The 57,671-nt window shown below is 40.7% G+C and carries 47 protein-coding genes (1 of these 47 running past the window's edge); 27 read left to right on the plus strand and 20 right to left on the minus strand.

The features are described 5' to 3' along the window. Positions 1-233: 233 nt before the first annotated feature. The 13 genes from H5164_RS13415 (at position 234) to H5164_RS13475 (ending at position 12,398) form a co-directional block, all read left to right on the plus strand. Positions 234-1,850, plus strand: a complete 1,617-nt coding sequence (locus tag H5164_RS13415; protein ID WP_182756638.1) for a methyl-accepting chemotaxis protein — start codon at positions 234-236, stop codon at positions 1,848-1,850. A 277-nt stretch (positions 1,851-2,127) separates the two neighbouring features. Further along, positions 2,128-2,385, plus strand: coding sequence for an HPr family phosphocarrier protein (locus tag H5164_RS13420; protein WP_124015930.1), 258 nt, complete (start codon positions 2,128-2,130; stop codon positions 2,383-2,385). A gap of 13 nt (positions 2,386-2,398) precedes the next feature. After that, positions 2,399-4,120 carry a phosphoenolpyruvate--protein phosphotransferase gene (gene ptsP, locus H5164_RS13425; protein ID WP_182756648.1) on the plus strand — a complete coding sequence of 574 codons (1,722 nt, stop codon included), beginning with the start codon at positions 2,399-2,401 and terminating at the stop codon, positions 4,118-4,120. Positions 4,121-4,201: 81 nt separating this feature from the next. After that, positions 4,202-4,711 carry a PTS glucose transporter subunit IIA gene (gene crr / locus H5164_RS13430; RefSeq protein WP_182756650.1) on the plus strand — a complete coding sequence of 170 codons (510 nt, stop codon included), beginning with the start codon at positions 4,202-4,204 and terminating at the stop codon, positions 4,709-4,711. 263 nt (positions 4,712-4,974) lie between these two features. Beyond that, complete coding sequence (locus H5164_RS13435) at positions 4,975-5,316, plus strand: ArsC family reductase (protein ID WP_182756653.1); 342 nt, start codon at positions 4,975-4,977, stop codon at positions 5,314-5,316. Continuing rightward, positions 5,316-6,449 (plus strand): succinyl-diaminopimelate desuccinylase, encoded by a 1,134-nt coding sequence (gene dapE, locus H5164_RS13440; protein ID WP_124015926.1) that lies wholly within the window; start codon positions 5,316-5,318, stop codon positions 6,447-6,449. Before H5164_RS13435 ends, dapE begins: the two co-directional genes overlap by 1 nt. Then, on the plus strand, positions 6,440-7,150 hold the full coding sequence (locus H5164_RS13445) for a M15 family metallopeptidase (protein ID WP_310736188.1): 711 nt from the start codon (positions 6,440-6,442) through the stop codon (positions 7,148-7,150). Before dapE ends, H5164_RS13445 begins: the two co-directional genes overlap by 10 nt. Positions 7,151-7,184: 34 nt before the next feature. Continuing rightward, positions 7,185-8,033, plus strand: a complete 849-nt coding sequence (locus H5164_RS13450; protein ID WP_182756655.1) for an alpha/beta fold hydrolase — start codon at positions 7,185-7,187, stop codon at positions 8,031-8,033. A gap of 110 nt (positions 8,034-8,143) precedes the next feature. After that, positions 8,144-8,770 (plus strand): carbonate dehydratase, encoded by a 627-nt coding sequence (can, locus tag H5164_RS13455; RefSeq protein WP_124015924.1) that lies wholly within the window; start codon positions 8,144-8,146, stop codon positions 8,768-8,770. Between the two features lie 169 nt (positions 8,771-8,939). Beyond that, positions 8,940-10,124 (plus strand): 8-amino-3,8-dideoxy-alpha-D-manno-octulosonate transaminase KdnA, encoded by a 1,185-nt coding sequence (gene kdnA, locus H5164_RS13460; RefSeq protein ID WP_124015923.1) that lies wholly within the window; start codon positions 8,940-8,942, stop codon positions 10,122-10,124. Between the two features lie 71 nt (positions 10,125-10,195). After that, on the plus strand, positions 10,196-11,266 hold the full coding sequence (gene kdnB / locus H5164_RS13465) for a 3-deoxy-alpha-D-manno-octulosonate 8-oxidase KdnB (protein WP_182722789.1): 1,071 nt from the start codon (positions 10,196-10,198) through the stop codon (positions 11,264-11,266). A gap of 87 nt (positions 11,267-11,353) precedes the next feature. Further along, on the plus strand, positions 11,354-12,091 hold the full coding sequence (kdsB, locus tag H5164_RS13470) for an 8-amino-3,8-dideoxy-manno-octulosonate cytidylyltransferase KdsB (protein WP_124015921.1): 738 nt from the start codon (positions 11,354-11,356) through the stop codon (positions 12,089-12,091). Positions 12,092-12,164: 73 nt separating this feature from the next. Beyond that, the gene (locus H5164_RS13475) at positions 12,165-12,398 is read left to right on the plus strand and encodes a DUF2897 family protein (RefSeq protein ID WP_182722788.1); all 234 of its coding nucleotides are present in this window, start codon (positions 12,165-12,167) and stop codon (positions 12,396-12,398) included. 152 nt (positions 12,399-12,550) lie between these two features. Here H5164_RS13475 and H5164_RS13480 read toward each other — a convergent pair whose 3' ends face one another. Next, the gene (locus H5164_RS13480) at positions 12,551-13,633 is read right to left on the minus strand and encodes an AI-2E family transporter (protein WP_124015919.1); all 1,083 of its coding nucleotides are present in this window, start codon (positions 13,631-13,633) and stop codon (positions 12,551-12,553) included. A gap of 25 nt (positions 13,634-13,658) precedes the next feature. Then, positions 13,659-13,880, minus strand: coding sequence for a sulfurtransferase TusA family protein (locus H5164_RS13485; protein ID WP_124015918.1), 222 nt, complete (start codon positions 13,878-13,880; stop codon positions 13,659-13,661). A 163-nt stretch (positions 13,881-14,043) separates the two neighbouring features. On the opposite strand from H5164_RS13485, the gene H5164_RS13490 reads away from it, so the two are divergent. The 4 genes from H5164_RS13490 to H5164_RS13505 all read left to right on the plus strand — a co-directional run bounded on the left by H5164_RS13490 (position 14,044) and on the right by H5164_RS13505 (position 18,419). Beyond that, positions 14,044-15,477 carry a M48 family metalloprotease gene (locus H5164_RS13490; RefSeq protein WP_259396813.1) on the plus strand — a complete coding sequence of 478 codons (1,434 nt, stop codon included), beginning with the start codon at positions 14,044-14,046 and terminating at the stop codon, positions 15,475-15,477. Positions 15,478-15,574: 97 nt separating this feature from the next. Then, positions 15,575-15,931, plus strand: coding sequence for an arsenate reductase (glutaredoxin) (gene arsC, locus H5164_RS13495; RefSeq protein ID WP_182742647.1), 357 nt, complete (start codon positions 15,575-15,577; stop codon positions 15,929-15,931). A gap of 11 nt (positions 15,932-15,942) precedes the next feature. Continuing rightward, complete coding sequence (locus H5164_RS13500) at positions 15,943-16,320, plus strand: DUF2069 domain-containing protein (protein ID WP_124015915.1); 378 nt, start codon at positions 15,943-15,945, stop codon at positions 16,318-16,320. Positions 16,321-16,469: 149 nt separating this feature from the next. Further along, positions 16,470-18,419 (plus strand): hypothetical protein, encoded by a 1,950-nt coding sequence (locus H5164_RS13505; RefSeq protein ID WP_182756658.1) that lies wholly within the window; start codon positions 16,470-16,472, stop codon positions 18,417-18,419. Positions 18,420-18,514: 95 nt separating this feature from the next. Here H5164_RS13505 and hda read toward each other — a convergent pair whose 3' ends face one another. After that, complete coding sequence (gene hda / locus H5164_RS13510) at positions 18,515-19,225, minus strand: DnaA inactivator Hda (protein WP_124015913.1); 711 nt, start codon at positions 19,223-19,225, stop codon at positions 18,515-18,517. A 154-nt stretch (positions 19,226-19,379) separates the two neighbouring features. After that, positions 19,380-20,477, minus strand: a complete 1,098-nt coding sequence (locus H5164_RS13515; RefSeq protein ID WP_182756659.1) for a DUF2066 domain-containing protein — start codon at positions 20,475-20,477, stop codon at positions 19,380-19,382. 238 nt (positions 20,478-20,715) lie between these two features. On the opposite strand from H5164_RS13515, the gene H5164_RS13520 reads away from it, so the two are divergent. Then, entirely contained in the window at positions 20,716-21,945 is a 1,230-nt protein-coding gene (locus H5164_RS13520) for a uracil-xanthine permease family protein (RefSeq protein ID WP_124015911.1), read from the plus strand. A gap of 110 nt (positions 21,946-22,055) precedes the next feature. Here H5164_RS13520 and grxD read toward each other — a convergent pair whose 3' ends face one another. Further along, positions 22,056-22,397, minus strand: coding sequence for a Grx4 family monothiol glutaredoxin (grxD, locus tag H5164_RS13525; RefSeq protein ID WP_011637214.1), 342 nt, complete (start codon positions 22,395-22,397; stop codon positions 22,056-22,058). Positions 22,398-22,629: 232 nt separating this feature from the next. Here grxD and sodB point away from each other — a divergent pair, with 232 nt between their 5' ends. From sodB to H5164_RS13545, 4 genes are all read left to right on the plus strand, one after another. Further along, on the plus strand, positions 22,630-23,214 hold the full coding sequence (gene sodB / locus H5164_RS13530; protein ID WP_124015910.1) for a superoxide dismutase [Fe]: 585 nt from the start codon (positions 22,630-22,632) through the stop codon (positions 23,212-23,214). A gap of 299 nt (positions 23,215-23,513) precedes the next feature. After that, the gene (locus H5164_RS13535) at positions 23,514-25,448 is read left to right on the plus strand and encodes a PrkA family serine protein kinase (protein ID WP_124015909.1); all 1,935 of its coding nucleotides are present in this window, start codon (positions 23,514-23,516) and stop codon (positions 25,446-25,448) included. A gap of 63 nt (positions 25,449-25,511) precedes the next feature. Continuing rightward, complete coding sequence (locus H5164_RS13540; protein ID WP_182697164.1) at positions 25,512-26,777, plus strand: YeaH/YhbH family protein; 1,266 nt, start codon at positions 25,512-25,514, stop codon at positions 26,775-26,777. A 9-nt stretch (positions 26,778-26,786) separates the two neighbouring features. Beyond that, positions 26,787-28,298 (plus strand): SpoVR family protein, encoded by a 1,512-nt coding sequence (locus tag H5164_RS13545; RefSeq protein ID WP_182722783.1) that lies wholly within the window; start codon positions 26,787-26,789, stop codon positions 28,296-28,298. A gap of 105 nt (positions 28,299-28,403) precedes the next feature. Here H5164_RS13545 and fadR read toward each other — a convergent pair whose 3' ends face one another. After that, positions 28,404-29,123 (minus strand): fatty acid metabolism transcriptional regulator FadR, encoded by a 720-nt coding sequence (gene fadR / locus H5164_RS13550; protein ID WP_124015906.1) that lies wholly within the window; start codon positions 29,121-29,123, stop codon positions 28,404-28,406. Between the two features lie 590 nt (positions 29,124-29,713). Here fadR and nhaB point away from each other — a divergent pair. Together nhaB and dsbB are read left to right on the plus strand one after the other, a co-directional pair. Further along, a complete protein-coding gene (gene nhaB / locus H5164_RS13555) occupies positions 29,714-31,306 on the plus strand; it encodes a sodium/proton antiporter NhaB (protein ID WP_182756660.1) in 1,593 nt (530 codons plus the stop codon). Between the two features lie 114 nt (positions 31,307-31,420). Then, complete coding sequence (gene dsbB, locus H5164_RS13560; RefSeq protein WP_182697161.1) at positions 31,421-31,939, plus strand: disulfide bond formation protein DsbB; 519 nt, start codon at positions 31,421-31,423, stop codon at positions 31,937-31,939. A 268-nt stretch (positions 31,940-32,207) separates the two neighbouring features. Here the strand turns inward: dsbB and H5164_RS13565 are convergent, their stop codons facing one another. The 13 genes from H5164_RS13565 to H5164_RS13625 all read right to left on the minus strand — a co-directional run bounded on the left by H5164_RS13565 (position 32,208) and on the right by H5164_RS13625 (position 53,272). Then, positions 32,208-32,741, minus strand: coding sequence for a cell division protein ZapC (locus H5164_RS13565; protein WP_124015903.1), 534 nt, complete (start codon positions 32,739-32,741; stop codon positions 32,208-32,210). 168 nt (positions 32,742-32,909) lie between these two features. Then, the gene (gene pyrD, locus H5164_RS13570) at positions 32,910-33,929 is read right to left on the minus strand and encodes a quinone-dependent dihydroorotate dehydrogenase (RefSeq protein ID WP_124015902.1); all 1,020 of its coding nucleotides are present in this window, start codon (positions 33,927-33,929) and stop codon (positions 32,910-32,912) included. A 61-nt stretch (positions 33,930-33,990) separates the two neighbouring features. Then, positions 33,991-38,838 carry an NAD-glutamate dehydrogenase gene (locus tag H5164_RS13575; RefSeq protein ID WP_124015901.1) on the minus strand — a complete coding sequence of 1,616 codons (4,848 nt, stop codon included), beginning with the start codon at positions 38,836-38,838 and terminating at the stop codon, positions 33,991-33,993. Between the two features lie 328 nt (positions 38,839-39,166). Then, positions 39,167-41,473 (minus strand): RND family transporter, encoded by a 2,307-nt coding sequence (locus tag H5164_RS13580; RefSeq protein WP_182742480.1) that lies wholly within the window; start codon positions 41,471-41,473, stop codon positions 39,167-39,169. A gap of 49 nt (positions 41,474-41,522) precedes the next feature. Further along, positions 41,523-42,533 carry a YCF48-related protein gene (locus H5164_RS13585; protein ID WP_182697158.1) on the minus strand — a complete coding sequence of 337 codons (1,011 nt, stop codon included), beginning with the start codon at positions 42,531-42,533 and terminating at the stop codon, positions 41,523-41,525. A gap of 55 nt (positions 42,534-42,588) precedes the next feature. Further along, positions 42,589-43,953, minus strand: a complete 1,365-nt coding sequence (locus tag H5164_RS13590) for a DUF1329 domain-containing protein (protein WP_124015898.1) — start codon at positions 43,951-43,953, stop codon at positions 42,589-42,591. A gap of 13 nt (positions 43,954-43,966) precedes the next feature. After that, entirely contained in the window at positions 43,967-46,015 is a 2,049-nt protein-coding gene (locus H5164_RS13595; protein ID WP_124015897.1) for a DUF1302 domain-containing protein, read from the minus strand. A gap of 315 nt (positions 46,016-46,330) precedes the next feature. Further along, the gene (locus H5164_RS13600; RefSeq protein ID WP_124015896.1) at positions 46,331-46,546 is read right to left on the minus strand and encodes a DUF2835 domain-containing protein; all 216 of its coding nucleotides are present in this window, start codon (positions 46,544-46,546) and stop codon (positions 46,331-46,333) included. Positions 46,547-46,636: 90 nt separating this feature from the next. After that, positions 46,637-49,198: an aminopeptidase N gene (gene pepN / locus H5164_RS13605; RefSeq protein WP_182756661.1), complete on the minus strand. Its 2,562-nt coding sequence runs from the start codon at positions 49,196-49,198 to the stop codon at positions 46,637-46,639. Positions 49,199-49,513: 315 nt separating this feature from the next. Then, positions 49,514-51,565 carry a carboxy terminal-processing peptidase gene (gene prc / locus H5164_RS13610; RefSeq protein ID WP_182756662.1) on the minus strand — a complete coding sequence of 684 codons (2,052 nt, stop codon included), beginning with the start codon at positions 51,563-51,565 and terminating at the stop codon, positions 49,514-49,516. A 21-nt stretch (positions 51,566-51,586) separates the two neighbouring features. Further along, positions 51,587-52,198 carry an RNA chaperone ProQ gene (proQ, locus tag H5164_RS13615; RefSeq protein ID WP_124015893.1) on the minus strand — a complete coding sequence of 204 codons (612 nt, stop codon included), beginning with the start codon at positions 52,196-52,198 and terminating at the stop codon, positions 51,587-51,589. Positions 52,199-52,474: 276 nt separating this feature from the next. After that, positions 52,475-52,933, minus strand: coding sequence for a GAF domain-containing protein (locus H5164_RS13620; RefSeq protein WP_124015892.1), 459 nt, complete (start codon positions 52,931-52,933; stop codon positions 52,475-52,477). Between the two features lie 45 nt (positions 52,934-52,978). Then, entirely contained in the window at positions 52,979-53,272 is a 294-nt protein-coding gene (locus tag H5164_RS13625; RefSeq protein ID WP_124015891.1) for a YebG family protein, read from the minus strand. 213 nt (positions 53,273-53,485) lie between these two features. Here H5164_RS13625 and H5164_RS13630 point away from each other — a divergent pair, with 213 nt between their 5' ends. From H5164_RS13630 to H5164_RS13640, 3 genes are read left to right on the plus strand one after another with little or no spacing between them, the layout of a single operon-like run. Further along, positions 53,486-54,112, plus strand: coding sequence for a paraquat-inducible protein A (locus tag H5164_RS13630; protein WP_124015890.1), 627 nt, complete (start codon positions 53,486-53,488; stop codon positions 54,110-54,112). Next, entirely contained in the window at positions 54,105-54,818 is a 714-nt protein-coding gene (locus H5164_RS13635; protein ID WP_259396149.1) for a paraquat-inducible protein A, read from the plus strand. Before H5164_RS13630 ends, H5164_RS13635 begins: the two co-directional genes overlap by 8 nt. Next, positions 54,805-57,450: a PqiB family protein gene (locus H5164_RS13640; protein ID WP_182756663.1), complete on the plus strand. Its 2,646-nt coding sequence runs from the start codon at positions 54,805-54,807 to the stop codon at positions 57,448-57,450. The genes H5164_RS13635 and H5164_RS13640 overlap by 14 nt, the downstream gene beginning before the upstream one ends. 104 nt (positions 57,451-57,554) lie before the next feature. On the opposite strand, the gene H5164_RS13645 is transcribed toward H5164_RS13640, so the two are convergent. Beyond that, positions 57,555-57,671: the 3' portion of a nucleoside recognition domain-containing protein gene (locus H5164_RS13645; protein ID WP_182697155.1), read on the minus strand. It continues 1,110 nt past the right edge of the window; the window shows 117 of its 1,227 coding nt (coding positions 1,111-1,227); its start codon lies beyond the right edge, outside the window; it ends in the stop codon at positions 57,555-57,557.

Below are 57,671 nucleotides of genomic sequence, written 5' to 3' on the forward strand. Positions count from 1 at the left end.
AATAGAAAAAAAATCAAAATTAAAACAATCAATTAGCATGTTAATTAATCGATCAAACTTATAAACCAACTAATCAATTGATAATCAATACATTTTTATAAAAACAAACATTATTTTTATCAATAACTAAATTCCACTGTTTGCTCACAAAAATAATAATTTAGGCTTAAGTTTTTTGATAAAATCACTATAATTTCGCCACATTAAATGGATATATGATACTAGGATAGACAATGATTGGATTATTGCGACGCTTAACCATTTTAAAGCGCTTATTTATAATGCTAGCTTTGGCCGCTGTCGGCACAGTCGTTTTTGGCTCTTTTTCAATAAAGGAACAATACAATCATTTAATCGAGGAGCAATTCAAGCAGGTTACTGGACAAGTGACCTTGTTAAATAGCACACTTGATGCATTCAAGCTCGCAGATCCTAATACCAGTGTCCAAGCAATCACTCAGTTTGCCAGCGACATTAAGGTATCTGAAGATCAAGCTTTTATCATTATTGATAATCAAAATAATATTATTGTTAATCCACTAAATCCTGACTCAATCAATAAGCCAATCAGTAACTTAGGGGCCGTTGATGGAGCAAGATCTTACCAACAGCTTATTAGCACAGCTAAACAACAGCAAACTGCTCAGGCACAATTTGAGATAATTAATCAACAAAATCAATCTCAAACCGTATTAGCCGCAGCAAAGTATTATCCGGCAATGAATTGGATCATTATCACTCAAGTTAACGTCAACAGTGTTAATAACAGCATGACGGGAATTATCATTGATTATTTCATTATTATGATGATTATTTCGGTGCCTATTTTTGGGTTCTTTTTATTACTTAACCACTCAATTACCCAGCCACTGAACGTGACAATTGATGCCATGGAGCAAATTGCTAAAGGTGAAGGTGACTTGACCCAGCGCTTGTCAACTGAAGGTAATGATGAAGTGGCCAAATTAGCACATGGGTTTAATCAATTTGTGATTAAAATTGCCAATATGGTTGCAACGCTACAACCGCTTGGGAATACCTTGAATAATGAAGCGGTGCATTTGTTAGGCACGGTTAACATGTCCAATCAAAGTGCTAACCAAGTGCACAGTGAAACCCAAAGTGTTGCTGCGGCAATTAATCAGATGTTATCCACTAGCCAAGAAATGGCTCGTAACACTCAGGATGCGGCTGACGGTGCAACAAATGTGAAGCATCAAGCCAAACAAAACCAACAATTAATGCAGCAAACCGTTGCACAAACAGAAAGTTTGGTTAATGAATTACATCAAGCAGAAACGGTATCGTTAACCTTGAGCCAATCATCTGCTGAAATTGGCAGTATTCTTGATGTGATTGGCAGTATTGCCGATCAAACTAATCTGCTGGCACTCAATGCTGCCATTGAAGCGGCACGAGCAGGTGAACATGGTCGAGGTTTTGCTGTAGTAGCAGACGAAGTGCGAGCGCTCGCAAATAGAACGCAATCATCAACAAATGAAATTAATCACATTATTAGTGAAATTCAGACTGGTATTCAATCGGTTATTCAGAGTATTACCAGCACACAACAGCAGTCTGCCCAGTTACAATCAAAAGCGATGCAGTCTAGTGATGCCATTAGCGAAATTTTAGCGTTAATTGATAATATCAGCAGCATGACAGCACAACTAGCCAGTGCTACAGAAGAGCAAGCATTAGTCACCGAAGACATTAATGTCAACGTCAGTACTATCTCAGAACTCACCGAACAGTCATTAATGGCAAATGAAACCCACAGCCAGGCAGCGCAATCATTACAGACTATTAGTGTCGACATGAGCCAAACCTTAGGTCAGTTCAAAATCTAGTCCCTTTCACTCTTGCTGCCAGTCGAGTAAATCACTGGCAGCCTCAGAGCACATCTAATTGTCCAACTTAATGGTGTAATATCGAAACAGCTAAAGACTTTGCGCCGAGCATCACTTTTAGCGCTGATCACTTTAGGGTATATTATGGCCATCAGATTAAATGCCTAAACACTTCAACTCAAATATGGCCTAAGCTAAATCGTATTTTTAGTCAGTCTATTTGAATGGTTTAGTTAAATGAGTATTTAGTTGTCATTCGTTACTGAGTATTTTATTTATGTATCAAAAAACGGTCACCATTGTTGCTCCTCATGGTATTCATACACGTCCTGCGGCTTTGTTAGTCAAAGAAGCTAAAGCATTTGCTTGTGACGTTATGGTAGAGTGCAATGGCAAACAAGCCAGTGCCAAAAGTTTGTTTAAGTTACAAACATTAGGCCTATACCAAGGTGTGTCTGTCACGGTATTTGCTTCTGGTGAGCATGAGCAAGCGGCGGTTGATAAAATTGCCTCACTGCTCGTTACGCTTAGCTAATTAGGACAACTTAATGTCAATCAATGGAATCGTTGTTTCTGCTGGTATCGCTTTTGGTAAAGCACTGACTATCACCAATCAACTGCCGCCACTTGATTTTAAACTGCTTTCTATTGAACAAATTGACGATCAGCAGCAAAAATTAACGCAAGCTATTCATCAGCTTATTGCTCATTTACAACACTGCCAACATCATCTGTGTCCTGAGTGTGATCATTTTCAACTGATTGATAGTGATATTATCCTGCTTGAAGACGAGGAGCTGCAGCAACAACTGCATCAACATATTCACCAATTTAGAGTATGTGCTGCGGTGGCGGTTGATCGTATATTTAATCAACATGCTGTAGAAATGTCAGCATTAGACGACCCATATTTAGCAAATCGTAGCATTGATATTATTTGTTTAGCCAAGCGCCTCACCAGTGCGTTACATGGACATTTACAGTGGGACTTATCCGCTCTTACCGAAGACACCATATTACTGGCTGATGATTTAACCCCTGCTGAATTTGCGATATTACCATTAACCCACATTACCGGACTGATCCTCGAATCAGGCGGGCTAACCAGCCATACCGCAATTTTGGCGCGTGCAGCAGGTATTCCTGCATTGCTTAATTACCAATTTTCGCAAACCAATGATGTTATTGAAGATGGAGCACAACTGGTTTTAGATGGCATGTCAGGCGAGTTACATGTTGCACCTTCAACGGAAGTTTTTGAGCAATTAAAACAAAAACAACAACAAGAAGTAGTCCGTCGCCAAGCCTTGATGATTTACAAAGATAGACCCAGTCAAACTCGTGATGGCCATCAAATCACTTTACTCGCAAATGTGGGTAACTTAAGCGAAATATCTCACATCACCGATGTAGGGGCTCAAGGCATTGGTTTGTTTCGCACCGAATTTTTATTAATGAATGCCAAAGCACTGCCAGATGAGCAACAACAATATAAACTCTATAGTGATGCCCTTCACAGCTTACAAGGTGAAGTACTGACCATTCGAACCTTTGATATTGGCGCCGATAAAGAAATTCCTTGCTTGCCGCAAACCAATGAAGATAACCCTGCCCTTGGCATTCGGGGTATTCGCTATAGTTTGGCGCACCCAGCAACCTTCATCACTCAAATAAAAGCGATACTGAGGGCTGCAAATCATGGCCAAGTTCGATTAATGTTCCCCATGGTCAGTCAAGTCGAAGAACTTGACGCCGCGTTCTTATTAATTGAACGTGCTAAACAAGAATTAAATCAGCAAGAAAAAGGCTTCGGAACACTGAGCTATGGTATTGTGGTTGAAACCCCTGCTGCTGTATTTAATTTACCCAGCATGTTGCCAATGCTTGATTTTGTCAGTATTGGTACAAATGATTTAACTCAATATACCTTAGCGGCCGATCGCACCAATCCGAATTTAGCCAAACAATACCCTCCATTATCGCCTGCTGTGATCCAGCTGATTTCTATGACAGTAAGTCACTGTAAACAGGCTCAGGTTAAGGTATCTTTATGTGGTGAACTTGGCAGCGACCCACAAGTCTTACCTTTATTAGTCGGACTCGGTCTTGATGAATTGAGTATCAATCCGGCCAATTTATTAGACGTGAAAGTGGCATTAATCGAGGGTAATTACAGTCATTTTGTTCACCATGCACAACACATCACACAGTTAACTCGCATTACGGATATTCGTAAAGCCATTAACGCTTTTGCACAAGATTGCGTTTAATCACACAAATAATGTTGGTAAAGTGAGTATAGCCGTTTACAATTAACCGCATAAAAATATTAATAAAAGGGGCTAGTTCTTATGGGATTTTTAAGCCGCATTCGACGACTGATTTCAGGCCAACCACCGCTAACCGGTGGTATTGCCATTTATGCACCTGTATCGGGTGATATTGTCGCAATCGAAAAAGTACCTGACGTGGTATTTGCTGAAAAAATTGTCGGCGATGGTATTGCTATCGATCCTAAGGGCGAATTTATTGTTGCCCCAATTGATGGCACTATTGGGAAAATTTTTGAGACTAATCATGCGTTTAGTATTGAATCACCACAAGGGCTTGAATTGTTTGTCCATTTTGGTGTTGGCACCGTTGAGCTTAGGGGCAATGGTTTTAAACGTTTGGCCGAAGAAGGCCAACAAGTTAAAGCCGGTGAAGCAATCTTATCTTTTGATTTAGCCTATTTACGTGGCAAGGTCGACAGCCTATTGACCCCAGTGGTACTGGCTAATATGGAAGATGTTAAACAACTCGATAAAGCCCAAGGTAGTGTAGTTGCTGGTAAAGATGTTATTTTTACCGTACAAATGTAACATCAAATTGGCTAGTTCTATTTAACAACCCTGTTCAATAGTTGTCGTAAACATTCGCTTCACAATAATATGCAACCTTCACCTTAAGCGATCGTAGGTTGCATATTATGAAATCTTTTCAAAACAGCTTCTTCGGCTTGTTCAAGCCGCCCCACAATGCCACAATGTTGCTAATATCCAGTTTGCACTAGGCTGTCTTCAAAGCTCATTTTGAGAGCTAAAGCTTAACGTCACAACCCAATAGACATTAATGGAGTATTCTTTTGACTTTATATGGCATAAAAAATTGCGATACAGTTCGTAAGGCGCGCAAATGGCTTGAAGCCGAAAAGATTGATTACACGTTTCACGATTTTCGTGAAGATTGCTTGAGTGAAACAACCGTTGCACAGTGGGCTAATATTGCGGGTTGGGAAAAGCTATTTAATAAGCGCAGCACCAGTTTTCGTGGGTTAACTGACGCTGAAAAAACGGATATTTGCCAAGACAAAGCCATCGCCTTAATGGTGCAATATCCAACGTTGGTAAAGCGCCCTGTGTTAGTTAATGATGATAAAATACTGATTGGCTTTAACGTCGCAGAATACCAAGCGTGGTTTGCATAATGAATAACGATGTAGTTGAATTAGCAAAAGATCTGATTTCACGTCCCTCGGTAACACCACTGGATGAAGGTTGCCAAACCCTGATGGCCAAGCGTCTTGCTGCCATTGGTTTTAATATTGAACCTATGGTCTTTGAAGACACCACTAACATGTGGGCAAGACGAGGAAACAGCGATCCTGTATTTTGCTTTGCCGGCCATACCGATGTCGTCCCCACTGGCGACCTGAACCGCTGGCATACACCGCCATTTGAGCCGACCATCATAGATAACTATTTACATGGCCGCGGCGCGGCAGACATGAAAGGCTCGTTAGCTGCAATGATTGTCGCAACTGAACGCTTTATTGCTAAGCATCCCGACCATCATGGTTCTATCGCGTATTTAATTACCAGTGACGAAGAAGGTCCGTTTATCAATGGTACCACCCGCGTGATTGATACCCTTGAAGCTCGTAATGAAAAAATGACTTGGGCGTTAGTTGGCGAACCCTCTTCTACCCATAAGTTAGGTGATGTGGTTAAAAATGGCCGCCGTGGAAGCTTAACCGGTAATTTGACCGTTAATGGTATTCAAGGTCATGTCGCTTACCCTCACCTTGCTGACAACCCGATTCATAAGGCGGTTCCTGCACTAACAGAACTGGCGCAAATGCATTGGGACAGTGGTAATGAATTTTTCCCCCCAACCAGTTTCCAAATTGCTAATATTAATGGGGGTACGGGTGCGTCAAATGTGATCCCAGGCGATTTACAAGTCATGTTTAACTTCCGTTACTCCACAGAAGTCACAGCAGAAGAGCTGATCCAACGAGTGGTGAGTATTCTTGATGCCCATGGCTTAGATTATGATATCAATTGGATTTTTAATGGCCTACCGTTTCTAACCGGAGATGGCCCACTGCTTGACGCCACACGCGAAGCCATTCGAGAAGTGACTGGCTATGAAACCGATCCACAAACCTCTGGTGGCACTTCAGATGGACGCTTTATTGCACCAACTGGCGCCCAAGTGCTGGAGCTAGGCCCAGTAAATGCCACTATTCATAAAGTAAACGAGTGTGTCAACGTGGCTGACTTAGAAATATTGGCCAATTGCTATGAGCGTATTTTGGAAAAACTCTTGTGCAAATAAAGCCCCAATCGCCTTTAATCGATATCCCTAGCGAACACGCTAAGCTATACGGTTTAGGCGATCATCATTTGGTCTCTATTGGGCAGTATTTACTGGAGCAGCGAACTGCAACTGCATTTAAACAGCTGCAGGTCGCGGCATCAATGGCTGGATTTGATGTCCAGATATGCTCGGCATATCGGCCGTTTGATCGTCAATTGAACATTTGGAATTCCAAAGCCAATGGTCAACGGCCGTTGCTAGATAACACCTCAACCCCTGTGGTATTCAATAGTCTTTCACCACAACAACTGATTGATACTATTTTGATATGGTCTGCGTTACCTGGGGCGTCAAGACACCACTGGGGCACAGACCTCGATGTATATGATGCCAATGGTATTAGCCAACAATCATTGCAATTAGTCACCGCAGAATACACAAACGACGGCCCTTGCGCCCCGCTAGATCGCTGGCTCAAGTTACACGCAGGCGAATTTGGATTTTACTTTCCATATCAAGCCAATTTAAGCGGTGTCAGTCCTGAACCTTGGCACATGAGTTATTATCCTGTGGCAAATGAATTATTAGTTGAATTTAGCGCGCTGGAATTAGCAAAAGTATTGTCTGCTGCAGAAATATCATTAAAATTACCGCTACTTGAACGACTAACTGAGTTAGTTGATCATTATGTTTTCTTTGTTGCGCCTTCTCCGACGTAATGTCTGCGCGCACAGCCCTTTATATGAGTCTGTTATGTCCACTTTAATGCCCCATAAAATGATTGATAATCAACCTCTGTATTACGTGGATCAAGGCCATGGGCCTGTGGTTATTTTTTGCCATGGTTTACTCGCCTCCAGTGCCATGTGGCAAGGACAAATTGATAAATTATCGTCACAATATCGTTGTATCGCCATCGACTTTTGGGGCCATGGTCAAACAACCACAGTCCCTGACAATACCCAAAACCTACAAGATGTGGCCCAGCAGGTATTAACATTAATGGATATGCTTGATATTGGATCGGCAGCCATCATAGGTCATGGTAGTGGCGGCGCGATTGCTGCAGAAGTTATTTTACAAGCACCTGCACGTATCAATGGGTTAGTGATGTTGAACAGTTTTGTCGGATTCGAGCCACAAGTTAACTGCATCAAATACCAAGGACTCATGGCAAAAATTGCCAATGAACAAACTATCTCAGCTGAACTTGCACAAACTATTAGCGGGTTATTTTTCAGTAAAGAGATCCAGCAATTGAGTCAACAAGATGCTAACCTTAGTACTGTAGTGGCGCAATTCAATACACAACTAACCACTTATTCAAGCGCACAACTTGCGGTATTACTTAACATGGCCAACATGGCTATCTTTAAACGCGATACCTTAGAATATGTTGAGTTACTGACTTTACCCACATTAATCGCAGTTGGCTTAAGTGGCTATTTGCGTACCGCATTGGAAAGTTATTTAATGCATGATTCTATCGATGGCAGTCAATTATTGCACATTGAACAAGCGGGTCATTTTGCTAACATCGAAAAGCCAGCCATTTTCAATCAGCATCTTATTGATTTTTTGAGTAAAGTTAATTTTAATTAATCACATCAATGGATAGACCAGATCGATAGGCATTGCTGATATACTCGTAACAAAATGACATATAGCCTGTAATGACTTACAGGTTTAAAAACGACCTAATTCGAGCATCAATGAAACTTCTTAAACCATTATTTGATAATAATCGCCGTTGGGCAGAACGGATCAGTAGAGAAGATCCTACCTTTTTTGCTCAACTGGCAAAGCAACAAAACCCAGAGTACTTGTGGATTGGATGCTCAGATAGCCGTGTGCCATCAAACCAAATTATCGACCTCCTGCCCGGTGAAGTATTTGTTCACCGTAACATTGCTAACATGGTTATTCACACTGATTTAAATTGCTTATCTGTATTGCAATATGCTGTTGATGTGCTGAAAGTAAAGCACATAATGGTTGTTGGTCATTACGGCTGCGGTGGTGTTAGGGCTGCAATGAATAAAGAACGATTAGGTTTAATTGACAATTGGCTTGGTCATTTACGCGACATATACCGTATTCATCAAGACGACCTTGAATCAATGACTGAGCAACAACGTTTTGATCGTCTGTGTGAGCTTAATGTCATCGAACAAGTGTCAAATGTGGTATCGACTAATATCGTTCAAGAAGCCTGGGATCGTGGTCAAGAAGTCGCAATACACGGTTGGATTTATGGGATTGATAACGGATTGCTTACTGATTTAGACGTGACCATTGACCGTACAAATGGCCGTGTTAATGGGCAAAATCTAGCATAACTGTTTAATCTATCTTCATCTGCTGTTTTAATTGGCCTGTTATTTAGCAGGCCTTTGTTTATTGTTATTAAAAATATGCAATAAAAGTCGCGAACCACTACTGAAGAACGTTATAATCAAGCCGTTTATTTAGCGCTACTATGCGCAGAATTTTTAGGAGATGATTTCCATGCCTGGTTTTGAATTATTTGGTCCTGAGGAAAAGCAGGAAGTTGCTGATGTAATGGAGAACGGTTTTACCTTCCGTTATAACTTCGACCATATGCGCAATGATCGCTGGAAAACCCGCGACATGGAGCAACTACTTTGCGAAAAGATGAACGTAAAACACGCTCATTTAGTATCAAGTGGTACTGCTGCATTACAAACTGCAATGGCAGCAGCAGGCGTTGGTGCTGGTGATGAAGTTATTGTGCCTCCATTTACCTTTGTAGCCTCTGTTGAAGCCGTGTTTATGGCCGGTGCTGTGCCTATTTTTGCTGAAATTGACGAAACATTATGTTTATCTCCAGAGGGCATTGAAGCTGTTATCACACCACGAACCAAGGCAATAAACCTTGTTCATATGTGCGGCTCTATGGCGAAAATGGACGAAATCAAAGCCGTGTGTAAGAAGCACAACTTAGTGATTTTAGAAGACGCATGTCAAGCTATCGGCGGCAGTTATAAAGGTCAAGCATTAGGTACAATTGGTGATGTGGGTTGTTACTCTTTTGACTCAGTCAAAACCATCACCTGTGGTGAAGGTGGCGCAATTGTCACTAACAACAGCGATATTTATAACCATTCACACATGTTTTCTGACCATGGTCATGACCACGTCGGCAGTGATCGTGGTGCAGAATCACATCCTATTATGGGGTTGAATTTCCGTATTTCTGAAATGAATGCAGCCATGGGTTTAGCGCAATTACGTAAGCTTGATAAAATCATTGCCATTCAGCGTAAAAACAAAAAAACCATCAAAGATGCTATGGCTTCTATTGCCGAAATCACTTTCCGTGAAATTCCTGATCCTGAAGGCGATTCAGCTGGCTTCTTAACATTTATGATGCCAACAGAAGCGCGTACCCAAGAAATTAACCAAAAGCTGGCTGCCAACAAAGTTGATGGCTGTTTTTACTGGTATGTTAACAACTGGCATTACCTTAAAAACTGGAAGCACATCCAAGAACTCAAAGCACCGGCGGCGTTACCGATCATGCTAATTGCTGATCGCCCAGATTATACTAAGGTGCTGACACCTAAGTCTGACGCTATCATGAGCCGCACAATTTCTATGCTGATCAAGTTATCTTGGACAGATGAGCAAATTGCTGAGCGTATTGAAAACATCAAACGTGCTTTTGCCTAGTCTAAACACCTCTGAGCCTGTAAGGGCTCAGAGCACTTTTTACAGTACTTATCTCAATGGAGACTGTTGTAATGAGTTTTAAAAATTTTAAATGCGTACCAAAAATGATTTTCGGCCGTGGCTCATTCGTGCAACTTGATGTTGTACTAGGTCAAGAACGCAAAGAAGCTAACGATTTTGTGGTCTTTTTAGTTGATGATGTTCACCAAGGTAAGCCACTGGCTGACCGCGTACCAACTAAAGCACACGACTTACTGATTTATGTAAACGTTGATGAAGAGCCCACCACTGAACAAGTTGATGGATTAACGGCTCAAGTTAAAGCCTTTAACACGACATTGCCTGTAAGCGTAGTCGGTTTAGGTGGCGGTTCAACCATGGATTTAGCTAAAGCGGTATCGTTAATGCTAACAAACCCTGGCAGTTCTTCAGAATATCAAGGTTGGGATTTAATTAAAAATCCTGCTGTACACCACATTGGTATTCCAACAGTCTCTGGTACGGGTGCTGAAGCATCTCGTACAGCAGTATTGTGCGGCCCGGTGCGTAAACTCGGACTAAACTCGGACTACACTGTATTTGATCAAATCATTATGGACTCTGAACTTATTGCCGGAGTGCCTACTGATCAATGGTTCTATACTGGTATGGATTGCTTTATCCATTGTGTTGAATCATTACAGGGGACTTATTTAAATGAGTTCGCTAAAGCATTCGCTGAAAAATCGATGGATTTATGCCGTCAGGTGTTCTTAGACGACCACGCAGAAAAAGATGACAAGCTAATGATGGCATCTTATATGGGCGGTATGAGCATTGCTTATAGTCAAGTCGGGGCATGTCATGCAGTGTCTTACGGCTTAGGTTATGTGCTGGGCTATCATCACGGCATTGGTAACTGTTTAGCTTTTAATGTGTTAGAGGAATTCTACCCAGAAGGCGTAACTGAATTCCGTAAAATGATGAAAATTCATAACATCACTTTACCTAAAAACATCTGTAAAGACTTACCGGATGAGACTATCGCTAAGATGGTTGCTGTGACCAAGAGCATGGGCCCACTTTGGGACAACGTGTATGGTAAAGGCTGGGAAGAAAAAGTTACCGACGAAATGCTGACTAAGTTGTTCCGTCGTATATAATACACGATAGATTCAATCATAAAGGGCTCTTATGAGCCCTTTTATTTATTGTCTACACCATAATCACTACACAAATAGGTCATATTAATGAACGTTACTCTATTAATCCCGGCACGTTATGGTTCAAGCCGTTTCCCGGGCAAGCCGCTGGCCCCGATTAATGGTAAACCCATGATCCAACATGTTTACGAACGTGCTTCTTTAGCCAAAGGTGTCGATAATATTTATGTTGCCACTGATGATGACCGCATTAAACACGCGGTAGAATCTTTTGGCGGTAAAGTTGTTATGACTAGCCCTGAAGCTGCTTCTGGGACCGATCGTATTAATGATGCTATTGAGCAACTGGGTCTTAGCGATGACGATTTAGTAATTAATTTACAAGGTGATCAGCCACTGATTGATCCTATCTCAATTGAGCAAATCATTAGCCTATTTGAACGTCATCCTGGTGAGTTTGAAATGGCGACGTTAGGATTTGAAATTGTCGATAAAAGAGAACTAGATGACCCAATGCACGTTAAAATGGTCTTTGACAATGACTATAATGCATTGTATTTCTCACGGGCTCGGATTCCTTTTGGCCGTGATACCAACGACTACCCTGTCTATAAACACTTAGGTGTTTATGCTTACACAAAACGTTTTGTGAATGCCTTTGCTAAGTTACCTTTAGGTAGACTTGAAGATCTGGAAAAATTAGAGCAGCTTCGCGCTCTTGAATACGGCCATAAAATTAAAATTGCTATCAGCGCATTTGACTCACCAGAAGTTGATACCCCTGAAGATATTCGCAAATGCGAATTGCGCTTAGCTGTCGACTAACTAACATGTGTTAATCTAGTCTGAGTACTAAAGCAATAAGGCGATAAATACTAAGGTTAAACAGGAGTTTTCCATGAGTTTAGAAGGTTATGAAGTATGGCTAATTATTATTTTAGTCATCGGGATTATCGCGAGTAATATTGCAGTATTAAAATATTCAGCCAAATTTAAGATGCCTCAGTTTGGAGCACAAAAAGACAGCACCGATAAAACCGCACCTAAAGACAGCTCACAACAAGCAACTGATAAACTTAATCAACAACCTTCTAGCGAAGACGATAAAGACAGTAAAGATAAGCCCCTATAGTGCGAATACAATAACGTCATCTAAGCGCGGTTTTCCTGCAACACATACTGCTATTTTCATCGTTCATCAGCACAGCGTATTTAGTCCATAAAAAAAGCTAACACCATAACGGGTTAGCTTTTTTTTATCACTCAATTGAGGATCTTCAGGGATTATTCACTGTCGAACGAGACTCGTTGTTGCTGTTGGTTATTGGGCCAAGCATTGATGACCGCTTTAACTAATGATGCCAGCGGTATTGCAAAGAACACGCCCCATACCCCCCATAAGCCACCGAAGACTAACACAGCTGCAATGATCATTACCGGATGTAAATCAACGGCATCAGAGAACAATAACGGTACCAAAACATTACCATCCAACGCCTGAATAATGCCATAACCTAACATTAAATAACCAAATTCAGCACTAAAGCCCCATTGAAAAAATGCCACTAACGCAATCGGTAAGGTCACTAATGTTGCCCCGACATAAGGGATCAACACAGATAATCCGGTCAACACGCCAAGTAACGCAGAATAACTTAGCCCCATAATCGCAAAGAAAATATAACTGGCTACGCCAACAATAACAATTTCAATTACTTTGCCGCGAATATAGTTAAAAATTTGCTGATCCATTTCAAACCACACTTTTCGCGCTAAACCGCGGTTAGTGGGGAAAAATCGTTTACTACCATTTATCAAATAATCTTTATCTTTCAAAAAGAAAAATACCAACAATGGTACTAAAATGGCGTACACCATTAACACCAGTAATGACGCTGAATAACCAAGAATTTGTTTACCTAAATCAATAATATGCTGCGTATCGAGCATCTTTTTGATTTCTTCCATCATTGAATCAAGCTGCGGAGCACTGATAAATTGAGGGTAATCGGCACTAAATTCTCTAACCAGTAACATACCCTTATCGATCATAGAAGGTAAATCAGTTACCAATGACACCCCTTGGCGCCATATACTGGGCACTAAACCAAACATCAAAATAATCATTAAGCCTAAAAACACCACCAAGACGATTGACGCCGCCATCGTTCTGCTTATACCCAATCGCGACATTTGTGCTACTGGCCATTCAAGTAAAAAGGCTAGTACCAAAGCAACGAGCAATGGCGCAAGCAGACCAGAACCAAAGTATAATGCCAAACCAATTCCCACAATGATAAACACTAAGGTGATGGCTTGCGGGTCACTAAAACGGGTTTTGCACCAATCAGTTAAAAATTCCAGCATTGAAGAACCTTATATATATACAATTTCAATTTGTTTTGGTGATGATAAATGATAAACAGTGCGGTTGATCAGCAATGATTTCAATATCAAAACCCATTTTTTTTATCAACAAGGGAACATCTCGGCGTGAACCGGGGTCTGATAACAGTACATGTAATTTTTCATCTACATCCATGTGCCTCAGTAAAAGTTTTACTTTTACCAAAGGATAGGGACAAACATAAGGTGTTAAATCAATTAAAATCATTATCAACTTGCTTTAAACAATCTAGGGCTATTATCCTAGCTTGAACAATAAACCACAAGCAATGTAACTTAAGCAAACTTGTTGGTTAAGCTTAAATTTTCAATTCAATCATCATTAAAGGTTTCGCTTGAGCAAATTATCATTATCGACCTTTTCAAAAACACTGGCCGCGAGCGCAATTAGCGTACTATTTGCCGCCAGTATTGGCCACAGTTTTGCCAATAATGATCTTCCAGATCTGGGTACGGCTGCAGTTAATACCTTTAGTTTAGAAAAAGAAACCGTTTACGGTGACGCATACATGCGGGTTATTCGTTCTTCTGCCCCCGTATTAAGTGATCCGGTGCTAAGTCAGTATTTATCAGAACTGGGCAATAAGCTGGTTGCTAATGCTACAGGAGTCAAAACACCGTTTTATTTCTTTTTACTACGCAATGATGAAATTAACGCATTTGCATTTTTCGGTGGTCATGTTGGCGTTCATACTGGCTTATTTTTAAATGCTGACAACGAAAGTGAATTGGCATCAGTACTTGCACACGAAATTACTCACGTAACTCAACGTCATCTTGCGCGCTCACTTGAAGCACAAGAGAAAAGTTCTACGGCTACGATTGTGGGTATGTTAGGAGCTATTTTATTAACCATAGCAGCCCCTCAAGCAGGTATGGCTGCACTAGCGACAACCCAAGCACTATCAACACAAGCAAAAATTAACTATACCCGCTCAAATGAGCAAGAGGCCGACCGTATTGGCATGCAAACTCTTGTTGATGCAGGGTTCGATCCCAATGCTGCCGCCACATTTTTCGGTCAGCTGGCTATTCGTTATCGTTTTACCACCACCCCACCACAAATGTTACTGACGCATCCATTACCAGAGTCTCGAATTACAGAAGCCCGTAACCGTGCGGCTCAATACGCTAAACGATATGTACCTAACAGCCTTAACTTTCAATTAGCCAAAGCGCGTATCCAAGTGCGTTTTTCAAGTTTAAGTGACGATGCGGCATTATCTTTATTTGAACAACAACTCAAAAAGAATGAATATACTTTTAAAGAGGCTGCTCTCTACGGCAAAGCGCTGGCACTTTTCCGTTTACAGAAATTTGATCAAGCTGAGGTCATCATTGATGACTTGCTTAAACAAGATGACAATAATTTGTTTTATATCGATACCAAAACAGATTTATTAGATCAGAAAAAAGACTATACAAATGCCATCGCATTATTAGAAGCGCAACGGAAAATAAAACCAACTTCACAGGTGATCAATACTAACTTAGCCAATATTTATGTGCAGGCTGATCAGCCCCAAAAAGCCATTCCGCTTTTAGAGGAACTGATATTTTTCGATAAGCAGAATATGCTGCCTTATCAAATTATGGCTGATGCGTACCGCAAGTTAGATAACAAAGCCCTCGAGTATTACAGTAATGCTGAATTTATGGCCTTATCAGCTAACTACAAGGGAGCGATTGACCAACTCAACTATGCTTATCGCTATTCAGATGGTAAAACCTTACAACTGGCAAGAATTGAAGCAAGAATAAGACAATTTAGACAATCTGATAGGGAAATGGAGGCGTTAAAGTAGCCGCAATAATTTAACCTTACAAGCCATTCTTTGATAGAATGATGGCAAACAATAAATGAATTTATTGTTTGCCATTTTTTAATGACGGACTCTAAACATGACAACTGCAAAAACAATTATTTACCATAACCCGCGCTGCTCAAAAAGCCGTGAAACCTTAGCATTACTGCAGGCTAATAACGCCGATATCACAGTCGTTGAATATTTAAAGACGCCGCCATCCGCCACGGAAATACAGACCATATTACAGCTTCTGGGTTTAACGGCGCGCCAGCTAATGCGAACCAAAGAAGATGAATATAAAAGCCAATACTTAGCAGATGCATCCTTATCAGAAGCGCACCTTATTGCTGCTATGGTAGCAACACCTAAGTTAATTGAACGCCCAATTGTGCTAGCCAACAATAAAGCTGCTATTGGCCGTCCTCCTGAAAATGTTTTGTCTATTCTGTAACGAGTACCATAATGACTTCCCAAACCTTGTTTCAACTAAGCCGAATCGGTTACCTTGCGTTACTCCTACTGCTTAGCGGTTGGTTTATTCAACAAGGCATCAATGGCACCTATTCGCTAGGGTTCAGCTTAATATGGATTGTACCTTTATTATTTCCGCTAAAAGGTATTTTAACTGGTAATCCTTATACTTATGCATGGGCCAGCTTTATTCTGTGTGTGTATTTATTGCATGGCTTAACCCTGGCTTACATCACTACCGATGCGTTTGTGTTTGCGGTGATTGAATCAGTACTAATTGGCATTCTATTAATCACTTTTCCATTTTATGCCCGCAAGCGAGGTAGAGAGCTAGGATTAGGGCTAAAGAAAAAGTCTGAGCAACAATAAACCACCTTCATTTTTGTTGTTTATCTAAGCGCTTTCGGGCGCTTTTTTGTTGATTGCATTTAAACAAGACAGCATGCTACATTTATCCGTTAACAAGATGTTGCATAGTATGTTTTTTAATAACAACAAAATAATCATGGAGTGGTTTAATGCCGTTATCGCAAAAATTAGGGCCCTACAGCCTTTTAGCCTGTGCCATGTTAGTTAGCGCATGCGGAGGAGATTCAAACAATAACGATCAAGGTACGCCAACCTCATCCGCTTTCGAAATTTGCAGTGAAAATATCACTTACTCTATTGCCGACACAAACTCTCAACTGACTTTTATTGTTGAACACCGTTATGCCAAAGACAAACCCGGTAGCATTATTGCCAATCTCAATCAACAAGACAGTATTGGTAAAACATTTTTTTGGCAGCAGATTTCAGGACCAAGCCTTGAACTAACAGCAGTCAATAGCCAAGTTTTAGCATTCACACCGACAAGTAACCAAGATTACGCTTTTAAGGTGACTGTCTCTGGCGATAACATCAGTATAGAAGAAACGGTATCCATTACTGCCGATTCAGCTGACAATATTTTACGTATTAACAGCGATCATCAAATGGTCAATAGAACTGATGCGAGTTTACGTATACAGAATATTAACGGCCAAGTACCTGAAAATATTAGCTGGTGCATGTATCCTAGTGATAATAATAAAGCCTTTACTAACGTGGATTTAAGTGACATTACTAGGCCACTGTTTGTTGCTCCAAACGTCGATACCGATCAACTCTTCAGTCTTAAAGCCACGGCCTCATTTGATGGCCAAACGATAAGTGATGACGTCAATTTACTCGTAACCAAAGAAAAAGCGGCCCCAGCGGACGCCTACTTCAGTTACCCCGTTGCACGAACGCACGCTTACAAGCATGACTCACCTTATGCTAACCAACTGGCCTCTTGTGTTTACTCGAATCAATTCGTTGAGCCATGCAATATTGTTAATGTGCTGCCCTTCATTAGCCAAGATACTAATCCAGACCCGATTGATACTATTATGGACAGAGTCCTCGTTTCACACGACTGGATGGCAGCAAACTTTGAAGCCTATTTACGTGCACAAACTCACAATGATTTTGTAGAATTGCTGCAATCAGTGACTGCTATCGTCATCAGTTACGATATTAGACCGGCCTTTTATGCTGGTTATATAGGAGCAATATATTTAGACCCTGAATACCTGTGGCTAACTTCAGCACAGCGAGATACGATTAATGAAACGCCTGATTATCGTAGCAACTTTGGTGAAGAGCTTAATTATCTCTCGCCATATCGTTATGTCAAAAACAACGATTATGCTGGTCAATATATAGAAATAGGCAATCGTACTAACCGTACCATGGAGAATATGTCTTCTAATCTAGCCAGGCTCTTATATCACGAACTTGCTCATGCAAATGATTATTACCCACAAAGCATACATGCCAATATTCAAGGTCCAACCTTAAAAGAAGAATATCAACGTCGTTATGAGGCTAATGCGATGACCTCTGATCAACTCAACATCCGCTACCCATTAACCAGTACTGAGATGTATGGTCTTGCAAACGTTAATTACTCTGGCGAGTCAGCAAATAATACCCAAAAAGCTTATACACCAAGTGACGTCGCACAATTTTTTGCCAACGATCTTGCCAACGATGACTATGCTTATTCATCAACACGAGAAGATGCAGCGATGCTATTTGAAGAAGTGATGATGAGCCATCGATATGGTATTTTGCGTGATATCGCGATTACTGACAAACCAGAAGTTGCCACAAGTTCAACCATTGTGGTTGAATGGGGTCAGCGCGGCCGTATCGGCCAACCTGAGTTATATGATCGTGCCAGCTATGTTGTGAGCCAAATGTTACCTGCAATAGGGGTAACACAAGTGATGGATGGTTTGCCTGCACCTGTGGCGTTAGTTAACGGTCTGAGTTGGGCACAAAATTTAGTGCTAACAACTGATCCATCAAAATCATCACAGAAAGTCTCATCTCAAGCTGAACAAAATGCTGTTGACTCTAGACCATTACAATTTAGTGGCAATGATCATCTGCAGCAATAAGTCATTAACTCACTAAACAAAAACGCCAAATGAATTCATTTGGCGTTTTTATTATCTAATAGGATAGACTGACAACGATAATTTTTTATAAGGAATTATAGTCTAAGCATCTCTTTTATAAATGGAATAGTCAGTTTTCGCTGATGTACCATAGAGGCTTTATCGAGTTTATCGAGCACATCAAACAAGGTGCGTAAATCACGAGCCATACGAGTGAGTAAAAAACGCCCTACTTCATCAGATAACTGCAAGCCACGCATTGCCGCACGGCGTTGTAATGCAAGCAGTTTTTCATCATCAGCCATAGGTTGCAGTTGATATATGAGTCCCCACTGCATTCGAGAAACCAAATCGGGCAGTAAAAAACCCGTTTCTGAAGGTGAAGCTTTACCGCTCACAATCAAACGACAATCTTGTTGCTCTGCAATACGATTATACAAATGAAAAATGGCTTCTTCCCATACAGGGTGGCCCGCTATCGCTTCAACATCGTCAATACAAATCAAGTCAAGCGATTCTAGGCCCTCAAACAAGGCCGGAGAAATACTTGCGTGAATGCCAAGTGGGATATACAAAGTACGGCGGTCTAAGTCGTTAGCATGAGCGCAAGCAGCATGCATTAAATGTGTTCGGCCTGACTTTTCGGGACCATAAAGATATAAAGAAGAAGCCAAGGATCCCTCAGCACTGGCTTGAAGTTTTTGGATCAACTCGTCATTACCCGAAGCGGGGTAATAACTCTGAAAAGTTTCATCGTCAGGTAAATAAACGGGTAAAGATAATTGTCTTGGTGAGTTTTGTGTCACTCAGATAGGTCTCAAAATCATAAACGAACTAACATCATTATACCTAAGTGAGTCCATTATGCGAATATAGGCAATAAGCCTCAACATAAAGATGCCTCAGATACAGCATTTCACGCTATACGATAAAACAGTATAGCGCACCGATTGATCATACTTATTGACCCAACCATTGATAAATCAACTTAGGTTTAGTTTTGTCAGTAGTTGACTCATAAAATGAATCGACACTGCCCACAGTATCTAATTGTGATAAGCGGCTATCAATATTAAGCAACCGCTGCAAATCATCTAAATTACTAAACAAGTCAATAGTATAAGTGGCAGAATCGCCCTTAAACTGGCTTAATGTTATCGACTTAACGGCACTAAGCTGACGAAGGTAACGTTCAACATTCACCACTTGAGTCATATTATTTAATCCGGTAAATCTGACTTGTGTTGTAAGGTCACCGCCTGTAGAAGCAATAGCATATTGACTAATATAATAATCCGCCAGAATACTCATCATACTTTTGGTAGCTTGTTGATAATCGGTGGCATCACCTTGTTGAGAAATTAAAGCCACCAACACACCATTAGTTCTGTTTTTATCGAATAACTTAATGCTGTAATGTAGGTTGCTGCCTTGGGTATCAATATTGGCAACAGCAAAGTAATCAGCTTGGTAACGGGTTGATGCTTTGGCTAATACATCGGTAAACATACCACGCACATCAGTAATGCTCACTTGCATAACATCATCTAAATCCATAATAGGCAACAATAATGGAATGCCTTTATTATTAGACTCTTGGGCTAAATCAGTACGTATATCTGTGGCCGAATCATCAGCTAAAATAGTTTGCTGATTATTTTCATCAACGGATATCCACAACAAGGTTAATGGCCGCTGGCTCCCCCAAACAGGTAAACCGGCTTCGCGTAATGTTGAAATCACCCGCTGATGGTCAAAACTGGCTTTGAGCATCAACTCACCATTTGACTCATAATAACCATATTGAGTCAAAATGACCTCAGGGGCATTAATTTGAGCTTTAACTAGGGGGTGAAGCACCACACTAGGTAAACCAGAATTTTTCAAGAAAACAGCAGCTAATGCCTCTTTTAGCGCATTATCTTTTACATCATTTGCACGTGAACTCACCGCAATATCGGCTTCATCTAACTTGCCGACTTCAGCAGCATACACAGTCGCAATAGAGGTTAATGCAATTATCGGTAACACAATGAGATTAATTAGTTTTTTCAGCATCAGATAACATAAACGCAGCAAATATAAGTGAACAAATTATATCATAATAAAATTCTATCGAGTAATGGATAACGAAAACTCTTTTTTACTACTGCCAAATTGACCCTATATTGTAGCCATATCAAATAACATTAATCGCTACAGCGTCCTCAAAGTTGTTATGCATATGATAGCTTTTATGTGACAATTCGCGCCGTTTGAGCACACGCTAACTTTCTAAATACTGATGGAGAACAATATGAAACGCGTGTTAATTCCGCTACAGGGCGCACAAATGTTATTTGTCGCTTTTGGTGCGCTTGTACTAATGCCGTTATTGACGGGTTTAGATACCAGTGTCGCCTTATTTACAGCCGGTTTCGGTACCCTTCTGTTTCAATTAGTCACTAAACGCCAAGTTCCTGTATTTCTCGCTTCTTCCTTTGCCTTTATCGCCCCCATTTTATATGGCGTACAAACATGGGGTATTCCAGCCACCATGGGTGGTTTAATGGCAGCTGGCGCAGTTTACATGCTACTTGGGCTAACGGTAAAACTGCGCGGCACAGGATTTATTCATACCCTGTTACCCCCTGTGGTTGTCGGCCCAGTAATTATGATCATCGGTTTAGGCTTAGCGCCAGTCGCTGTCAATATGGCATTAGGTAAAAGTGGTGATGGTAGCTTAGTCATCGTTGAGCCCAATATTGCCCTAATAATTTCTCTTTCAGCCTTAACGACTACAATAATCGTGGCGATTTTTGCTAAAGGATTAGTTCGTTTAATGCCTATTCTGGCCGGTATTTTAGTCGGCTATGGCACTAGCTTAGCCTTTGGTGTTGTTGATTTTACGCCCGTAAGTGAAGCCGCTTGGTTAGCTATGCCAAACTTTGTTGCCCCAGAGTTTAACTGGCAAGCTATTTTATTTATGATCCCAGTGGCCATTGCGCCTGCCGTTGAACACATTGGTGATATTTTGGCTATTTCAAATGTGACAGGTAAAGATTATTTTAAAAAGCCTGGCTTACATCGCACCCTGACTGGTGACGGTATTGCCACGATTGCTGCAGCAGCATTGGGTGGTCCACCTAACACCACATACAGTGAGGTAACTGGCGCGGTGACACTCACTAAAAGTTTTGACCCTCGCATTATGACGTGGACAGCGATTACCGCAATTACCTTAGCTTTTGTTGGCAAACTGGGCGCCATGATGCAAACAATTCCCGTTCCCGTCATGGGTGGCATAATGTGCCTACTCTTTGGCTCAATTGCCGCAGTGGGATTAAACACCCTAATTCGTCATCAAGTCGATTTGTCTGAACCCCGTAATCTCAGTATTGTTGGGGTAACGTTAGTGTTCGGTATTGGTGGCATGGCATTTGGCATTGGCTCATTTAGTTTAACCGGTATCAGCTTATGCGGGATTGTGGCTATTTTGATGAACTTGATTTTACCAGCGATAAAAAAGCCACCAACTGAGGCATAACCTCTTTAACATAGAACCTGCTTAATCAGTAAGGCGCTATAAAAAAGCCCCAATCGCAAATTGCGATTGGGGCTTTTTAATCAGTGCATTAAACACTCAATCAATACTCATTACTCTGCAGCGTCTTCGGTGCGGAATTTATCAGCAGTCGCTTTAATGATTGGCTGAAGTTCACCTTTTTGGAACATTTCAGTGATGATGTCACAACCACCAATCAACTCGCCTTCAACCCATAGCTGTGGGAATGTTGGCCAGTTAGCAAATTTTGGTAGTTCAGCACGAATATCTGGGTGCTGTAAAATATCTACGAAGGCAAATTGTTCACCACAATTGATCATCACTTGAGCAACTTGAGATGAAAATCCACAGCTTGGTAGCTTAGGTGAACCTTTCATGTACACAATAATTGGGTTTTCGCTAATTTGCTGTTTAATCTTTTCTACAGTTTCCATTGGATTTCCTAAGTACGACGAATGAACACATAACGACTATTGTACGACACCTAGACAAAGAACAAAATGCCACAGTTTGTAGGGTTTATCTAAAATCCATTAAATAGCTACAGCAATCCAGATAATTCCCAAACAATGATTCACATCACAAAAATAATCAGTACAATAGAAGTAGAGCAATGTTACCTGATTGGTAAACAAAACGATAACCTGAATCCATGGAGAGATACTAATGGCTTTCGAACTACCAGCTTTACCTTATGCAAAGAACGCACTTGAACCACACATTTCTCAAGAAACCATTGAGTTCCATTATGGTAAGCATCACAACACTTACGTGGTAAAACTAAACGGTTTAGTTGAAGGAACTGAATTTGCTAACAAAACGCTAGAAGAAGTTGTTAAAACTTCAACTGGTGGTATGTTCAACAACGCCGCTCAAGTTTGGAACCACACTTTTTACTGGAACTGTTTAGCGCCTAACGCTGGCGGCGAAGCAACTGGCGATATCGCTGCTGCTATCAATGCATCTTTTGGTTCTTTTGAAGAATTCAAAGCTAAATTTACCGATTCTGCAGTCAACAACTTCGGTAGTGCTTGGACTTGGTTAGTTAAAAAAGCTGACGGTTCATTAGCCATTGTTAACACCAGTAATGCTGCTACACCGTTAACAGATGAATCAGTGACTATTTTATTAACTGTAGACGTATGGGAACATGCTTACTACGTTGATTACCGTAACGCACGTCCAGAGTATTTAGCGCACTTCTGGCAACTTGTTAACTGGGAATTTGTTAACAAGAACTTTGCTGCTTAATCTTCATTAGCTGCAAAAAACTAAAGGAGCCTTTTGGCTCCTTTTTTTAAATCTTTTCTTGCCACAAAGCATGACCCACATCACACTTCTATTTTTGCAACTATTGCAAATGCTACTGTTTGTCTTTGTTTTTATTTAATTTATTTTCCATTAAAACTTCGCCAAGTCATTTACCCTGTCCTACACTTTACTCGTAAAGCCTAATATTGCGCTAATTGGTCCAGTAATATAGTTAAACCATTGGCGTTAGCCACAGAGGCGTTTTACGTAATACTACTGCATGTTTTGAGGGGGTTATTATGGGTATTTTTGAGCATTATCAACAACGATATCAACAAAAACGCGACGAAGAATATACCTTGGAGCAATTTCTTGATATTTGTAAACAAGACAAAAGTGCCTATGTATCTGCTGCCGAACGCTTATTAATGGCCATTGGTGAACCGCAGATTATCGACACAGCAAAAAATCCTGTCTTAAGCCGTATTTTTTCTAATCGTGTTATTGCAAGCTATCCAGCATTCAAAGACTTTTATGGTATGGAAGACGCGATTGAACAGATTGTGGCTTATTTAAAGCATTCTGCTCAAGGCTTAGAAGAATCAAAACAAATTTTGTATCTTCTCGGTCCTGTTGGTGGCGGTAAATCGTCCATTGCCGAAAAACTCAAGGTACTTATGCAGCATGTGCCTATTTACATACTAAGTGCTGATGGGGTTCGTAGTCCGGTTAACGACCATCCTTTTTGCTTGTTTGATCCCGAAGAAGACAGTCAGTTACTGAACAATGAATACCAGATCCCCAGTCGTTATATCAAAACAATCATGTCTCCATGGGCAGTAAAACGTTTACACCAATACGGTGGCGATATTTCAAAGTTCAAAGTAGTAAAAGTGTATCCATCGGTGCTAGACCAAATCGGCATTGCTAAAACAGAACCCGGTGATGAAAACAACCAAGATATTTCAGCTTTAGTCGGTAAAGTCGATATTCGTCAATTAGAGCATTTCTCACAAGATGATGCTGATGCCTATGCCTACTCAGGTGCATTATGCAGAGCAAACCAAGGCTTAATGGAATTTGTCGAAATGTTTAAGGCACCGATTAAGGTATTACATCCATTATTGACTGCAACCCAGGAAGGTAATTACAACAGTACCGAGGGCTTATCAGCATTACCTTACAACGGCATTATTTTAGCCCATTCGAATGAATCAGAATGGTCAACGTTTAGAAATAATAAAAACAATGAAGCATTTTTAGATCGCGTCTATATCGTCAAAGTGCCCTACTGCTTGAGGGTTTCTGAAGAAATGGCGATCTACCAAAAACTATTAGCCAATTCAGAATTATCAAACGCATCTTGTGCCCCAGGCACCTTAGAAACCTTGGCACAATTTAGTGTGCTCTCTCGCTTAAAAGCACCGGATAACTCATCTATTTATTCCAAGATGCGTGTATACAACGGTGAAAGCTTAAAAGATACCGACCCAAAAGCAAAGTCCTACCAAGAATACCGTGACTACGCTGGGGTAGATGAAGGAATGCAAGGACTATCCACCCGCTTTGCCTTTAAAATTCTATCCAGAGTGTTTAACTTTGACAGTGCAGAAATAGCCGCAAATCCAGTGCACTTATTTTATGTACTCGAAAAACAAATTGAGCAAGAACAATTTCCGAATGAAGTAAGTGAAAAATATTTAGAGTTCCTTAAAGGTTATTTAATCCCTAAGTATGTTGAATTTATTGGTAAAGAAATACAAACCGCTTACCTTGAGTCCTATTCAGAATACGGCCAAAATATTTTTGACCGCTATGTTACTTATGCCGATTTTTGGATTCAAGATCAAGAATATCGAGATCCCGAAACCGGACAGCTGTTCGATCGTGGGGCACTCAATGCAGAACTGGAAAAAATAGAAAAACCTGCTGGAATTAGTAATCCAAAAGACTTCCGTAATGAGATTGTTAACTTTGTTCTGCGAGCTCGCGCCAACAATGAAGGCAATAATCCGTTGTGGACCAGTTATGAAAAATTACGCGTTGTGATAGAGAAAAAAATGTTTTCTAACACTGAGGACTTACTGCCAGTGATTTCATTTAACGGCAAAACATCCAATGACGATCAGCGTAAGCATGACGATTTTGTTAATCGTATGATGGAAAAAGGCTACACCAAAAAACAAGTCAGATTATTGTCAGAATGGTATTTACGAGTGCGCAAATCATCGTAAAACGCCAGGTTGGCAGAGTCAGCCCTTGCTGACTTTGCCATGAATTAGACTTGGGAGAGGCGTATGGCAAATTTTATTGATAGACGACTCAATGCAAAAGGAAAAAGCACCGTCAATCGGCAGCGTTTTATTGAGCGCTATAAAAAACAAATCAAAAAAGCTGTCGGAGAAGCAGTCACTCGTCGCAGTGTTACTGATATTGATAAAGGTGAACAGATTAGCATTCCGACTCGAGACCTTAGTGAACCGGTTTTCAGACAAGGGCAAGGTGGCAGAAGGGACAGAGTACACCCTGGGAATGATCAATTTAATCGCGGTGACCAAGTTCAACGACCTAAATCTGGCCAAGGCGGTTCTGGGCAAGGTGATGCATCAAATAGCGGTGACGGTGATGATGATTTTGTATTTACTATCTCAAAAGACGAATATCTAGAGTTACTGTTCGACGATCTCGAACTGCCTAATTTACAAAAAAATCAGCTAAATAAATTAGTTGAATATCAAACCTATCGTGCGGGATTTACCAATGATGGCGTGCCCGCTAACATTAATATTGTCAGATCGTTGCGTTCATCTTTGGCGAGACGAATTGCCATGAGCGGTGGCAAAAAGAAAGCGCTACAGGCATTGGAAGCCGAACTTGTCATGCTGGAGGACACGCCAGGTGCTCAAGCAGAAAGAATTTTAGCCATAAAGGAACAGATATTATTACTCAAGCAGCAAATCGCAAAAGTACCTTTTATCGATACTTTTGATTTGCGCTTTAACAACTATGCCAAACGTGAAATCCCTTCTAGCCAAGCGGTAATGTTTTGTCTGATGGATGTATCTGGATCAATGGATCAAGAAACCAAAGATATGGCTAAGCGTTTCTATATATTACTTTACCTCTTCCTGACGCGCAGTTATCAAAATCTTGAGGTGGTGTATATTCGCCATCATACACAGGCTAAAGAAGTCGACGAACATGAGTTTTTTTACTCACAAGAAACTGGCGGGACTATCGTATCAAGTGCATTAAAGCTAATGCATGAAATACAGCAAGCACGCTACCCAGAAAATGAATGGAATATTTATGCCGCTCAAGCCTCTGACGGTGATAATTGGGCCGATGACTCGCCTGCCTGCTATGACATTTTAGCAAAACATATTTTGCCAAAGGTTCGCTATTTTAGTTACATAGAAATAACCCATCGCGCTCATCAGACGTTATGGCACCAATATGAGAAACTGCAACAGCAATTTGACAACATTGCAGTACAGAATATTACCCACGTAGAAGACATATACCCAGTATTTCGTGAACTCTTTAAAAAACAAGCTATGTAGGGGGTGATCATGGTGAATATAAAACGTAGCCCATTAGATGATGGACCCGAGTGGACATTTGACTTACTGCAACAATATCAACATGAAATTGAAAATGCAGCGACATTTTTTAAACTTGAAACTTACCCAAATCAAATTGAAATTATTACTGCTGAACAAATGATGGATGCCTATGCTGGCATTGGTATGCCCATTGGTTATACCCACTGGTCATTTGGCAAGCGGTTTATCCAAACAGAGCAAGGCTATAAGCGTGGCCAGATGGGCTTGGCATACGAAATTGTGATTAATTCAAACCCATGTATTGCCTATTTAATGGAAGAAAATACCATTACCATGCAAGCATTAGTCATGGCGCACGCTTGTTATGGTCATAATAGTTTTTTTAAAAATAACTATTTATTCGATACTTGGACCGATGCCAGCTCGATTATCGATTATTTAGTCTTTGCTAAAAATTATATCCGCGAATGTGAGTTACGTTATGGGGTTGAACAAGTTGAGTTAATTCTCGACTCTTGTCATGCATTGATGAATTACGGAGTTGACCGCTATAAACGCCCAGCAGAAGTGTCACTGAAGCAAGAGCAAGAAAAACAGCAGCAACGTGAAGATTATTTACAGAGCCAAGTCAATGACTTGTGGCGAACTCTGCCAACATCACCACAAAAAGAAACGCCAGAAACAAGTACTATTTTCCCAAGTGAGCCCCAAGAAAACATTTTATATTTTATTGAAAAAAATGCCCCATTACTGGCTTCATGGCAACGTGAATTAGTCCGAATTGTTCGTAAAATGGCGCAATATTTTTATCCACAAAAACAAACTCAAGTGATGAATGAAGGTTGGGCGACATTTTGGCATTACACCATACTCAATCATTTATACGATAATGGTAAAGTCACTGACCGTTTTATGATGGAGTTTTTGCAAAATCATACTGCTGTGGTTGCGCAACCTGCCTACAATAGCCCTTACTATAATGGCATAAACCCTTATGCCTTAGGTTTTGCAATGTTTGTCGATATAAAACGAATTTGCCAAACACCAACCGATGAAGATAAAAAGTGGTTTCCCGACATTGCCGGCAGCGATTGGCTTGAAACGGTTCACTTTGCGATGAAGCACTTTAAAGATGAGAGTTTTATTAGCCAATATTTATCACCAAAAGTGATTCGTGATTTTAAATTATTTGCTATTTTAGACGATGAAAAACGCAGCCAACTTTCCATTTCAGCCATTCATGATGAACAAGGTTATCAAGATATCCGCAACACTCTGTCACAACAATATAATTTATCCAATATAGAACCCAATATTCAGGTGCAACAAGTGCAAGTGAATGGCGATCGTTCTATTACCTTACGCTACATCCCCTATGACAGCATCCCACTTGCAGATAACCATCAAGAGATGTTGAAGCATCTACATCGGCTATGGGGTTTCAATGTCAGCTTAGAGCAAGTAGACGATGTAGGTATTGTGAGGGTATTATCAAGCTGTCCTGAAGCGACAGCATAAAAAAAGCCAATCGACTTGATTGGCTTTTCAAATTGAAATTCAATATCCGAGGTAAATAAATCGGTATTCTCATTTAACGATAAATGCTCAACTCATCACTGTAAATTAAGTATTATCATGGCCCATTTCAGCAGGCAGGTCATCACGCAGCTTTTGCCACATTTTGCCACTTTCAATACCATTGGCTCGCATCAATGCTGGTACATCAATATAATTTTTAGCTTGGGCGAGTTTTTCCAGCTTAAGATAAAAGCTTAGGGTTAATTCACGGGCTTCTTGGCTGGAAAAATAATAACGACCCACACGATTATAAAGGCCTTTAAAGCCATTTAAAATCAATACATATAATGGGTTACCCGATGCAAATGCTAATGTGTGATGCAACTTATAATCAAATGCAGCATAGGCTTCAGCGTTATTTTCTAAACTGTGAATGTCGGCCAAGACTTCAACCACTTTTTCAGGATTGTGGCGAATGGATGCACGAAAATAAATGTTGCTTACGTTACCACGAGCAGCCATGAGTTGATCGACGAGTAAAGGAAAACCATCAGGGTTCAAATCAGCAATGGTTTCTAAAATATTTAAACTAGAGGTTTCCCAAAAGTTGTTCACTTGGGTAGGTTTACCATGCTGAATTTTCAACCAACCATCTCGTGCAAGACGCTGCAGAACTTCTCTTAACGTCGTACGAGTGACACCGATAAGTTCTGAGAGCTCACGTTCCGCAGGTAAAATTGATCCGGGTGGAAATTTATTTTCCCAAATGGAACGAACAATATATTTCTCGGCAAAACTCGCTGGCCCTTTGGCATTGATGATCATCAGCCTTCATATCCTATTGCTAAACAATGGCGAAACTATTGCACTGATCATACCAGAGCGGTGGAAAATAAAAACCATTGTTTATTCAGGACGCTCATTACGACTATTTTTTAACCTACTATGAGCCATTACAACTTCAATAATCAGATACTATTCACATTAAATTACTAAAATCATAAACCTATAGCAATTTTATCGATAAAATAACACAAGTTTAGTATATACTCATGTAGCTAGCTTGTTGATGTAATGTAGTATTTTTGGGAGCAAATAACGACATTACAATTCAATTTTGTTTGAGCTACACTAGCAGCGAAAATACAAGAGCCATATCGAGTTTGCCGCATAATTATGTAGGCTAACACATTGTTTGCTATATCAAGACACTATAATTTCACAACAATAAATAGACGGTAATGTTCAATTTGCCTCGATAGGTTATTTGGCGCAAATTAATGAAAAGTTGATATCCATCAAGTTTTTAATATGAAGTTGCTTCTATTCTCCCAGTTCTGTTGAAAATAATAATGTGTTGCTAGCATCAAAAATGGTACCAATACTGTAACAATCACAATATCGGAGAGGCTGCTATGCAGGCAACCAAAAGTCAGGCGCTGTTTGTTAACTTTTTAGGTAATTCACCTAAATGGTACAAATACGCAATTTTGGCATTTTTAGTCATCAACCCCCTGCTCTTTTTCTATGTAAATCCTTTTGTCGCTGGATGGGTGCTAGTGGTGGAATTTATTTTCACTTTAGCTATGGCATTAAAATGTTATCCACTGCAACCGGGTGGTCTTTTAGCCATTCAAGCCGTCATCATAGGAATGACTTCGCCCTCACAAGTGCTACATGAAATAGAAGCTAATTTAGAAGTATTGCTCTTGTTGGTATTTATGGTCGCAGGTATTTACTTTATGAAACAGCTATTGCTGTTTGTATTTACCAAAATGATCACTAAAGTACGCTCAAAAATTATCGTGTCTTTGATGTTTTGTACTGCATCAGCTTTTTTATCAGCCTTCTTAGATGCCTTAACCGTGATTGCGGTAATCATTGCTGTTGCCGTCGGTTTTTACTCTATCTACCACAAAGTCGCATCGGGTAAGAGTTTTAGTGATAGTAACGGTCACGATCATACGTCTGAGTCTAGCGGACAATTAAATGATGAAGAATTAGAATCGTTTCGGGCATTTTTACGTAATTTATTAATGCACTCTGGTATCGGTACTGCACTGGGTGGCGTATGTACTATGGTGGGTGAACCACAAAACTTAATCATTGCGGCGCAGGCCCATTGGCAATTTGGTGAGTTTTTCTTACGTATGGCACCTGTGACTATGCCGGTATTGATTGCCGGTATATTAACGTGTTTTCTTGTCGAGAAATTCAAAGTATTTGGTTATGGAGCCCAATTACCTGATGCGGTACATAGGATCTTATCTGATTACGCTGCTCATGAAGACTCACACAGAACCAACCAAGATAAAATGAAACTCGTCGTTCAGGCTCTTATTGGTGTGTGGTTAATTGCTGGTTTAGCACTTCATTTAGCTTCTGTTGGCTTGATTGGGTTATCTGTCATCATCTTAGCTACAGCATTTAATGGCATTACAGACGAACATTCATTAGGTAAAGCATTCGAAGAAGCTTTGCCTTTCACTGCGTTACTTGCTGTATTTTTTGCCATCGTAGGTGTCATCATTGATCAAGATTTATTCGCTCCAGTGATCCAATGGGCATTGAGTTATGAAGGCAATATGCAGCTAGTTATTTTCTACATTGCTAACGGCTTACTGTCTATGGTGAGTGATAACGTGTTTGTGGGTACAGTCTACATTAATGAAGTAAAATCTGCGTTAATGAGTGGCCAAATTACTCGAGACCAATTTGACTTACTAGCTGTAGCAATTAATACCGGTACTAACCTACCTTCGGTTGCGACACCAAACGGTCAAGCGGCATTCTTATTCTTGTTAACATCTGCTATTGCGCCACTTATTCGCTTGTCTTATGGCCGCATGGTGTGGATGGCACTACCCTATACTATCGTGCTATCGATTGTGGGGGTAATGGCGATTGAGACAGGTTTCTTAACCGACATGACTAACACATTATATGAGAGCCAATTAATTATTCACCACTCAGCTAAAGACTTAAGTGGCGCGGCAATGGGACATTAATTACATCAGCTTAATGGACTTAGCTGATAAATTATTTTAAAGTCACTATAGTTTGTTTAAACACCCTCATTTGAGGGTGTTTTTTTATCTATTCACACACTTAGGAATCCGACATTGTCACCATTACAGCAGTTTAGTCATAGCCGTCTTTCTTGGGGTTTATTGTTATTCTCCGCCATAGGACTAGAGTTGGCGGCACTCTTTTTTCAATATGGAATGGATCTCGCTCCGTGTGTGATGTGTATTTACATTCGTGTAGCGGTATTGGGTCTTATATTGACTGGGCTTGTGGGTATACTACAACCCAAAGTGTGGTTTTTACGCTTGGTCGGAATCGTTAGCTGGGGAGTATCAGCTATTTGGGGATTTAAATTAGCCTATGAGCTAAACCAGATGCAAGTTAATCCATCACCATTTGAAACGTGTTCCTTTTATCCTGAGTTCCCAAGCTTTATGCCGTTAGACACTTGGTTACCTTCCGTCTTTTCACCGACAGGCATGTGTAGCGACTCACCTTGGTCATGGTTGTCTGTCAGTATGGCGCAGTGGATGATGGTTGGATTTGCTGTTTACGGTTTGATTTGGTTAATCGTCTTGTTACCGGCACTTAAACCGACTAATAAGAGTCAGTAATTTATGCCTTAGAGTCATTCCATTGCACTAGATTAAGTATTGTTGATTAAAAATCGGCTCGAATAACAGGCCAAATAAAGGGCTAAATAAGCGATGAATGCTTAATATTGAGGCGGACGCGCCTGATAAAATAGCGATTTGAATAATACATGCGGATTAAACTTTAGCAAGTTTATCAATAGAAGTAGACTCGCACTATTTTTATACGCTAACCGCACATGCTAGCTAGTGAACAAATTGAGTCGAGTGTCTTATCTATTCAACTCTTTTATGCCGCGACAACTTGCTTAGCTTTACGCAGTGGATGTAAACGATTATGCATCACTTTTATGATATCAAATTGTGCTAATGATTTATTTTCAGATAGCTGACAGTATTGTGACAAAATCATCACAGTTGCTGCTTGTAAGCCATTTGCAATAACTAACGCCAATACTTTAGAGTAGCCGCAGTTGAGCTGAAACAACTTACCCACATCACAATAAACACACTCATCACTGACGTCAAAAAACCAAGATTTAGGCATTTGTGATTGTAATAAAAAATGCGCGGCAGTTGCGTTCAGTGCAGTTTGTACAATACCTGCATCAGAGATATGCAACACTTTAGGAAGGGTTTCGAGCATTTTAATGTAAAATTTGGCGTGTTCAAGGTTAAATTCAGCTGCCTTAAGAGCATCTGGAATTAACAATTTTGTCTTATATGGCGTTAAGAACTCCATCTCAGAACCCAACGAAATACTTAATTGCTTCAAGCTTTCATTGTATTCCCAATGCCAGTCCTTATTTGGCATTAATAACATGACTATTTACACCTAAATATTGAACACGCTTATATATTAGATGATTTTTCACTCAATATCAAAATTTAATTATAAATTATAACATAAATTTCAGAGTGTTAGCGCGATCGAACGATCAAAATTTCGATCGCGGCATGATTTTTGATCAATGCAAAGCTGTTTTAGGCGCTATTTTGAACAATATGCCTTTGCGATCTGATCAACTAATTTAGGTCCTTGATAAATAAAACCTGAGTATATCTGCACCATAGTTGAGCCTGCATCAAACTTAGCTATCGCATCTGCGGCACTATTGATCCCACCAACACCAATGATCGGGATCTTACCTTGCAAACAGATCGCTAATTGTTTGATCACTTGAGTCGATAAATCAGTCAAAGGCTTACCGCTCAAACCGCCCATTTCTTCGGCATGTTTTAAACCAGTTACAGTATCTCGGCTTAATGTTGTATTAGTCGCAATCACACCATCAAACTGATTACTCAGTAACGAATCCGCAATCGCTTTAATCTCGTCTGAGCTTAAATCAGGCGCAATCTTGAGCGCAACCGGGACATATTTGCCATGTTTAGCGGTTAATTCTGTTTGTTTAGCTTTAATTGAACTGAGTAAGTCGTCAAGTAACTCACCGTATTGCATTGAACGTAAACCTGGGGTGTTTGGTGAAGAGATATTCACCGCAATATAACTGGCGTATGGGTACACTTTATCCATGCAGATCAAGTAGTCATCCTTACCCTGCTCTACTGGAGTATCTTTGTTTTTACCTATATTCACACCAACCATAATGTCAGACTTTTTGGCCATTAAATTACGAACCAGATTATCCACACCTTTATTGTTAAAACCCATCCGATTAATAATCCCTTTAGCAGGTTTTAATCGAAACAATCTTGGTTGATCGTTACCCGGTTGCGGACGTGGTGTTACGGTTCCGACTTCAACATGGCCAAACCCCATCGCATGAAAAGCATCAATTGACTCGCCGTCTTTATCTAATCCCGCAGCTAAGCCAACAGGATTAGGAAACGTCAGGCCCATACAGGTTACAGGAGCGGATTTAACCTGTTGACGATAGAAACAGTTTAATGGGTTATTTCCGGTAATTTTCAAGCTACCAATCGCTAGATTATGAGCTAACTCAGGGTCCATCTGAAACATTACTTTCTGTGCAAGTTTGTAAAACATGTTTTCTCCTAGACCTAAAAAAAGCCCCGGCAATCGCCAGGGCTTATTCACATTATAAAAACTACTTCTGACCTACGCAATGTAAAATCAGTAAGTTCAGTTCCCGTAAGGCGACTGAGAACTTCGCAAATTCATGGGTTTGAGAAACCTTGAAATCCGCTAGCATGTGATACCATCTTTCGAGTAAAGGCTTATTTTGTTCAATCCACTGATTAATCACACTATCTGCATCACAAGTCTCGGTACAAGTACGTAATACAGCAGAACTTAATGCACGTTGCTGCCAATCAAGTTCTTCTCTGAATGCTGCACGGGCAAGTGCTTGCCAATGGTTAGCAACAGGTTGAGCACTGATTTGTTCTAAGAACCAATGTAACTCAACTTTTGCACCGAGTTTAAAGTAAGTTTCAGATACCAGTTCAACTGACTTGTTCTCGATTTGAGCAATTTGTGCAATGTCTAACGCTGAGAATAATGTACTCATTTTAGCCACAACTTGTGCAACAGCTTGAGGAACATTTTCGGTGGTTAGCGCAGCAATCTCAGCAGAAATTACTTTCACTTCAGCATCTATCATATATTGGTCAACATTGGCTTTAAGCTGTTCAAATACTGGCTTAAAGAACGCAATAGTTTGGTCAATATCATGAGCACGATTACGATGGCGGATAAACCAACGACACGCGCGACGCATACTGCGACGTAATTGATGCAACATTTCACCCTGCACCACTGCAGGGATGACGCCACTTAAATCAGTAATTGAAGTGGTTAAGTCATCAAGGCCAAAGATTTCTCGGGCCATAGTGTAACAAATGGCGGCTTCAGCAACTGTTGCACCGGTCTCATCTTGCATACGTTGTACAAAATTAAAGCCCATATCATTAACTAATTCATTGGCCAATGATGTAGCAATAATTTCACCGCGAAGAGGATGAGCGGTCATTTTATTAGCATATTTTGCTTGAAGCTTTTTAGGGAAATAAGCCACTAGCAATTTACTTAAAAATGCATCTTCAGTGATTTCAGGGGTCACTAATTGCTCTTTCAATACCATTTTAGCGTACGCAACTAATACCGATATTTCAGGGCGAGTTAACGCGCGTCCATTGGCTAAACGTTCAGCTAAATCGTCATCAGTAGGTAAAAACTCAAGCGCGCGATCAAGCTTGCCGTCTTTTTCAAGATATTGAATAAAACGAATTTGCTCTTTCAACTGCGACACGCCATCGACTTGAGTCACAGAGATAGTACGAGTCTGATCTTTACAGTCTTGAATGACAATCTCGCTAACTTGATCTGTCATGTCTTCAAGTAGACGATTACGTTGTTTAACCGTTAACTCGCCTTCTGCTACCAAGGTATTCAAGAAAATTTTGATGTTAACTTCGTTGTCTGAGCAATCAACACCACCAACGTTATCAACAAAGTCGGTGTTCATACGGCCACCATTAGCGCAGTATTCAATACGGCCTAATTGGGTACAACCTAAGTTACCACCTTCACCAATAATTTTGGCGCGAATTTCTTTACCGTTAACGCGTAAAGTGTCATTAGCACGATCGCCAACTTCAGCATGAGATTCTTTGCTCGACTTAACATAAGTCCCGATACCACCATTCCAAATCAAGTCTACTGGCATTTTCAGTAGTTCTTTCATCAGTTCGGTTGGGTTCATGGTGTCTTTATCAGTCGCTAACATCTGCTTAATTTCTGGGGTCAATTTAATTGACTTGGCAGAGCGTAAGAAGATCCCGCCGCCTTTAGAAATCAGTTTCGCGTTATAATCTTCCCAGCTTGAGCGTGGCAAGACAAACAAACGCTGACGTTCAGCATAGCTTTCGGCAATTTTTGGCGTTGGGTCGATAAAGATATGCATATGGTTAAATGCAGCAACCAATTGAGTTTGCTCAGATAACAACATACCGTTACCAAATACATCACCCGCCATATCACCAATCGCCACACAGCTAAATGGAGTGGTTTGGCAATCTACACCAATTTCACGGAAATGGCGTTTAACCGATTCCCAAGCTCCACGTGCGGTAATCCCCATTTTCTTGTGGTCATAACCATTACTACCACCAGAGGCAAACGCATCGCCTAACCAGAAGTTGTATTCGATCGCAATCGCGTTAGCGATATCTGAGAAAGTCGCGGTGCCTTTGTCGGCTGCAACCACTAAATAAGGATCGTCTTCATCATGACGGACAACATCTGCAGGCGGAACAACTTCACCGTTAATTATGTTGTCAGAAATGTCTAATAATGCGCGAATAAAGATACGGTAACACTCTTGCCCTTCGGTGAATAAAGCCTCACGGCCACCCTCTGTTGGCAGTTGCTTACACACAAATCCACCTTTTGCGCCTACAGGCACAATCACGGTGTTTTTCACTTGTTGTGCTTTTACTAAGCCTAACACTTCAGTACGGAAATCTTCACGACGATCTGACCAGCGTAAACCACCACGAGCCACTTTACCGCCACGTAGATGGACACCTTCAACACGAGGTGAATACACAAAGATCTCAAACTTAGGCATCGGCTTAGGCATTTCTGGAATTAAGCTCGGTGCGAATTTAAATGAGATATAATCCTTTGATTTGCCGCCAATCGCAGTTTGATAGAAGTTAGTACGCAATGTGGCATTAATTAAATCTAAATAACGTCGAATAATTCGGTCATCATCTAAACTTGAAACGTCATCAAGCTGAATATTCACTTGCTCGAGGAATTTACTCAAGGTGCGTGTCTTTAGCTTAGGATTGAACTTACGAATGAACATCTTAACCAATAAATCCGCAAGTTTTGGATAGCGGCTAAAAGTTTCTTCAATGTAAGACTGACTGAATGTAGCGTCAATTTGGCGCATGTACTTAGCATATGCACGTAAAATAGACACTTCACGGCCACTTAAGCCCGTTGAAAGTACCATGCGATTGAAGCCATCGTCTTCTAACTTCTTTTGCCACACTTGTAATAAGGCTGTTTGGAAACGATCTTGACTATCAGCAAGGTTTTCTGTCGCTGCGCCTTGGACTGTCATTAAGAAGTCTAAGATCCAGAACGTAGCACCATCATTAGTTTTCACTTCATATGGGCGTTCGTTGATCACACGTAAACCAAAGTTTTCTAGCATTGGTAATACGTCAGACAAGTGAATTGGCTCGTCTTTATGGAACAATTTTAAACGCACTTTATTGTCGTTTAATGCTGTTTCTTGTGGCTGATAAAATAACATGCCTAACTTATGTTCATCATCCAATGCTTCTAGATGCTGCATATCAACTACAGCTGAGCTTGGAAGAACATCATCTTTATAGCTAGGTGGGAAAGCATTTAAATAACGTTTTGTCAGTCCTGTACCAGCTTGTTCACCGACAGTATTATTTAACGCTGTGTGCAATTTATCATCCCACGAGCGAGCGGCTTCGATAAGATTTTTTTCAATAGCGGCCACATCAACATCCATATTGTTATTATCAACTTTGATAATATAATGAGTTCGAGCCAGAGTAGACTCAGAAAAATACGTTGTGAACTCAACATCTTCATTGCTCTTGAAGTGTTGCGCTAGAATGCGTTGAGTATCTTGGCGTAACTTAGTGTTATAACGGTCTTTAGACACATACACTAAACACGACAAGAAGCGGCCATAGCCATCTTTACGAACAAACAACTTTAACTTATCGCGATCTTGCATTTCCAATATGCCATAAGCGATATTAGACAGCTCATGGTCTTTAGCTTGGATTAGCTCATCACGAGGTAAGTTTTCAAGGATGTTCATTAACGCTTTATAGTCATGAGAGCGCGGCGCTAGACCTGAGTTATCAAGAATGCGCTGAACTTTTTCACCCAGCAATGGGATCTCGCGTGGACTACGGTTATAAAGATTAGAAGCATATAAACCGATGAAGCGATCTTCACCAATTACGTTGCCTTTTTTGTCGAAGCGTTTAACGCCAATATAATCTACGTAAGCTGGACGATGCACACGGCTTTTGGCAGAGCTTTTGGTCAGAACAAGTAAGCTTTCATCTAATGCCTCTTTGCGGGCAGAATCAGATAAACTTGAAAGTAACAAACCGCGCTCACTGTGTGAGGTTTTTGAACGGTTCATTAATCCTAAGCTAGATTCAATATTAGGGACAAGCTCAACATCACCTTCAACGCGTTTTAAATCATAATAGCGATAACCGAGTAAAGTGAAATGGTGGTTGTTCAAGTAGTTTAAGAAATCAACAGACTCTTGAAGTTCCGCTTTTTCACCAGGAAATGGCCGTGAAGGTAACTGTTTAATGGTATCGGTTAATGTGTCTGACATTAATTGCCAATCATTGACCGATGCTGATACATCCGCTAAGACAGATTGAATCTCTTTCTCAATCGCCTTGATGTCGGCATCACTATTTTGCTTGTCAATTTCGACTAAGAAAACCGCAACATTATTGCTGCCTTCTGTAGCTTCATTAACAAATGACACATCAGTGACATTGTTGTTAGCAGCACGCACGACCGCTAATGGCGTATGCAACATCACATGAGCGGTAATGCCCATTCGATTTAACGCCATTGAGAGCGAGTCAACCAAAAAAGGCATATCAAGTTGAATAATCTCAATAATGCTGTGAGTTGACTGCCAGCCATGTTTTGCTTGGCTAGGATTAAACACTCGGATGTGAGTTTCGTCCTGCGCGGTTTTATTCAGCGCATTCCAAAGGCTCAATACGGCACCATATAAATCACTGTCATTACGAGCATTGAGATCGTCTTTTGACATATGGGCGTAGAGGCAATTAGCAAATTGCTCAACTTGTTTGGCTTGAGAATGAGGGATTTTTGTGTGAATTAAATTGACTACATTTTCCAGTAGTACTGAAGGCATTGCATCTTTCAAGGCCATGTTGCAGATTCCTTAAGCGTCTATGGCAGCGCTCTTATCATTATATGGATGCTTCGGCTTGTTGATTCTGTAGGTCCGAGTCATTTTGTGTGTATCACGTAAATAACTGTTTTTAGTTTAACAAAAGAAACTCATAATTGAGATCTGATGCAAAGTTTATTACTAAATTGCTGCTATATCGAGGAAAATTTTAGTGGTACATCCTCTATAAATCCACTCGACAGCATAGATTGGTACTTAAAATGACATTTAAGTCGTTTGCATAGAGTAACTATGCAAAACAAAAAAGGGAGCTAAGCTCCCTTTTTTGTTTAATTGCATGTTTTAGTTACTTTTTTCTCCAAAACATAGCTGAAAGTGCGGGAAGAATAATAATTGCCCCCAACATATTCACTAAAAACATGAAAGTCAGCAAAATTCCCATATCCATTTGGAATTTCAGGTCGGAGAAGAACCAAGTACTCACCCCAATCGCTAAAGTTAGCCCAGTAAATATCACCGCACTGCCACGCTCAACCAATGCTTCGAAATACGCTTGTTGCACAGGCATGCCATTACTGAGCTTGTTGGACATGGTCGATAAGATATAAATCCCGTAATCAACACCAATACCCACCCCTAAGGCGATAACAGGTAAGGTACTGACTGCGAGACCAATATCGAGCAAAGTCATTAAGGCTTGTGCTAACGTCGATACCACATAAAGTGGGATAATCACTGCTATCGTTGCCTTGAGTGACTTAAAGCTAATTAAACATAAGACAAACACTGCACCGTAAACGTACAACATCATTGGCAGCTGAGCTTCACTTACAGCTTCATTGGTTGCAGCCATAACGCCAACCGGACCCGAAGCTAGCTTAAATTGTAACGTGTCGGAGTTAAGCTCAGCAGCAACAGCTTTAACTTTATCAACAACCACCTCAATGGTTTCTGCTTTATGGTCTTTTAAGAACAAGTAAACCGGCATAACAGAGCAGTTGCTATTTAATAAACCCGATGTGGTTGGAACTTGACCCACGGCTTGAACTAGACTGGCTGTGGTGCGCGGTAAAATCTCCCACTTAGGGTTACCTTCGTTAAAACCGGCATTCACTTTTTTGGCAATCGATGCCAAACTCGCGGTTGACTCAACCCCAGGTGTATTAGCCATCATCCACTCAAACTGATCTATCTGCGATAACACAGAATGATATGTACAAGCTTCAGGAGTGGCTTCTACAATCACAGACATAACGTCGGTTGTTATAGAGAAATGTTTGGTAATGAAGAAAGTATCTTGGTTATAGCGAGAGTCTTGATGCAGCGCTGGCGCCCCACCCTGTAAATCACCAATTTGCATTTTTGACGCTTGCTGAAAACCAACGGCATAAAGGATTGCTGTTGAAATCAATACCACTACAGCATATTTCGGAGTGGCAAACTTAGACAACCAACGCCAAATATTTTCTATTTTTTGACGTTTCTGTGGGTTATCCTGCTTAGTCGGCAATTCGAAATATGAAATCACTAAAGGAAGCAAAATAAGATTAGTGAGAATAATCACTGCAACACCTAATGATGCAGAAATTGCCAGCTCTCGAATAATACCAATATCAATCGAAAGTAAGGTTAAAAAACCCACTGTATCAGATAGTAACGCAACGCCGCCCGGCACTAACAAGCTGCGAAAAGCCGATGCAGATGCCGCTTTCGTCGTCTGGCCATCTAGCACGCGACGACGCACAGCATTGATCATCTGTACCCCGTGACTGACACCAATGGCAAATACCAAAAATGGCACCAAAATCGACATTGGGTCTAAGCCAAATCCGATAACCGTCAATAAGCCTAATTGCCAAAATACCGCAACCAAACTACACATCAATGGTAAAATAGTCAGCACTATCGATTTGGAAAATAGATACACCATCACTGCAGTAATGGCTATGGCGATTAAGAAAAACAACAGTACGCCTTTGGCGCCTTCTGCTACATCACCAGCCATTTTAGCAAAGCCAATGATATGAATTTTAATCTTATCGGTTTCAAACTTACCGCGAAGCTCTTGCTCAAGTTGATTGGCAAATGCAATTGTATCAATGGCTTCACCCGTTTGCGGATCAAACTCCATCAATTGGGCCGATACCATGGCAGAAGTATAATCATTACCGATAAGACGACCTACAATGCCAGCCTTTTCGATATTGTCTCGTACCACTTTAAGGCCATACTCATCGTTACTGAAATCAGCAGGGATAACTGGGCCGCCAGCAAAACCATCTTCAACGACTTCGGTAAAACGCGTTGAAGGCGAAAAAAGTGACTTAACCTGTGAACGCTCTACCCCAGGAATAAAGAATAATTGATCGTGGACATTTTTGAGTGCATCAAAAAATTCCGGATTAAATATATTGCCGCTCGTATCTTCAACTGCAACCATAATGCTGTTGGCACCACCAAAGTCTTTCTGATGCTTGGTATAGGTTTGCATATAAGAGTGATTAAGAGGAATATTTTTACTGAAAGCCGCATCCATTTTTAGTTGGCTGGCTTGGTAACCTAAAAAAATAGTAATAAAAATAAATGAAATTATGACCCATTTTCGATTACGAAATAAATGAGATTCAAATCCATTGACCAGTTTTTCTAACATCTTTTCGGCCTTATTATTGTTGTTTTAATTGTCCAATTTAACCAAAAGGTTAATCAAGCTGAAACAGTCCCTTAGAACCGGCAAACCATAATTGGCCTTTACTGTCTTTAGCAATAGCCACAATATTTTCACCTTGACGCCTAGCAACAATAGTTGCTCTACCATCATCAACTGATAATACAATTCCAGCATTACCGACTAGGTATAGGTCATTATTAGATGTAACAAGTGCACCATTGATTGATGATTGGACCGGTAGTTCTACTTCTTCCCATGCAGATAAACTTAAATCTGACTTAAATACATGACCACGAAGTCCCATTACATAAACATCATCACCAACCGAAATGGCATTGAACATCGAGCCATCATAGTCAAAATTGGTTTTAGTAAATGTATGGCCATTATCATCAGATACCGCCACCATACCAAGCTCACCGACCAATAATAAGCGTTTATCTTCAAGACGAATCAAACGGTTAAAGTGAGGTAATAAAGACGCACGCTCCGATAAATACAAGGCTTCATCTTCTGCTTTAAGGTCATTTAAATAAGCAACATCATCTTCAAAGAGTAATTCTTGGTGAAACTCATCTTGCCAAGTTTTACCGCCATCAGCGGTGCGATAAAATAATCCATATGCCCCAACCGCAATACCATCTTCAGGAGTGTAGAAGCGTACATCTAAAAATGGCTTCTCAATTTCAGCTGATTGCATCTGCACTGACCAGGTCTCACCACCATCTTGGGTGTGAATAATCGTAGCATCATGACCGACAGCCCAACCTTGTTTGTCATCGAAAAAAAACACTTTGGTTAACTGGGACAAAACGGGAGTGGCGACTTGATGCCATTGATTATTTTCTAATATCAACACATTGCCACGTTGACCGACGGCAACAAGTTTGTCGCCCGCATTGGCAATATCAAGTAATAAAGAGGATTGAGCTAAGGGTTGAATTTGAACTGAAAGCGGATCGAGTTGGGCATCTACTGAAGCAGTATATAAACATGCACTAATCCCAATCGCCACAATACTGCGAAGCATGCTAAACGTCATACAAACTTCCTTTAAAATTTATAGGGGCGCTAGGCGCCCCATTTTATTATGGCTATTAACGAATACCGGCACGTCTTAATGCGTCTGGTGTGAAGTTAGCTTCAGAAAGTGATGCATCAAAATTATACATACGACCTTCGTTATCTAAACCCATCGCTAAATAACGGCGTGATTGAAGGTCATGGAATACTTCTAAGGTACTCCACAACGTAGGCACTTCGTAGTAATTGATAAGATGAGCAACACCAACACGATAAAGCTCGTCGCGGTTGTCATATATATCCGTTACTGCCACTTGCCATGAATCTTCATCAATATAAAACACGCGAGTTTTATAGGTATGACGCATGCCCTCTTTTAATGTTGCCTTCACTTCCCATACACGATGTTTTTCATAACGAACAAATTCAGGATTGATATGACCCGGTTTTAAAATTTGGTCATACTTTAGTTTATCTGAATGTAATCGATAGTCGTTGTACGGAATATAAATTTCTTTTTTGCCTACGAGTTCCCAGTTATAACGCATTGGAGAACCGTTAAACATATCGAAATCATCGGTTGTTCTTAGACCATCAGAAACAGTACCTGGAGTATCAAACGCGACGTTAGGTGCTTTACGAACGCGACGTTGCCCTGTGTTATAGGTCCAAGCTTGACGTGGAAGCGCCTCTTGGTCCATGGTTTCTTTAACCAGCAATGCAGTACCGGCTAATCGTGCTGGTTGAGTCACAACTTGCTTAAAGTAAAACAAGGTGTTGGTTTCTTTAAGTTTCTCTAAAGTCACTTCAGGACGCGAATATTCGAAACGAATTTCCTCAGAGTTTTCAACTAGAGTATAAGAACCATTCGCCATAGGTGCAGCTTGGCTACGATACGTTTCGACATCTACACCGCGAAAACGCAGGATATGATTCCAAATGACTTCTAGGCCATTAGCAGGAATAGGAAACGGAACGCCAATTGTGGCCCCTTTAATACCATTACCATCAGAAATTAACTCAGCACCAACAGCATTGACTTTAGTTGCATCATAAACATATTGAGGCACAGCCGCTGTACGGCGAGTCTGATAAACATTCATTTTGTAAGTATCTGGATAGACTTCAAATAGTTTGTTTTGACCCGGAGTTAAAAACTCAGCATATTGGGCTTTATTTGCATTGGTTATGGTAAATAAGCTTTTGTCATCTGGGAACGGATCTGGATGATGCATACCCTTGGTGTAACCAGCGATAGGCTTAGTGATACCACCAGTCCAAGCAGGAATTGAACCATCTGCATTTGCCGCTTTTTCTGCACCTTGAGGGGTTAATGTTGTACCCAATTTATCTGCATCAGCTTGTGATACTTTCGCCAGCGCAGCAGGTGCACTTAGTGCGATCATCACTGCTGCCGATAATATCGTCAGTTTCTTCATTATAATTATCCTTTTAGATCGAATACTTGACGTTGAAAGAAATATAATCTCTGTCTGTCATCGCATTTGTTGTTCCTACACCACCAAAGAAGCTGTTGTAAGAAATATCTGCGCCCCAGCGACTTTGATAATCAAAATTGACACCCAAAGCAACAGACTTTCTGCCTTCAGTGAACAGGAACATTGGATCAGGCGTAATGCCATCAACGTCATGAGAGAAAATTACTCTTGGATACATGTTCACACCAGCAAACACGTTGTTAAAGTCAGCTTTGGCCACTAAACGATAACCCCAAGCAAAATCAGTCGGGAATGGATTGGTTTCTGGACCATTATGTAATGCTTCAATAATGCCAGGCATATCTGGATTGCCACCAGAACGCGCAGTACCTGGACCATTTAAGCGTAATTCGTCAAAACCAGGCATGTCATGGATCCACACACCACCCACTTCAGCAAGCATAGTTAAGTTGTCTAAACCAAGTGTTGGACCAAATAGGTGAGTAAATGTCATCTGTGCTTGAGTCGTATCGGTAAGTATATACCCATCAACTGTTTCGCCAGGCGCCACATTATCCATTTGTGAAATACCATCTAAGTCAGGACGAATGCCTGCATTTGCTAGCTGTTGAGGCATAGCTAAGAAAAGTAATTCAACATCATCAATTTGTAATGGCTCATCTACACGGTGAGAAATTTCACCGGCAACAGATGTATCACCCACTAAAGTGTTAAAACTGAAGCCATATAACTGAATGTCTTCAGGATAAACAATTTGCGACTTGGTAAAGGTTTCCATGCTCAGCAATAAATCACGGTCAATCACGCCACCGCTTTGTGCTAAACGACCATAATCACGACCGATGGCCTCTGTGGTGAAATTAGACGCTGTTCCACTGATAAGTGGGCGACGACTATGGTAATTCATGTAATAAAAACCAAACTCAGTTTCGCCAAGTTCTGGAGAGTAATATCCTAACTTAACACCAAATTGGCCATCATTACTTGGGTCTGCAGCATCCTGAACTAAGGCAGCTTTAGTTGAATACGCTGTCATATAAGCGGCATAAGCAGAATTAAATCCACTGGCTGCGGCAGCTTCGTATAGACGTGTGTATTCAGAAATAAGAAAATCTTGGTTCATATCTGGATTAGAGTTGAAACCTAATTGCGCATTCTGGTTGTATCCGCCAAAACCCGCAAAATCATTGGTCGCAAAGTTTGAACCGGGCGTTGGTACCCAAATAGGCTGCCAATCATATTGATAAAATGCTTCTAGGTTTAAGTTTTCAGATAACCCTAACGATGCCCAAACCATCCCTTGTGGACGGAATGCTTCTTTAAGTTCAGCACCTGGCGCATTGAGAATGTTTAAATCAACAGCATTGATTTCAGCAATACCATGAGAAATTAGGGTACTTTCACCCCAAGAAACCACTTGATTACCGACACGAACGCTTAACGGATTCGCGCCGTCGTTTAAGTCCCAGTTAGCATAGACAAATGCATCCAATAAGCGAATGTCTTTACATTGCACTTCTGATGCTTTGCTGTCTGCACAAGGATCGAACTCTTTACCGGTTAATGGGTCATTAAAACCATAGTCACCATCATTGAGTTTGCGATCATAAAAATACATACCACGTAAAAACAAACCGTAGTTTTCATACTTAAGTGATAACTCATGAAGACCTTTAACGATCTCTGAAGTCGTATCACCTTTTGCATACAATAAGTTACTTAAGTCATTGTTGCTTGAATATGAGCCAGGCTGAGCCCAAATTTCGGCTGACGTATATTTGGTTGAACCAAATGCGCCACCAAATGCTGAGTAACCTGACCAATCAAATTGTGGCTGATTCACCTTACCAATTTGACCACTCCAGTCTCTATCTGACACACGCCAACTGGCACCTGCGGTCCAAGTAGAGTCAAACGTACCTCGTACATCGCCCCATTGAAAAGAAGCAGCTGAGGCTGAAGTGCTCATTCCCAAACATAATGCCGACACCACCCCCAAAGCGAGAGCCGACTTGTTAAATCTTTTTTTAACAATATTCATTTTAGTTCATCTCCGTAACCTGTTGGATTAGTTGTTATAGGAATTTAACCAACATCTTGTTAGCCCACAGGCAACACCATTGTTACAGCATTTAACTATATTGAGCAAGGTCAAAAAAAAGAAAATGTTTAAGAAAATTAACGATGTCGGGGTAAAAATGGTTAAATAAAACCTGCCTATATTTGAATTAACACAGGCGATAAAAATACAATCATTTAACCACTAACGAAAAAAGTTTATTTTCATGTACTTATAAATGTTAACAGCTTGCTACTTCACACACGATTAATCAATCAAACGTTTGAAGTAAATGCTCTATAATTTATTAAGGGATTTGAAATTCCCGTCAGGGCAAAGGACTAATTTAAACTCGCCATGGATGCCATTAGGGGTTAAATAAGGTCTAAAATACTTACCATTGATGTGCAATACACGACCTTTGTGGTCCCTTACTTGCACTTTTTCTGCAACCCCTTGGTAATATGGCAAAAAAGCTTCATAACTTACGTTAAGAGAAAAAAATAACTCCATAAATCACTCCATAAAAAGGAGAGCAAGCTCTCCTTTTTAACACACTAAACAGACTGATTAATCCTACTGGATAAATAGTAATTTAAGACTTTATTCAGCTAATGATTTAGTCACTTTCTCATATAAATCGTTCGACAAATCCGGTAATGATTTTAACTCGACCAAACACTGTTTCATTAATTGCTGACGTTCTTGGTCAAATTTAGCAAACTGAATTAATGGGGTAATCATTCGCGAAGCAACTTGTGGATTAGATTTATTCAATTTAACTAAAATTTTAGTTAAATAACGGTAACCTTCTCCATCAGCACGATGAAATTGGTAAGTGTTTGCCGCAGCAAAAGCTCCAATCAATGACCGAATGCGATTAGGATTAGAGAAACTAAAGCTGCTATGTTTAGTAAGTGTCTTAATCTGATCAATCACATCGTCACTATTAACTAAAGCTTGTAAAGTAAGCCACTTATCCATTACGAGTGGGGTTGATTTCCATGTGGACTCAAAGTCACTTAATAGCATAGGCAAACACGCTAACTTTGCCATCGCGGCCGCTTTCAAAGCACCTAAACTGTCGGTCATGTTTCTGGCTGAATAGTATTGTTTTTCAACTAACGATTCATGGGTATCGGAGACTTGGCATAATAATGACAAGGCAATATTTTTAAATGCTCTGGCAGCAGGGTTATCGATTAATATCAGCGCTCGATAACACACTAACAGCTCATCTTCGCAAGCAGAGGCGAGTTCTTCAACAACAAATTCTCTGGCTTTTGCCAATGCATCTAAATCAACATGATCTACCTGCTCAATAAGTGCTGAAGCACTCGGGATAGACAAAATTTCAGCGACTAAAGCTTGATCAAGATTAGCATCTAAAATAACACCTCTAAAGGCTTCTATCACCCTGGTGTCAATCATCATCACTTGTTGCTGTTGTAATTGTGCAACGTTATCCCAGATGGTTTGACTGATTAATTGCACCGATGCTTCCCAGCGTGCAACTTCACTCGATGCATGGCGCATAAGATGAACAAGCTGGTCAATGCTAAAATCGTAAACGAGTTTCACCGGTGCAGAAAAATCTTGAAGCAAGGAGGCTGTAGGCGCACTGTCCAGTCCATCAAACACAAATGTTTGGCTGGCTTGTGTCACATCAAGTACTTTATTGACAATGGACTGTCCCGCTCGGTCCAATAACTCCACACTAAAAGGTATATGCAGTGTTTGGCCCTTTACACCTTGTGATACCACCTGCTGAGTAACAGTTAAATGATATTCGCCCTTGTCTGCATCGAAATGATCTTTGACCGTGACGACTGGTGTACCCGCTTGGGTGTACCAACGACGGAATAAGGTTAAGTCTTTACCGCTGGCATCTTGCATGGCATTAACAAAATCATCGCAAGTTACAGCTTGACCATCATGACGTTCAAAATAGCACTTCATACCCGCTTGAAAACCGGCCTCACCTAGAATAGTGTGCATCATGCGGATCACTTCAGCACCCTTGTTATAAACCGTCACTGTGTAGAAATTGTTCATTTCAATCACACTTTCAGGACGAATAGGATGAGACATAGGACCGGTGTCTTCAGCAAACTGTTGATTTTTCATCACGCGAATGGCTTGGATACGATTAACAGCGCGAGACCCCACATCAGAGCTAAATTCTTGATCGCGGAAAACGGTTAAGCCTTCTTTTAAACTCAGTTGAAACCAATCACGACAGGTTACTCGGTTACCCGTCCAGTTGTGAAAGTACTCATGACCAACAACTGACTCAATGCCGTGATAATCTTCGTCAGTAGCACTGGCTTTATCAGCAAGAACGTATTTAGTATTAAACACATTCAAACCTTTATTTTCCATCGCTCCCATATTGAAAAAATCAACTGCCACAATCATATAGATGTCGAGATCGTACTCAAGACCAAAACGGGTTTCATCCCATTTCATCGATTTTTTCAATGACGACATCGCGTGATCGGCTTTATGTAAATTACCTTTATCAACAAAAACTTGCAGCGTCACCTCGCGACCAGACTGAGTGGTAAAGCTGTCATTAAGCAAATCAAAGTCACCAGCGACAACGGCAAATAAGTAACTTGGTTTTGGAAATGGATCATGCCACTTAACAAAGTGACGTCCAGAACGTGGCATCTCGCCTTTATCAATTAAATTACCGTTACTTAACAAAAAAGGAAAAGCATGTTTATCGGCTTCAATACGTACGGTATAAATAGCCAAAACATCGGGTCTGTCTAAAAAGTAAGTAATGCGACGAAATCCTTCGGCTTCACATTGCGTGCAATAAGCACCATCAGACATGTAAAGACCTTCAAGACTCGAATTTGCCTCAGGGTCAAGTAAAGTAACCACCTCTAATTCAAACTCATTTAGCTCAGTGGTGATCGTTAATTGGCTTTCGTGTTGACGATAGTTTGCCGTTGTACCATTAAGCTTGACTGAGCTCAGAGAAAGTTGTTCACCATCAAGCACTAAATCATGCTGATGTTGGCCATTACGGATCACCTTACTAACAGCCGTTACTTTGGTATTCTTGCCATCAAGAATAACGTTTAAATCTACATGAGAAATGGTAAATGCAGGCTTAGTATAATCTTTGAGGTGTTTCTCTTGCGCTTGGTTCATACAGGATCCTTTTCAATGGTACTCATGCCAATATGATTAAACTTGTGTGGGAACGTTATCGAATTGGTATTGTTTTTATTTCACTTCAGCCGTGGTTAAGTGATTGGATAAATTGGATAAAATATCAATATGCTGCCTATTCCACCTCAAAAAGGTCATTTTACTAACAAGCCGAATCGACCGCCGTTAACCTACTGCAAGTCGATACAACGCAGTTAGAGATGCGAAGGACTGTTTGCAACCGTTTATATCCAGAGCTGAGGTTATTATTAAGAAAAAACGCGCCTAAGCGCGTTTGTTAACTGTCACAAAAAATCACTTTGAGTTTGTTTTTGCCAATTTCTCTGCATCCGCCATATCAAGCGTGATATTAGCCGTTTCATCTAAAAAGGCATCCGGTAACTTACTGTCATCGGTCTTTTCTATATCATCTAGTGATTTAACAATTGCTAAACCATCGTGCTCTCTTCGGGCATTTTCTCGATCGAGTGCACGCTTGTCATCATCTTCACGAGAAGCAAGACGTTCACTTTCAACAAGCGAGATGGTTTTGTCATTGTGATGCTTTTTAAATTCAGCTATATCTTGATAAATATAACTAAACTCTTCGTCATTGCTGATCCGCGCTTGATGTTTAACATCAAGAGAACTTATCAACATAGGCGTAATATTGCCCAATGTAGTGTATTGAGCAGCAGGAACTTTATCCCATGGAAGCGCATTTTTCTCTTCCGATTCACCATATTCACCCGCTTCTAAAGCAGTAGGCAAGCGCACATCTGGGGTAACACCCTTACGTTGTGTGCTGCCACCATTGATACGGTAAAACTTGGCAATGGTATACTGAACATGACCAATTGGTTTTTCATACATGTCATAAATTCGACCTAAACTTTTATGCTGCTGAACTGTGCCTTTACCATAAGTCGATTCACCCACAATCAAAGCGCGATCATAGTCTTGTAAAGCCGCAGCAAAAATCTCTGATGCAGATGCACTGTAACGATCTACCATCACAGTCAGTGGACCGCTGTATGCACTAATACCATCATTATCACGATTTTGATTAATGCCACCATTGGCGTCACGAATTTGCACAACAGGCCCTTGATCAATAAACAATCCGGTCAATAATGTGGCTTCAGTTAACGCCCCACCACCATTACCACGAAGGTCAATAATAATGCCTTCAACATTGTCTTTTTCAAGTTTAGCGATTTCTTTAGCCACGTCTTGCGACAGATTCATGTAAAATCCAGGGATTTGAATCACACCGACTTTACGATTGGCGTACTGACCTTCTTTAGGTTCAATTACTTTTGAGGTAGCTGCGCGATCTTCTAAACGAATTTTGTCACGGGTAATGACCACTTCAAAAGGTTTAGCATTTGCGCCACCTTTTTTGGGTAAAATTTGTAATACAACTTCGCTACCCTTTGGACCTTTGATCAAATCAACCACATCATCTAAACGCCAGCCAATAACATCAACAATGCCACCGTCTTTTTGACCAACACCAACAATTTTATCTTCTGGCGATAATTTATCACTGTTGGCAGCAGGGCCTCCTGCCACTAAACTTTTGATAACAGTGTAATCATCATCCATTTGCAACACAGCACCAATGCCCTCTAAGCTTAGGTTCATTTCCATTTGGAAACGTTCAGCATTACGTGGGGATAAGTAACTGGTGTGAGGTTCAACGCTGCGAGCAAACGCATTCATTACGGTTTGAAATACGTCTTCGCTTTGGGTTTGGCTTAAACGTTTAATGGCATTGTTGTAACGTTTCTCGAGCACTTCAACAATTTCAGGCCATTTTTTACCGGTCAACTTGAGATTTAATGCATCATACTTAACCCGCTGACGCCAAAGCTCATTAACTTCAGCTTCATCTTTTGGCCATTGTGCATCTTTGCGATCAAATTCATAAGCATCGCCTGCTTGGGTAAAATCAAACTCTTTATCGAGCAAAGATAAAGCATACGCAAAACGTTCATAGCGACGTTGTTGCACAACTTCATACATAGCAAAAGCGGGGCTAATATCGCCAGACTCGACCATATTATCAAACTGTTCTTTATACTGACTAAAACTCGCAATATCTGCTGCAGTTAGTACATTTCGACGATAATCAAGCTGCTCAAGAAAGCGGGAATATATTTGTTCAGAAAATGCATCATCAAGATTAAAGCGATGATAATGCGAGCGAGTGAACAATGTTGTCACTCGCTTGCTAGCCACTTTATGTTGTGGCTCTTGTGCTAGTTTAGGTAACTCGCTGATTTGAATCGTTGGTGAAATTGCCCATGCCGAAAAGCCGACAAATAAACTGGCAATTGACGCGGCCAAGGTAAGTTTTCGCATCAACAAGTACTCCTTAAATTTCTATAATAGTATGTGCTCTGCACGTACTTTGATGGACAAGCCAGAATCTAACTGAACATGCACATCTTCTTTATTAATATCAGTCACAACACCTGGTACTGGGGTAGCACCTAACTTAACATTAACGCGTTGTTTTTGTTTTAAATCTTCAAGCTTAGCTGGCACAAGTTGAATCACAGGAGCAACGACTGGCGCTGGACGTTCTTTTTTAACAGCTGGAGCGCGTTTAGGTGCTACTTTCTTTGCCGGTTTTTTGGGTGCTAAAGCTTGACGTTTTGCTTTGGCTTTATCTTGGCTCTCTTTGAGCGTCAAAATAGCATGGTCAATATGCTCTTGTTCTAATTCAGCACATTCATTACCGTCAAGATCAATACGTTTAGCGCCCGCTTTAACGCCTTTCAAATAGCGCCAGCTGCTGGTGTAACGACGAAGCGCTACACGTAATTGTGTTTTACTGACTTTAGAATCATCAGCTAACCGTTCAGCCAAATCTTGAAACAGACCAATTTTTAATGGCTTAGTTTCACCTTCTGCAATAAAGCATAAAGGAAAGGTTTCATATAAATACGCTAAAATTGCGTTGGTGTCGGTCAACTTGTCTGTTGATTCCATTTTTACTTCCACGTTAATAAAGGGACTGATTATGCGGCAGAAATTTGCCATGCAGTCGTTCATCTTTCGTTAAACCTTACCGTTAAGGCTCAACGTACAAAATATCACTATCCGCCAGTTTGCTAAAGTCATTGAAACAAACCTTAACAATTTAACCAAACTTACTCTCAGCTTAATCATCGCTCATCAGTAAATCCAGCACAAATGCGTTTAGCGGCATATTATAAAGCCCGCGACAGCGAATGCGACCATGATTTAATCTATTTTGTTCGCTATTTAACCAAATAGGCAAGTTTCGAAACTTTTTACCATGTTTTCTAAGCCAATTTGATCATCTTGATCGAAACGATTGAGTAATGGACTGTCAATATCTAACACTGCCACCACTTCATTGCCCTGCCTTACAGGAATGACTATTTCGGAATTACTGGCAGAATCGCATGCTATATGGCCATCAAATTGATGCACGTCGGCGATGCGTTGGGTGATATTTTCTGCAGCAGCGGTGCCACAAACACCTTTGCCCATATCAATTCGAGTGCACGCGACTTTACCTTGGAAAGGACCAAGGACGAGCTGTTCACCACGCTTGATGTAAAAACCAGCCCAGTTGAGATCCTCAAGGTTGTCATTTAACAACGCTGAAAAATTTGCCATTGCCGCAATCAAATCATCTTCGCCTTCAAGTAACGCTTGAGCTTGACGATTTAATGTTTGGTAAAATTCGGTTTTCATTTCCATTCCTTAAGCTGGTATCTACTTCACAAGTTTGAAATACGGCTATTCTGCAGCGGTATTTTTAGCCGTAGTCTTTTTGGTTTTAACTGCAGGAGCGTTTTTAACCTGTACTACGCCTTTTAGCAAGTTAGAAAGCTCATCTTTATTGTTTGCGAGATAAAATGCTAACTGTTCGCACTTATTTTCATCGAGTCCAAGATCTGCCTTTATAAGAAAAGGCACTAGGTTATCGGAAATATCGAGCATCTTATCGTAGGCATCAGCCTCTTTTTTCGATATAAATGTCATCTTTTCCACCCCTTCTCTGACCACGACAAATTGGGTTATCACTGCCATGATGTAATCCTCACTGTTTTTATATACAGTGCATAGAATCTCACATAGTTAACTTATGATGCAAGTGTTCTGATTATTCTGATATTATCAAATACACATTAATGAGTTTCTTTTAACAAATGACACATTTATTTGCCAATATGAGGCAAAGTTGAGAGGTTTACCTCTTAGCTACCCGATAATGATTTTCACTATGGATTAGATTAATTTTTCATGAATGAATTTGATGATCATGATTCTATAATATTATGCCGATCATGTGATTTGGCAGTGAGAAAACGAGCGTTACCCTCCAGCTCTCGCGCTATTTGTCCGCGTTGTCATACTGTACTCTATGATTCTCCGTACTGCTCTATCAATGGTATGTTGGCGCTATGCGTTGCCGCGTTAATTATATTCATTCCCGCTAATTTGTTACCAGTTCTCGAAATTCACTTTCTTGGCAGTGTCAGAACCACGACCGTAATGCAGGCTGCTATGACGGTTTGGGCCGAAGGATATTGGGTCGTAGGCTTAGCGGTAATGGTTGCGGCTGTTATCGCCCCTGGATTATTAATATTGTCGATACTGGCGCAAGTTGTTATTGTCAAATTAGAATTACACAGCTCATTTTGGCAAAGAACTTATACGACATTGCTAAAAAATCATGGTTTGATATCACAAATGACCATGCTAGAAATTTATGTCATCAGCTTCTTGGTATCTGCATTCCAACTATCTGATTTTTCTGATGTGTATTTTGGTATGGGGACATTCAGTTTTACCATGCTGTTTGTCATCATTCTTTTTTTACAACGTGAATATAAACTTGAGCACATGTGGAGTTATGTTGATGCCTGAAACTCCAATGAATCCCGCTAATGAGCTATCCTCAGCAAGTGAAGAGCCTCATGTAAATATTAACCAGGAAGCCCCAAAAAAAGCTCAAGCCTCTTTGCAGGGGCAAAAGTTAGGCTTATGTTTATGCCCTGTCTGTCGCAAGCTGAATTTAACCAGCAAAAATCATTGCCAGCGCTGTTTTAGCCAATTGAGCAATCGTAATTATGCCAGTATCCAGCAAAGTTGGGCTTTATTGATTACAGCCACTATTTTACTTATCGTCGCTAACATCTACCCTATCACCCTCCTGACAAACCGCGGGGTGGTCACTAAGGATACTATTTTTAGTGGTATTAGCCATTTAGTGCAAACAGGCATGTTGCCGATAGCGGTAATTGTTTTTACTGCCAGTATTTTAGTACCTTGGCTTAAGATTTTTGGCTTAGCCACTTATTTAACCGCCATCAGTTTTAACTTGCCGGTATCAAAAAGAAAATTAATGGTTGGTTTTCACATTATTGAATGGATTGGCCGTTGGTCGATGCTCGACTTATTCGTTATCTCATTAACCGTTGCTTTAGTGAATATGGGACAACTGTTAGATGCTAAACCTGCACCTGCTGCAACTGCATTTGCGTTAGTGATCTTACTGACACAACTTGCGGCAAAAGTGTTAGATACTCGTTTACTCTGGGACCGCTTGGAAAACACCGATGACACAAATTGAATCACCGAAAATTGTTAAGAAAAAATTATTCTCGCCAATATGGTTATTGCCTATTGTCGCCTTAATATTGGGTGCTTGGTTAGGGGTAAAAAGCATTAAAGAGTCGGGCATTGAAATTTTAATCCACTTTCCCAGCGCCGCAGGCATTGATATTGGTAAAACATTAGTAAAATACCAAGGTTTATCGGTCGGTAAAGTCACCGATATTGGTATTGATGATGACCTCAAAGGTGTTAATGTCAAAGTGGTAATGGATTATCGCGCCGACCCATTTTTGAATAAAAACACCTTGTTTTGGTTAGTCAAACCCAAAGCCAGTATTACCGGAGTCGAAGGCTTAGATACGCTATTTTCGGGTAATTATATTGCCATCCAGCCCGGAGATGGCCGCTCGGCAACTGAATTTGAAGCACAGCGCGAAGCACCCGCAATTCTCCCCGGCAGTGAAGGCATAATGATCGAGCTTAAATCGCCTAAGCTGGGTTCTATTGATGTTGGGTCACCGGTCTTTTTCCGTCAAGCACCCGTTGGCAGCGTTGTCAGCTATCGCTTAGATGGTAATAAGCAAATTATTATCAGCGCTTTTGTTCAAGAGCAATATGCCCATTTAGTTAACAAAGACTCACACTTTTGGAATGTATCTGGGCTGAAGATTGATGCCTCTTTAGCGGGTATTAAAGTCAGTACTGAGAGTATTGCATCTATTTTGGCTGGCGGGATCAGCTTTGATACCGGAAGCTATACTGAAAAAGCGCAAAATGGTGATGCTTATATTCTTTACCAGGATGAGCTTTCTGCTATTGGTGGGGTACATTTTAGTTTAATCGCGACCGACAACGATGGTGTAAATGAAGGCACGTCTATCATCTACCGCGGTATTGCTATTGGTGAAATAGAAAAAGTGAGTTTGACCGACACTGGAGTGCAGTTTAGCGCTCGAGTTGAACATCAATACCAAGGGCTGATCACCAGCGATAGTCAATTTTGGTTAAGTGGAGCTGACTTATCATTAAAAGGCATTAAAAACCTCAGTCGACTGGTCACTGGTAGTGTAATTAATGTGTTACCTGGTACTCAAGCATCTGATAAAGCAATGCAATTTGAGTTAGCCTCTGAGGCCCCAGATTTACTCACTCAAGCTAAGCTTAAGCTCACCGTAGTGGCCAATACGCATACGGGAGTCAGTAATGGCGCGCAAGTTAGATATAAGCAACTCCCTATTGGGCAAATTACCAGTATTAATTTAAGCAAAGACTTTTCAACCGTTGAGTATCAAATTGAAATTCTCCCGGAATTTAAAAACTTACTCACAAAGGGGAGTTTCTTTATTCCAGAAAGCGCCTTAGCCGTTGACGCTTCATTAGCCGGAATTAAGGTTAAGACTCGCGACGTGACCACTATGCTTGAAGGTGCGATTAGCTTAATTCCAAGTAACAGCGCTACCTTGATTGCACCTAACAGCACCTTACCCTTACATGAATCAATCGAGTCGGCACAGGTGCTTTACGCCCAGCAACAGATGACACACTTTACCTTGACCAGTATTGATGGCGCCGATTTAACTGAAGGGTCACCGATTTATTATAAGAAAATGCAAATAGGTTCGGTCAATAAAATCAATTGGTTTGCTAAGACAGATAAATTTAATATTGATATTAGTATCGACAATAAATTTGTTGCTCTGGTCAAAGCCAATACTGTTTTTTGGCGCAATGATGCTGTCGCCATCAATGCCAGTTTAGCCGGTGTCGATATTAATGTGGCGCCTCTAAAAGGTGCAATCAATGGCAGTATTGCCCTTGGACACATTGACGAGACCGCGAATCCACAGATCACACAACCTAATCTGCGTTTATATGATACCAAGTCACTCGCCCTGATGCAGGCTAAGGTGATTAACCTTATCTTGCCTGTGAGTACTAAAGTGGCTGAGAAAGCCGCTATTCGCTATCAAGGTCATAAAATTGGTGAAATATCACATGTGAAGCTAAACCAAGATTTAACCACAATTAATGCGCAAGCGTATATTTATGGCCAATATGCAAACCATTTTAGTGCCAGTGACAGTGAATATTTTATTGTTGATGCGCAAATTTCTTTAGCCGGTATTAATGCTCCAGAAACGCTACTCACTGGGCCTTACATTGGGGTTATCCCTGGTAATAGTTTGGAGTTGGTTGATAGCTTTGTTGCTCAACCTCACGCCAACTTTGAGGCTTCGGTGCCTAAAGATGCTTTATCATTCCAATTGGTTGATGATCAGTTAGGCTCTATTAAGGTTGGCACTCCGCTGTTTTTCCGCGGTATTAAGGTTGGTCAAATTGATGGTTATCAACTAGATAAATCAGGCATTGAAATTACCCTGTTTGCTCATGTCAATGCTGAATACAGCCACTTAATAAACCAAAGCAGCCAATTTTGGGATGCTTCTGGGATCAAGTTAGATATCGGTTTATTCTCTGGCGCACAGTTAGAAACGGGCTCACTAGAAACCATACTGGCTGGCGGCATTGCATTTGCAACGCGTGATACAACCTCTGACAGCAATGGTATTGATGCAACAAGCCGTTTTCCATTGCATAAAAATATGCAAGATGAATGGATACAATGGCAACCTTTACAAACTAAGTAGTCATATCTCGATAATACTCGCGATATAGCAAGATCAAAAGGCCGATATATGTATCGGCCTTTTGATGTTTAACGCTCTTAAGTATCAGGAGGTAATGTTAATCATTAACCATAAAACCAATAACACACAGCGATTGCCGCAGTAATACCGGCAAAGTCGGCTGCTAATCCACAACCTAGCGCATGGCGACCATTACGAATACCAACAGAACCAAAGTACAC

It is taken from the genome of Shewanella sp. SG41-3 (genome assembly GCF_014164545.1).
In the GTDB taxonomy this organism is placed as follows: domain Bacteria; phylum Pseudomonadota; class Gammaproteobacteria; order Enterobacterales; family Shewanellaceae; genus Shewanella; species Shewanella vesiculosa.

Coding starts and splice junctions, on each gene's coding strand:
- H5164_RS13415 (WP_182756638.1), top strand. CDS start 234: ATGATTGGATTATTGCGACGCTTAACCATTTTAAAGCGCTTATTTATA.
- H5164_RS13420 (WP_124015930.1), top strand. CDS start 2,128: ATGTATCAAAAAACGGTCACCATTGTTGCTCCTCATGGTATTCATACA.
- ptsP (WP_182756648.1), top strand. CDS start 2,399: ATGTCAATCAATGGAATCGTTGTTTCTGCTGGTATCGCTTTTGGTAAA.
- crr (WP_182756650.1), top strand. CDS start 4,202: ATGGGATTTTTAAGCCGCATTCGACGACTGATTTCAGGCCAACCACCG.
- dapE (WP_124015926.1), top strand. CDS start 5,316: ATGAATAACGATGTAGTTGAATTAGCAAAAGATCTGATTTCACGTCCC.
- H5164_RS13450 (WP_182756655.1), top strand. CDS start 7,185: ATGTCCACTTTAATGCCCCATAAAATGATTGATAATCAACCTCTGTAT.
- can (WP_124015924.1), top strand. CDS start 8,144: ATGAAACTTCTTAAACCATTATTTGATAATAATCGCCGTTGGGCAGAA.
- kdnA (WP_124015923.1), top strand. CDS start 8,940: ATGCCTGGTTTTGAATTATTTGGTCCTGAGGAAAAGCAGGAAGTTGCT.
- kdnB (WP_182722789.1), top strand. CDS start 10,196: ATGAGTTTTAAAAATTTTAAATGCGTACCAAAAATGATTTTCGGCCGT.
- kdsB (WP_124015921.1), top strand. CDS start 11,354: ATGAACGTTACTCTATTAATCCCGGCACGTTATGGTTCAAGCCGTTTC.
- H5164_RS13475 (WP_182722788.1), top strand. CDS start 12,165: ATGAGTTTAGAAGGTTATGAAGTATGGCTAATTATTATTTTAGTCATC.
- H5164_RS13480 (WP_124015919.1), bottom strand. CDS start 13,633: ATGCTGGAATTTTTAACTGATTGGTGCAAAACCCGTTTTAGTGACCCG.
- H5164_RS13485 (WP_124015918.1), bottom strand. CDS start 13,880: ATGATTTTAATTGATTTAACACCTTATGTTTGTCCCTATCCTTTGGTA.
- arsC (WP_182742647.1), top strand. CDS start 15,575: ATGACAACTGCAAAAACAATTATTTACCATAACCCGCGCTGCTCAAAA.
- H5164_RS13500 (WP_124015915.1), top strand. CDS start 15,943: ATGACTTCCCAAACCTTGTTTCAACTAAGCCGAATCGGTTACCTTGCG.
- H5164_RS13505 (WP_182756658.1), top strand. CDS start 16,470: ATGCCGTTATCGCAAAAATTAGGGCCCTACAGCCTTTTAGCCTGTGCC.
- H5164_RS13515 (WP_182756659.1), bottom strand. CDS start 20,477: ATGCTGAAAAAACTAATTAATCTCATTGTGTTACCGATAATTGCATTA.
- H5164_RS13520 (WP_124015911.1), top strand. CDS start 20,716: ATGAAACGCGTGTTAATTCCGCTACAGGGCGCACAAATGTTATTTGTC.
- grxD (WP_011637214.1), bottom strand. CDS start 22,397: ATGGAAACTGTAGAAAAGATTAAACAGCAAATTAGCGAAAACCCAATT.
- sodB (WP_124015910.1), top strand. CDS start 22,630: ATGGCTTTCGAACTACCAGCTTTACCTTATGCAAAGAACGCACTTGAA.
- H5164_RS13535 (WP_124015909.1), top strand. CDS start 23,514: ATGGGTATTTTTGAGCATTATCAACAACGATATCAACAAAAACGCGAC.
- H5164_RS13540 (WP_182697164.1), top strand. CDS start 25,512: ATGGCAAATTTTATTGATAGACGACTCAATGCAAAAGGAAAAAGCACC.
- H5164_RS13545 (WP_182722783.1), top strand. CDS start 26,787: ATGGTGAATATAAAACGTAGCCCATTAGATGATGGACCCGAGTGGACA.
- fadR (WP_124015906.1), bottom strand. CDS start 29,123: ATGATCATCAATGCCAAAGGGCCAGCGAGTTTTGCCGAGAAATATATT.
- nhaB (WP_182756660.1), top strand. CDS start 29,714: ATGCAGGCAACCAAAAGTCAGGCGCTGTTTGTTAACTTTTTAGGTAAT.
- H5164_RS13565 (WP_124015903.1), bottom strand. CDS start 32,741: ATGTTATTAATGCCAAATAAGGACTGGCATTGGGAATACAATGAAAGC.
- pyrD (WP_124015902.1), bottom strand. CDS start 33,929: ATGTTTTACAAACTTGCACAGAAAGTAATGTTTCAGATGGACCCTGAG.
- H5164_RS13575 (WP_124015901.1), bottom strand. CDS start 38,838: ATGGCCTTGAAAGATGCAATGCCTTCAGTACTACTGGAAAATGTAGTC.
- H5164_RS13580 (WP_182742480.1), bottom strand. CDS start 41,473: ATGTTAGAAAAACTGGTCAATGGATTTGAATCTCATTTATTTCGTAAT.
- H5164_RS13585 (WP_182697158.1), bottom strand. CDS start 42,533: ATGACGTTTAGCATGCTTCGCAGTATTGTGGCGATTGGGATTAGTGCA.
- H5164_RS13590 (WP_124015898.1), bottom strand. CDS start 43,953: ATGAAGAAACTGACGATATTATCGGCAGCAGTGATGATCGCACTAAGT.
- H5164_RS13595 (WP_124015897.1), bottom strand. CDS start 46,015: ATGAATATTGTTAAAAAAAGATTTAACAAGTCGGCTCTCGCTTTGGGG.
- H5164_RS13600 (WP_124015896.1), bottom strand. CDS start 46,546: ATGGAGTTATTTTTTTCTCTTAACGTAAGTTATGAAGCTTTTTTGCCA.
- pepN (WP_182756661.1), bottom strand. CDS start 49,198: ATGAACCAAGCGCAAGAGAAACACCTCAAAGATTATACTAAGCCTGCA.
- prc (WP_182756662.1), bottom strand. CDS start 51,565: ATGCGAAAACTTACCTTGGCCGCGTCAATTGCCAGTTTATTTGTCGGC.
- proQ (WP_124015893.1), bottom strand. CDS start 52,198: ATGGAATCAACAGACAAGTTGACCGACACCAACGCAATTTTAGCGTAT.
- H5164_RS13620 (WP_124015892.1), bottom strand. CDS start 52,933: ATGAAAACCGAATTTTACCAAACATTAAATCGTCAAGCTCAAGCGTTA.
- H5164_RS13625 (WP_124015891.1), bottom strand. CDS start 53,272: ATGGCAGTGATAACCCAATTTGTCGTGGTCAGAGAAGGGGTGGAAAAG.
- H5164_RS13630 (WP_124015890.1), top strand. CDS start 53,486: ATGAATGAATTTGATGATCATGATTCTATAATATTATGCCGATCATGT.
- H5164_RS13635 (WP_259396149.1), top strand. CDS start 54,105: ATGCCTGAAACTCCAATGAATCCCGCTAATGAGCTATCCTCAGCAAGT.
- H5164_RS13640 (WP_182756663.1), top strand. CDS start 54,805: ATGACACAAATTGAATCACCGAAAATTGTTAAGAAAAAATTATTCTCG.